57 protein-coding genes, 4 tRNA genes and 1 riboswitch (1 of these 62 only partly in view) are annotated in these 56,448 nt (G+C 54.0%); of the genes, 46 read left to right on the top strand and 15 right to left on the bottom strand.

What is annotated here, in order from left to right:
* A protein-coding gene (ppc, locus tag G462_RS0114780) for a phosphoenolpyruvate carboxylase (RefSeq protein WP_026959678.1) crosses the window boundary here: on the bottom strand, positions 1-1,318 show its 5' portion. It extends 1,322 nt beyond the left edge of the window; 1,318 of the gene's 2,640 nt are visible here — the first part of the coding sequence; its start codon is at positions 1,316-1,318; the stop codon falls past the left edge of the window.
* A gap of 338 nt (positions 1,319-1,656) precedes the next feature.
* On the opposite strand from ppc, the gene argC reads away from it, so the two are divergent.
* The 5 genes from argC (at position 1,657) to argH (ending at position 7,596) form a co-directional block, all read left to right on the top strand.
* The gene (argC, locus tag G462_RS0114775; RefSeq protein WP_026959677.1) at positions 1,657-2,661 is read left to right on the top strand and encodes an N-acetyl-gamma-glutamyl-phosphate reductase; all 1,005 of its coding nucleotides are present in this window, start codon (positions 1,657-1,659) and stop codon (positions 2,659-2,661) included.
* 9 nt (positions 2,662-2,670) lie between these two features.
* Positions 2,671-3,444 (top strand): acetylglutamate kinase, encoded by a 774-nt coding sequence (gene argB, locus G462_RS22915; protein WP_051326771.1) that lies wholly within the window; start codon positions 2,671-2,673, stop codon positions 3,442-3,444.
* A 24-nt stretch (positions 3,445-3,468) separates the two neighbouring features.
* A complete protein-coding gene (locus G462_RS0114765) occupies positions 3,469-4,383 on the top strand; it encodes an ornithine carbamoyltransferase (RefSeq protein WP_026959676.1) in 915 nt (304 codons plus the stop codon).
* A 24-nt stretch (positions 4,384-4,407) separates the two neighbouring features.
* A complete protein-coding gene (locus G462_RS0114760; RefSeq protein ID WP_026959675.1) occupies positions 4,408-5,631 on the top strand; it encodes an argininosuccinate synthase in 1,224 nt (407 codons plus the stop codon).
* Between the two features lie 84 nt (positions 5,632-5,715).
* Positions 5,716-7,596, top strand: a complete 1,881-nt coding sequence (gene argH / locus G462_RS0114755; RefSeq protein ID WP_026959674.1) for an argininosuccinate lyase — start codon at positions 5,716-5,718, stop codon at positions 7,594-7,596.
* Positions 7,597-7,668: 72 nt separating this feature from the next.
* Here the strand turns inward: argH and G462_RS0114750 are convergent, their stop codons facing one another.
* Positions 7,669-8,175, bottom strand: coding sequence for a response regulator (locus G462_RS0114750; RefSeq protein ID WP_026959673.1), 507 nt, complete (start codon positions 8,173-8,175; stop codon positions 7,669-7,671).
* A 5-nt stretch (positions 8,176-8,180) separates the two neighbouring features.
* The gene (locus G462_RS0114745) at positions 8,181-10,058 is read right to left on the bottom strand and encodes an ATP-binding protein (RefSeq protein WP_026959672.1); all 1,878 of its coding nucleotides are present in this window, start codon (positions 10,056-10,058) and stop codon (positions 8,181-8,183) included.
* Between the two features lie 368 nt (positions 10,059-10,426).
* On the opposite strand from G462_RS0114745, the gene rpsJ reads away from it, so the two are divergent.
* The 21 genes from rpsJ to xylA all read left to right on the top strand — a co-directional run bounded on the left by rpsJ (position 10,427) and on the right by xylA (position 28,421).
* Complete coding sequence (gene rpsJ / locus G462_RS0114740; RefSeq protein WP_014290685.1) at positions 10,427-10,738, top strand: 30S ribosomal protein S10; 312 nt, start codon at positions 10,427-10,429, stop codon at positions 10,736-10,738.
* Between the two features lie 31 nt (positions 10,739-10,769).
* Complete coding sequence (rplC, locus tag G462_RS0114735; RefSeq protein ID WP_026959671.1) at positions 10,770-11,405, top strand: 50S ribosomal protein L3; 636 nt, start codon at positions 10,770-10,772, stop codon at positions 11,403-11,405.
* A 15-nt stretch (positions 11,406-11,420) separates the two neighbouring features.
* Positions 11,421-12,026, top strand: coding sequence for a 50S ribosomal protein L4 (rplD, locus tag G462_RS0114730; RefSeq protein WP_026959670.1), 606 nt, complete (start codon positions 11,421-11,423; stop codon positions 12,024-12,026).
* Positions 12,023-12,325 carry a 50S ribosomal protein L23 gene (gene rplW, locus G462_RS0114725; RefSeq protein WP_026959669.1) on the top strand — a complete coding sequence of 101 codons (303 nt, stop codon included), beginning with the start codon at positions 12,023-12,025 and terminating at the stop codon, positions 12,323-12,325. Before rplD ends, rplW begins: the two co-directional genes overlap by 4 nt.
* Positions 12,326-12,340: 15 nt before the next feature.
* A complete protein-coding gene (rplB, locus tag G462_RS0114720; RefSeq protein ID WP_026959668.1) occupies positions 12,341-13,165 on the top strand; it encodes a 50S ribosomal protein L2 in 825 nt (274 codons plus the stop codon).
* A 15-nt stretch (positions 13,166-13,180) separates the two neighbouring features.
* Positions 13,181-13,459, top strand: coding sequence for a 30S ribosomal protein S19 (rpsS, locus tag G462_RS0114715; protein WP_026959667.1), 279 nt, complete (start codon positions 13,181-13,183; stop codon positions 13,457-13,459).
* A 10-nt stretch (positions 13,460-13,469) separates the two neighbouring features.
* Positions 13,470-13,802 (top strand): 50S ribosomal protein L22, encoded by a 333-nt coding sequence (gene rplV / locus G462_RS0114710; protein WP_026959666.1) that lies wholly within the window; start codon positions 13,470-13,472, stop codon positions 13,800-13,802.
* A 10-nt stretch (positions 13,803-13,812) separates the two neighbouring features.
* Positions 13,813-14,508, top strand: coding sequence for a 30S ribosomal protein S3 (rpsC, locus tag G462_RS0114705; protein ID WP_026959665.1), 696 nt, complete (start codon positions 13,813-13,815; stop codon positions 14,506-14,508).
* Between the two features lie 11 nt (positions 14,509-14,519).
* The gene (rplP, locus tag G462_RS0114700) at positions 14,520-14,930 is read left to right on the top strand and encodes a 50S ribosomal protein L16 (RefSeq protein WP_026959664.1); all 411 of its coding nucleotides are present in this window, start codon (positions 14,520-14,522) and stop codon (positions 14,928-14,930) included.
* The gene (rpmC, locus tag G462_RS0114695; RefSeq protein ID WP_026959663.1) at positions 14,930-15,121 is read left to right on the top strand and encodes a 50S ribosomal protein L29; all 192 of its coding nucleotides are present in this window, start codon (positions 14,930-14,932) and stop codon (positions 15,119-15,121) included. The genes rplP and rpmC overlap by 1 nt, the downstream gene beginning before the upstream one ends.
* Positions 15,121-15,369 carry a 30S ribosomal protein S17 gene (gene rpsQ, locus G462_RS0114690; RefSeq protein WP_026959662.1) on the top strand — a complete coding sequence of 83 codons (249 nt, stop codon included), beginning with the start codon at positions 15,121-15,123 and terminating at the stop codon, positions 15,367-15,369. Before rpmC ends, rpsQ begins: the two co-directional genes overlap by 1 nt.
* Positions 15,370-15,892: 523 nt before the next feature.
* Complete coding sequence (locus tag G462_RS0114685; protein ID WP_026959661.1) at positions 15,893-17,071, top strand: glycoside hydrolase family 26 protein; 1,179 nt, start codon at positions 15,893-15,895, stop codon at positions 17,069-17,071.
* Positions 17,072-17,572: 501 nt separating this feature from the next.
* Positions 17,573-18,280 (top strand): phytanoyl-CoA dioxygenase family protein, encoded by a 708-nt coding sequence (locus tag G462_RS0114675; RefSeq protein ID WP_026959660.1) that lies wholly within the window; start codon positions 17,573-17,575, stop codon positions 18,278-18,280.
* A gap of 114 nt (positions 18,281-18,394) precedes the next feature.
* Positions 18,395-19,402, top strand: a complete 1,008-nt coding sequence (locus G462_RS0114670) for a LacI family DNA-binding transcriptional regulator (protein ID WP_026959659.1) — start codon at positions 18,395-18,397, stop codon at positions 19,400-19,402.
* 54 nt (positions 19,403-19,456) lie between these two features.
* The gene (locus G462_RS0114665; protein WP_026959658.1) at positions 19,457-20,698 is read left to right on the top strand and encodes an ABC transporter substrate-binding protein; all 1,242 of its coding nucleotides are present in this window, start codon (positions 19,457-19,459) and stop codon (positions 20,696-20,698) included.
* Between the two features lie 61 nt (positions 20,699-20,759).
* Complete coding sequence (locus G462_RS0114660; RefSeq protein ID WP_051326769.1) at positions 20,760-21,764, top strand: carbohydrate ABC transporter permease; 1,005 nt, start codon at positions 20,760-20,762, stop codon at positions 21,762-21,764.
* Positions 21,764-22,657: a carbohydrate ABC transporter permease gene (locus G462_RS0114655; RefSeq protein WP_026959656.1), complete on the top strand. Its 894-nt coding sequence runs from the start codon at positions 21,764-21,766 to the stop codon at positions 22,655-22,657. Before G462_RS0114660 ends, G462_RS0114655 begins: the two co-directional genes overlap by 1 nt.
* Before the next feature lie 109 nt (positions 22,658-22,766).
* The gene (locus G462_RS0114650) at positions 22,767-23,354 is read left to right on the top strand and encodes a TMEM165/GDT1 family protein (protein WP_026959655.1); all 588 of its coding nucleotides are present in this window, start codon (positions 22,767-22,769) and stop codon (positions 23,352-23,354) included.
* Between the two features lie 243 nt (positions 23,355-23,597).
* A complete protein-coding gene (tal, locus tag G462_RS0114645) occupies positions 23,598-24,557 on the top strand; it encodes a transaldolase (RefSeq protein ID WP_026959654.1) in 960 nt (319 codons plus the stop codon).
* 25 nt (positions 24,558-24,582) lie between these two features.
* Positions 24,583-26,586 carry a transketolase gene (tkt, locus tag G462_RS0114640; RefSeq protein WP_026959653.1) on the top strand — a complete coding sequence of 668 codons (2,004 nt, stop codon included), beginning with the start codon at positions 24,583-24,585 and terminating at the stop codon, positions 26,584-26,586.
* Positions 26,587-27,101: 515 nt separating this feature from the next.
* Positions 27,102-28,421: a xylose isomerase gene (xylA, locus tag G462_RS0114635; RefSeq protein ID WP_026959652.1), complete on the top strand. Its 1,320-nt coding sequence runs from the start codon at positions 27,102-27,104 to the stop codon at positions 28,419-28,421.
* A 59-nt stretch (positions 28,422-28,480) separates the two neighbouring features.
* Here xylA and G462_RS0114630 read toward each other — a convergent pair whose 3' ends face one another.
* Positions 28,481-28,903 carry a nitrous oxide-stimulated promoter family protein gene (locus G462_RS0114630; RefSeq protein ID WP_026959651.1) on the bottom strand — a complete coding sequence of 141 codons (423 nt, stop codon included), beginning with the start codon at positions 28,901-28,903 and terminating at the stop codon, positions 28,481-28,483.
* A 94-nt stretch (positions 28,904-28,997) separates the two neighbouring features.
* On the opposite strand from G462_RS0114630, the gene G462_RS0114625 reads away from it, so the two are divergent.
* Positions 28,998-29,402, top strand: coding sequence for a VOC family protein (locus G462_RS0114625; protein ID WP_026959650.1), 405 nt, complete (start codon positions 28,998-29,000; stop codon positions 29,400-29,402).
* Between the two features lie 21 nt (positions 29,403-29,423).
* Here G462_RS0114625 and G462_RS0114620 read toward each other — a convergent pair whose 3' ends face one another.
* Positions 29,424-29,663 carry a GlsB/YeaQ/YmgE family stress response membrane protein gene (locus G462_RS0114620; protein WP_026959649.1) on the bottom strand — a complete coding sequence of 80 codons (240 nt, stop codon included), beginning with the start codon at positions 29,661-29,663 and terminating at the stop codon, positions 29,424-29,426.
* 128 nt (positions 29,664-29,791) lie between these two features.
* Here G462_RS0114620 and G462_RS22910 point away from each other — a divergent pair, with 128 nt between their 5' ends.
* A complete protein-coding gene (locus tag G462_RS22910) occupies positions 29,792-30,634 on the top strand; it encodes a DNA ligase (RefSeq protein WP_035477824.1) in 843 nt (280 codons plus the stop codon).
* Between the two features lie 129 nt (positions 30,635-30,763).
* The gene (locus tag G462_RS0114610; protein ID WP_084405081.1) at positions 30,764-32,590 is read left to right on the top strand and encodes a PAS domain S-box protein; all 1,827 of its coding nucleotides are present in this window, start codon (positions 30,764-30,766) and stop codon (positions 32,588-32,590) included.
* Positions 32,591-32,628: 38 nt separating this feature from the next.
* Here G462_RS0114610 and thiH read toward each other — a convergent pair whose 3' ends face one another.
* The 9 genes from thiH to G462_RS0114570 form a co-directional block, all read right to left on the bottom strand.
* Entirely contained in the window at positions 32,629-33,741 is a 1,113-nt protein-coding gene (gene thiH, locus G462_RS0114605; protein ID WP_026959647.1) for a 2-iminoacetate synthase ThiH, read from the bottom strand.
* Between the two features lie 23 nt (positions 33,742-33,764).
* On the bottom strand, positions 33,765-34,538 hold the full coding sequence (locus G462_RS0114600; RefSeq protein ID WP_026959646.1) for a thiazole synthase: 774 nt from the start codon (positions 34,536-34,538) through the stop codon (positions 33,765-33,767).
* Between the two features lie 3 nt (positions 34,539-34,541).
* A complete protein-coding gene (thiS, locus tag G462_RS0114595; RefSeq protein ID WP_026959645.1) occupies positions 34,542-34,745 on the bottom strand; it encodes a sulfur carrier protein ThiS in 204 nt (67 codons plus the stop codon).
* A gap of 30 nt (positions 34,746-34,775) precedes the next feature.
* Positions 34,776-35,540 (bottom strand): HesA/MoeB/ThiF family protein, encoded by a 765-nt coding sequence (locus G462_RS0114590; protein WP_026959644.1) that lies wholly within the window; start codon positions 35,538-35,540, stop codon positions 34,776-34,778.
* Between the two features lie 14 nt (positions 35,541-35,554).
* Positions 35,555-37,078, bottom strand: a complete 1,524-nt coding sequence (gene thiE, locus G462_RS0114585; protein ID WP_026959643.1) for a thiamine phosphate synthase — start codon at positions 37,076-37,078, stop codon at positions 35,555-35,557.
* A gap of 12 nt (positions 37,079-37,090) precedes the next feature.
* Entirely contained in the window at positions 37,091-39,016 is a 1,926-nt protein-coding gene (thiC, locus tag G462_RS22905; protein WP_035477821.1) for a phosphomethylpyrimidine synthase ThiC, read from the bottom strand.
* Positions 39,017-39,117: 101 nt separating this feature from the next.
* Positions 39,118-39,233: riboswitch (TPP riboswitch) on the bottom strand.
* Positions 39,234-39,310: 77 nt separating this feature from the next.
* Complete coding sequence (locus G462_RS24000) at positions 39,311-39,763, bottom strand: hypothetical protein (protein WP_051326768.1); 453 nt, start codon at positions 39,761-39,763, stop codon at positions 39,311-39,313.
* 42 nt (positions 39,764-39,805) lie between these two features.
* Positions 39,806-40,246 carry a hypothetical protein gene (locus G462_RS23995; RefSeq protein WP_051326767.1) on the bottom strand — a complete coding sequence of 147 codons (441 nt, stop codon included), beginning with the start codon at positions 40,244-40,246 and terminating at the stop codon, positions 39,806-39,808.
* Between the two features lie 186 nt (positions 40,247-40,432).
* Positions 40,433-41,332, bottom strand: coding sequence for a 1,4-dihydroxy-2-naphthoate polyprenyltransferase (locus G462_RS0114570; RefSeq protein ID WP_026959642.1), 900 nt, complete (start codon positions 41,330-41,332; stop codon positions 40,433-40,435).
* Between the two features lie 120 nt (positions 41,333-41,452).
* Here G462_RS0114570 and G462_RS0114565 point away from each other — a divergent pair, with 120 nt between their 5' ends.
* The 9 genes from G462_RS0114565 to G462_RS0114525 all read left to right on the top strand — a co-directional run bounded on the left by G462_RS0114565 (position 41,453) and on the right by G462_RS0114525 (position 51,688).
* Complete coding sequence (locus G462_RS0114565; RefSeq protein WP_035477818.1) at positions 41,453-42,772, top strand: isochorismate synthase; 1,320 nt, start codon at positions 41,453-41,455, stop codon at positions 42,770-42,772.
* The gene (gene menD, locus G462_RS22895) at positions 42,765-44,492 is read left to right on the top strand and encodes a 2-succinyl-5-enolpyruvyl-6-hydroxy-3-cyclohexene-1-carboxylic-acid synthase (protein ID WP_051326766.1); all 1,728 of its coding nucleotides are present in this window, start codon (positions 42,765-42,767) and stop codon (positions 44,490-44,492) included. Before G462_RS0114565 ends, menD begins: the two co-directional genes overlap by 8 nt.
* Complete coding sequence (gene menH, locus G462_RS0114555) at positions 44,473-45,255, top strand: 2-succinyl-6-hydroxy-2,4-cyclohexadiene-1-carboxylate synthase (RefSeq protein WP_051326765.1); 783 nt, start codon at positions 44,473-44,475, stop codon at positions 45,253-45,255. The genes menD and menH overlap by 20 nt, the downstream gene beginning before the upstream one ends.
* Before the next feature lie 14 nt (positions 45,256-45,269).
* Positions 45,270-46,115: a 1,4-dihydroxy-2-naphthoyl-CoA synthase gene (gene menB / locus G462_RS0114550; protein ID WP_342664369.1), complete on the top strand. Its 846-nt coding sequence runs from the start codon at positions 45,270-45,272 to the stop codon at positions 46,113-46,115.
* Between the two features lie 22 nt (positions 46,116-46,137).
* Positions 46,138-47,067, top strand: a complete 930-nt coding sequence (menC, locus tag G462_RS0114545) for an o-succinylbenzoate synthase (protein WP_026959638.1) — start codon at positions 46,138-46,140, stop codon at positions 47,065-47,067.
* A gap of 319 nt (positions 47,068-47,386) precedes the next feature.
* A complete protein-coding gene (xylF, locus tag G462_RS0114540) occupies positions 47,387-48,376 on the top strand; it encodes a D-xylose ABC transporter substrate-binding protein (protein WP_026959637.1) in 990 nt (329 codons plus the stop codon).
* Between the two features lie 69 nt (positions 48,377-48,445).
* A complete protein-coding gene (locus tag G462_RS0114535) occupies positions 48,446-49,969 on the top strand; it encodes a xylose ABC transporter ATP-binding protein (protein WP_035477814.1) in 1,524 nt (507 codons plus the stop codon).
* 2 nt (positions 49,970-49,971) lie between these two features.
* Positions 49,972-51,150: a sugar ABC transporter permease gene (locus tag G462_RS0114530; RefSeq protein ID WP_051326764.1), complete on the top strand. Its 1,179-nt coding sequence runs from the start codon at positions 49,972-49,974 to the stop codon at positions 51,148-51,150.
* 79 nt (positions 51,151-51,229) lie between these two features.
* Positions 51,230-51,688 (top strand): hypothetical protein, encoded by a 459-nt coding sequence (locus tag G462_RS0114525; RefSeq protein WP_026959634.1) that lies wholly within the window; start codon positions 51,230-51,232, stop codon positions 51,686-51,688.
* A gap of 34 nt (positions 51,689-51,722) precedes the next feature.
* Here the strand turns inward: G462_RS0114525 and G462_RS0114520 are convergent, their stop codons facing one another.
* Positions 51,723-52,433 carry a type 2 periplasmic-binding domain-containing protein gene (locus G462_RS0114520; protein ID WP_026959633.1) on the bottom strand — a complete coding sequence of 237 codons (711 nt, stop codon included), beginning with the start codon at positions 52,431-52,433 and terminating at the stop codon, positions 51,723-51,725.
* A 315-nt stretch (positions 52,434-52,748) separates the two neighbouring features.
* On the opposite strand from G462_RS0114520, the gene coaA reads away from it, so the two are divergent.
* From coaA to G462_RS24325, 8 genes are all read left to right on the top strand, one after another.
* A complete protein-coding gene (coaA, locus tag G462_RS0114515; protein ID WP_084405080.1) occupies positions 52,749-53,741 on the top strand; it encodes a type I pantothenate kinase in 993 nt (330 codons plus the stop codon).
* Positions 53,741-54,796 (top strand): UDP-N-acetylmuramate dehydrogenase, encoded by a 1,056-nt coding sequence (gene murB, locus G462_RS0114510; protein WP_026959631.1) that lies wholly within the window; start codon positions 53,741-53,743, stop codon positions 54,794-54,796. The genes coaA and murB overlap by 1 nt, the downstream gene beginning before the upstream one ends.
* Positions 54,796-55,758 (top strand): bifunctional biotin--[acetyl-CoA-carboxylase] ligase/biotin operon repressor BirA, encoded by a 963-nt coding sequence (gene birA, locus G462_RS0114505; RefSeq protein ID WP_026959630.1) that lies wholly within the window; start codon positions 54,796-54,798, stop codon positions 55,756-55,758. The genes murB and birA overlap by 1 nt, the downstream gene beginning before the upstream one ends.
* A 103-nt stretch (positions 55,759-55,861) precedes the next feature.
* Positions 55,862-55,937, top strand: a tRNA-Thr gene (locus tag G462_RS0114500).
* A gap of 39 nt (positions 55,938-55,976) precedes the next feature.
* Positions 55,977-56,060: transfer RNA gene (locus G462_RS0114495), tRNA-Tyr, on the top strand.
* A gap of 41 nt (positions 56,061-56,101) precedes the next feature.
* Positions 56,102-56,176, top strand: a tRNA-Gly gene (locus G462_RS0114490).
* A 2-nt stretch (positions 56,177-56,178) separates the two neighbouring features.
* Positions 56,179-56,254, top strand: a tRNA-Thr gene (locus G462_RS0114485).
* A gap of 98 nt (positions 56,255-56,352) precedes the next feature.
* The coding region (locus G462_RS24325) for a GTP-binding protein (protein ID WP_004249126.1) at positions 56,353-56,448 on the top strand (96 nt) is incomplete at its 3' end.

The raw sequence follows: 56,448 nt of genomic DNA, 5'->3' as shown, positions 1-56,448 counted from the left end.
GGCGCTTAGAGTTCAGCTCTTGCAGCAAGAAGCTTTGCTTGTCGGTCTCGGTCCACTGCGCGTAATCGCCCAGACCCAGGTAGCGAGTGATCTCAGATACCGCTTCGGTGTGGCGAGAGGCATCTTGGCGGATATCCAGACGTAGCAGGTTAATGCCGAAGCACGAGATACGACGCAGCAGATCCAGCAGGGTGCCGTCGGCGATGATGCCCATACCGGCATCGTGTAGGCTGTCGTAGCACAGCTCCAGCGGCTCACGCAGCTGTTCGTTGCTCACGATAAGATCGCGCGCTTCGGTGTACTGGCCTTTCAGCTTGGCGGTCAGGTAGTCGTGGGTTTCTTGTAGCTCGGCACGCAATACCTTAAGTACGGCACGGTAAGGCTCGTCGTGGTTGTCGGTTTGTGACAGCAGCGCTTCGCTGGCATCGCTCATCGACAGCTCTTTCACCAGGTGCTTCACCTCTTCTAGGTAAAGGTCAGTGGCTACCCAGCGGCTCGACAGCAAGACTTCTTCGGTCACCTTGGCGGTAACGAATGGGTTACCGTCACGGTCACCGCCCATCCAAGAAGAGAAGATTACCGGAGCGGCGTCCAGCGGCAGGCGCATATCAAAGCGCTGTTGCAGCTTGTTGTCGAACTGACGGATGAACTCTGGCACGGCGTGCCATAGTGAGTTCTCGATAACCGCAAAGCCCCATTTCGCTTCATCGACTGGGGTTGGGCGGATCTTACGGATTTCGTCGGTGTGCCACGCTTGGTTAATCAGTGCTTCCAAGCGGGTTAGGATCTGTTCGCGCTCTTGTTCTGGCAGGTCCAGCTCCAGCCAATCCAAGCAATCGTTCATTTGTACGTGCTTGTTAATCAGCGTGCGACGGGTCACCTCGGTTGGGTGGGCAGTCAATACCACTTCGATGCTTAGCTTAGACACCGCTTCGCGGATCTCGGCTTCGCTGAGGTTTTCGCCCTGTAGCTTCTGGAACAGCTCGTCGACGGGGTCGCTCACTGCCACGCCTTTATCGCAGTTGCGCGAGATGGTATGGAACTGTTCGGCCACGTTGGCCAGGTTCAGAAACTGGCTGAATGCTCGGGTTACTGGCAGCAGCTCTTCATCGCTGAGGTTACGCAGCAGATCGACTAGCTGCTCACGAGCGGCATCATCGCCTTCATGAGACTTAATAGACAACTGGCGAATGGCTTCAATTTTTTCTAGAAACTCTTCACCAAGATGGCTTTTGATGGTGTTGCCCAGCAATTGACCAAGCAACTTAACATTACCGCGCAAAGACGCGTTCACTTCCTGAGTAGTCGGTTGACTCATTGTGTATCCCCAAGTTTTTGCTATCTAAGGTTATTTTTGAAATTAAATAACGTAAATAGCGGGTATTTTCGTGTCCCAACATACATAAACCGCATTTCGCAGTCAAAATTGATGAAACTTACTTACAGATATTTTGATAATAATCAAAGCTCAATATAGAACCAATTCAGCCCCTTAGTGGGACAAACTATCGACAAATCTAAAAATATAATAATTCACTTTTAATGCATATTTAGCTGTGTATACTAGAGCCTATATTTTCACTATTCTGGTGCATTGTGACGGTTAATCGTGAACAATGTCCAGAGTATACGGGTTTAGCAAAACGGACTTAAACAATGTTAAAGGCAGCGGTTGTTGGAGCCAGCGGATATACCGGCGCTGAGCTAGCCAAATTCCTCAACAAACATCCCTATATAGAGCTAAGTGGCTTGTACGTATCGAAAAACAGTGCCGATGCCGGTAAGCCACTTTCGCAGCTACATGGCCAGCTATTGGGTCAGGTAGATCTTCCGGTTTTACCTCTCGATCCAGCAGATGTCTCTGAGTTATTTGCGGATATCGACATAGTATTGTTGGCAACCGCCCATGAGGTGAGCCACGACATCGCCCATGCATTTTTATCCGTTGGCTGCCAGGTGTTTGACCTAAGCGGTGCCTTCCGTGTTAATGACCCAGATTTTTATCAGCGTTTTTATGGCTTTGAACATCGCTACCCGGCCCTGCTAGAGCAGGCGGTGTATGGGCTTGCTGAATGGAATAGTGAACATGTTAATAAAGCGCAGCTGATTGCGGTGCCGGGCTGTTACCCCACCGCCTCGCTGATCGCGCTTAAGCCACTGGCTGAGGCGGGCTTTATTGTGGGTAAGCCGGTGATTAATGCCACCAGTGGCGTAAGTGGTGCCGGCCGCAAAGCATCGCTGACCAGCAGTTTCTGCGAAGTCAGTTTGAACCCTTACGGCGTGTTCAACCATCGTCACCAGCCGGAAATCGCCAGTCATCTGGGTAATCAGGTGATCTTTACGCCGCACTTGGGCAACTTTAAGCGTGGTATTCTCGCCACCATTAATGTGCAACTTAAAGAAGGCGTGACGCCAGAGCAGGTGAACGAGGTTTACCAACAAGCCTACGCCGACAAGTCGATTGTACGTTTGCTGGACGGCAGCTGGCCTGCCATCGATAAAGTGGCCAACAGCCCGTTTATTGATTTGGCTTGGGCTCAGCAGGAGCAAGACCTGATTGTGGTCAGCGCTGAGGACAACCTGCTTAAAGGTGCCGCTTCTCAGGCGATGCAGTGCGTCAACATCCGTAACGGCTTCGCTGTTACCGAATCGCTGTTGTAAGGAGTTGTGATGTCTCCTTTAGTAATCAAAGTTGGCGGCGCGGTATTGGAGCAAGACCAACTACTCTCGAATTTGCTACAAGGCCTAAAAGGACTGAATCGACCGTGGCTACTGGTACACGGTGGCGGCGTGGTGGTCGAGCAACTACTGAGTGGCTTGGGCATGACCTCTAGCAAGGTTGATGGCCTGCGTGTCACCCCCGCTGAGCAAATCCCCTATGTTACCGGCGCGCTTGCTGGCACTAGCAACAAACTGCTGCTGGCTAGCTGTCTGAAACACGGCTATGCGGCATTGGGCCTGTGTCTGGGTGATGCCGGTATCTGCAAAGTAGCGCCTTTCGATGCGCGTTTGGGCCATGTTGCGGCAGCCGAGCCGGGCAATCCTGAGCTGCTTAAGCTATTGTTGTCGCAGAACTATTTACCGGTTGTATCATCAATCGGTGTGGGTCAGGATGGATTGCTGTATAACGTCAATGCCGATCAGGCTGCGGTAGCGATTGCCCAGTCGCTCAACGCTCAGCTGGTGCTACTCAGTGATGTGCCGGGCGTGCTGGATGGTGACAAAGCCTTGATTGCCAGCCTGAATCAACAACAGTCACAACAACTGATTGCCGATGGGGTGATCACTGATGGCATGGCGGTTAAAGTAAACGCAGCGTTGGATGCAGCCCAAACACTGGGCCAGCAAGTGCTGTTGGCCTCTTGGCAACAGCCCGAGCTGCTGGCTGACTTCCTGTCAGGGACAGCTGCAACAGATAGTGCCGCCGGGACCTTAGTAGGTTAACGGCGCGGTAATTAAGGAAAGATGATGAGTGATTTTAATCATTTGCTGAGCCTGCAAGAGCTCAGCCAAGCACAGATACTAGAGCTGCTGGCGCTAGCCAAGAAGATCAAGGCGAATCCTGCTGAATACGGCCAAGCCTTGGCCGGCAAAAGCGTGGTCACCTTGTTCGAGAAGCCTTCGCTACGGACCCGCGTGACCTTCGATATTGGCATTAACAAGCTGGGTGGCCATGCGGTCTACCTGGACCAGCAAAACGGTGCCATGGGCGAGCGTGAGAGTGTCAAGGATTTTGCCTCCAACATTACCCGCTGGGCCGATGCCATCGTTGCCCGGGTGTTCTCGCACAAGACCCTGCAAACCTTGAAAGAGCATAGCTCGGTGCCGGTAGTGAACTCGCTGTGCGACCTTTACCACCCTTGCCAAGGGCTGGCGGATTTCCTGACCATTAGCGAGAACTACGACGATCTGAGCAAGGTCAAACTGGCCTACTTGGGCGATGGTAACAACGTGACTCACTCGCTACTGCTTGGCGGCGCGATCTTAGGGATGGAAGTGGCGGCGATTTGTCCGCTCGGCTCTAACCCTGATGCACAGATCGTCGACAAGGCCCGCCAGCTGGCGGCAGCCTCCGGTGGCAAGATCGTGGTGTCCGATAACATCGACGACATTCAAGGCTACGACGTGGTATACGGCGATACTTGGGTATCGATGGGCGATGACACCCCACTGGATGCGGTGAAGCAACGCTTCCTGCCTTACCAGATCAATCAGACGATGATGGATCGCTACGGCATCAAACACGTACTGCACTGCCAGCCGGCTCACCGTGAGTTGGAGATCACCTCCGAGGTAATGGACGGCCCGCAGTCACTTATTTTCGATCAGGCTGAAAACCGCATGCACGCCCAAAACGCCGTGCTGGTCAGCCTGCTTGCATAGAATACAGATAAAGGAATACACAACATGGCAATTCAAACTGAGAACACGATTAAAAAAGTGGTGCTGGCATACTCCGGCGGTCTGGATACTTCAGCCATCATTCCATGGCTAAAAGAGACCTACAACGACTGTGAAATTGTTGCCTTCTGTGCCGATGTAGGCCAAGGCGACGAAGAGCTGGAAGGCCTGGAAGCTAAAGCATTGGCCTCTGGCGCCTCTGAATGTCACATCGTTGATCTAAAAGAAGAGTTCGTTAGCGACTACATCTACCCAACCATCACCACTGGTGCGGTATACGAAGGTACCTACCTGCTGGGTACCTCCATGGCCCGTCCGATTATCGCTAAGGCGCAAGTGGAAGTGGCCCGTAAAGTGGGTGCCGATGCGGTATGTCACGGTTGTACCGGTAAAGGTAACGACCAAATCCGTTTCGAGAGCTGCTTCGCCGCGCTGGCCCCTGAGCTGACCGTGATTGCCCCTTGGCGTGAGTGGGACATGGTAAGCCGTGAAGACCTGCTGGATTACTTGGCTGAACGCAACATTCCAACTACTGCGTCGGCGACCAAGATCTACAGCCGTGATGCTAACGCGTGGCACATTTCCCACGAAGGTGGTGAGCTGGAAGACCCATGGAACGAGCCAAGCAAAGGCGTGTGGACCATGACGGTTGACCCGGTTGATGCACCTAACGCGCCTGAGTACGTATCGCTGAAAGTTGAGCAAGGCCGGGTAGTGTCGGTGAACGACGAAGCGCTGAGCCCTTACGGCGTGCTGATGAAGCTTAACGAGATTGCGGCTGCCCATGGCGTTGGCCGCGTTGACATCACCGAGAACCGTACCGTAGGTATGAAGTCGCGTGGTTGCTACGAAACCCCGGGAGGCACCGTGATTGTGGCGGCGCTGCGTGCCATCGAAGAGCTGGTGCTGGATAAAACCTCACGGGTATGGCGCGACAAGTTGGGCCAGGAGATGGCGCATCTGGTGTATGATGGCCGCTGGTTCACCCCGCTGTGTAAGTCACTGGTTGCAGCATCCAGCGCCCTGGCGGAAGATGTGAACGGCGAAGTTGTGGTTAAACTGTACAAAGGCCAAGCGGTTGCGACGCAGAAGCGCTCACCAAACAGCCTCTACTCAGAAGAGTTTGCCACCTTCGGTGCCGATCAGGTTTACGATCAAAAACACGCAGAAGGATTTATCCGTTTGTACTCACTGGCTAGCCGCATTCGCGCACTCAATGAAAAGAGCTAGGCTGTAGAAAACAAACGAGCAATACAAACCTCAGCCTGGTTAGTTAATACAGGCTGAGGTTTTCGCAATTTAATGGAGAGACACATGGCATTGTGGGGCGGACGGTTCAGCCAGGCAGCAGATACCCGTTTTAAGCAATTTAATGATTCACTACGCTTCGACTATCGCTTAGCAGAGCAGGACATCACCGGCTCGATTGCATGGTCGAAGGCACTACTCAGCGTTGGCGTATTAACCGAAGACGAACAGCTACGACTCGAGCAAGCCTTGGTTGAACTGGGCAAGCAGGTAGCTGAGAACCCCCAGCAGATCCTTGGCAGCGATGCGGAAGACATCCACTCTTGGGTGGAAGGTCAGCTGATTCAACGGGTTGGCGACCTCGGTAAAAAACTGCACACCGGCCGCAGCCGTAACGACCAAGTCGCCACCGACTTAAAGCTGTGGTGTAAAGATCAAGGCTTGCTGCTGCTTGAGCACCTCGACAAGCTACAACAAAAGCTGCTGGCCTTTGCCCGCTCTCAGCAAGACACCGTTCTGCCGGGTTACACCCACCTGCAGCGCGCGCAACCGGTAACCTTCTCTCACTGGGCGATGGCCTACGTGGAGATGTTCGAGCGAGACTACTCGCGTTTGCAAGATTGCCTGAAGCGTTTGGACAGCTGCCCACTGGGCTGTGGGGCACTGGCTGGCACTGCCTATCCGATGGATCGCCAACAGATTGCCAAAGATCTTGGCTTCCGCCGCGCTACCCGTAACAGCCTCGATACCGTGTCCGACCGTGACCACGTGGTTGAGCTGATCTCCGGCGCTTCGATTAGCATGATCCACCTAAGCCGGATGGCTGAGGATCTGATCTTCTACAACAGCGGCGAGTCGGCCTTCTTGGATCTCTCAGACCAGGTGACTTCAGGCTCATCACTGATGCCACAAAAGAAAAACCCGGATGCACTGGAGCTAATCCGTGGTAAAGCAGGCCGCGTTTATGGCTCGCTGTCGGGCATTATGATGACCCTTAAAGCACTGCCGCTGGCCTACAACAAGGACATGCAGGAAGACAAAGAGGGCCTGTTCGATGCCCTCGATACCTGGGGTGATTGCCTGGCGATGGCCGAGCTGGTGCTCGACGATATGCAGGTACACGAAGAGGTGACCCGCGAAGCGGCGCTGGGTGGCTACTCCAATGCCACTGAACTGGCTGATTACTTGGTCGCTAAAGGCATCCCCTTCCGTGAGGCCCACCATATCGTGGGGATTGCGGTGGTGCAGGCCATCGAGAAGGGTGTGCCGCTCGAAGAGCTCAGCCTGAGCGACTTTAAAGCGCTGGCCCCTGAGATTGAAGACGATGTCTACCCTCACCTGTCACTCGAGTCGACGCTGGCTAAGCGTCAAGCCTTGGGCGGGGTTGCTCCAGAGCAGGTGGAGCATGCCATCAGTGAAGCGGAAACGCGCTTGTCGCAACGCAGCATCAGCGGCTTGCGGGTACGCTCGGCGCGGATGACCGATCTGGATACCATCGAGGCGATGGTCAACTACTGGTCGCAGGTGGGTGAGAACCTACCGCGTAGCCGTCCAGAGCTGGTTCAGGCAGTCGGCGATTTTGCGGTGAGCGAACAGGGCGGCAAAGTAACTGGCTGCGCCTCGCTCTACTTGTACGATACCGGTTTGGCTGAGATCCGCTCGCTGGGGGTTGAGCCCGACTACCAGCGTATAGGTCAAGGCAAGGCGATGGTTGAGCACCTTATTCGCAAAGCGCGCAAGATGGAGATCGAGAAGCTGTTTGTGCTGACCCGGGTGCCCGAGTTCTTTATGAAGATGGGCTTTAGCCCGACCTCGAAGAACATGCTGCCAGAGAAGGTAATGAAGGATTGTGACGTTTGTCCTCGCCAGCATGCCTGTGATGAGGTGGCGCTGGAGTTTCATTTGGTGCAAGACGCCCAGCTGATCCACAAGCAACAAGTGGCCTAAGCAAAGCCTGTAGCTAGCCCATAAAAAAAGCCGCATCCGATGATGCGGCTTTTTTTATTCATGTAGCTGGCGCTAGATGGAGGTGCTAGATACGTCCAAGCGCCCCTTACTCACGGCACCGAAGATCCGCTCGCTATCCAGCACTGAGGCATAGGGCAGAGGGTTGCTGCTGTGTTCTAGCACATAGTCGGTCAGCTTGTCTTTGACGATGCGTTGCAGCTCGTCAGAAGACCATGGCTTAGCTAGGTAGTAGTTCAGACCGCCACGGTTGATAGCGGCAATGGTGTCTTGCAGTTCGGCCTGGCCAGTTAACAGGATCTTCTTCGCCGCCAACGTGGACTCTTGCTGGTTCAGGTCAATCAGAAAATCGATGCCCAAGTCGACCGGCATAATGTGGTCGGCCAGGATCAGGGCCAGTTGTCCGCCTTCTTTTAGGTAGTCTTCGATAACCGATTTGGCTTCAGCCACATTCTCGGCGCCGTCTACGGTGAAATGTTCGCGCAGTGGCGCCAAGTCATTCAGTACACTGTCTAGCACTTCGCGCTCGTCGTCGACACATAATACTAATAATTTTTCCATGCTAGTTACTCCGGGGAAAGAGGGTTTCCTTGTAAGGGTAAATGAATAGTAAAGCGGGTTCCATGCGCTGGTTCAGATTCCAGACTAATGGTGCCGCCATGTTGATTAATTATTTGCTGACAAACACTTAGACCAATTCCCAGGCCGAAGTTTCCTTCCCGTTTGGTGGTGAAGTTCAGCTCAAAGATGCGTTGTTGGATCTCCTGCGGAATGCCTGGGCCGTTGTCGGCGAATACCACCTCTATCACTGGCTCAGGGTCGCTGATGTAACGACTTTCTATATGTAGCTGACCGCCGCCCTCCATCGCATCTAAGGCGTTGGCTATGATGTTGGTCCACACCTGTTGCAGTGCGATGGGGTAGCAGTGTAGCTCGGGTAACTGGCCCAGCTCGCATTCGTACTCATAGCGCTTGAGGCGGTTTTCCATGATCGCCAAGGTATCGGCGATGCCATCGTTGATCTGCGCCTGTACTGGGCGCTCGGAGTCTTGTCCGGCGTAGTGCTTGAGGCGTTTGACCAAACCTGCAATGCGTTCGCTACAGACGCTGATGTTACGCAGGAAGCCGCCGACCCGTTGGTAGTGTTCCAAGGTATCGAGCTGGGCGGACTTAAGCGGTTTGCGCGCGGGTTTGCCGCCGGGCCACAGGATGTCGTTATCCAGACTCATCGAGACAAAGCGGCGGGCATCGCTGCCATTGGGGTAGCGTTCGCCATGCTCTTTGGCGCGGCGACGTAGCTCGGCGGTCGACAGTGGCGGCGTGCTCAGGGCGTGCTGCAATATGTTCATGCCTAGCTCGGCGCTATCGGCCGGTACTGACCCATTTAGTAGAGCCGGGAGCTGCTGGGAGATGGTATCGCTGCCACGGGTGATCGCCGCCACCGGGTTATTCAGCTCATGGGCAACCCCGGCAATCAGCTGGCCGAGCATTGCCATCTTCTCTTGCTCGATCAGCTGGCTATGGGCGCTGTCGAGGGAGCTGAGGGTGTTTTGTAGCTCAACCTCGGTGCGAATGCTCTTTTGCAGGCGGCGGTTAAACATCCGCAGCAGCAGGTTGGTGAACATCGGCAGCAGCTCGCTGTCGGAATCGAGTACCTTGGCAAAGGTCGGGCGATCGAGCTTAATCACATCGGTGGTGTCGCAGGTGACGCCAGTGGTAAAGGCGCGCTCGCCGGTGACAAAGCTCATACCGCCAACAATCGATCCCTCGCCCATGCGGGCCACTTCCAACTCGCCTTTGCGCAGCACCACTTCGCCCTTGGCGATAAACCACAGGAAGTTGTTGGCCTGACCCTCTTCGGTAAGGGTGTGGTCGGGGCTATAGCGGCGACACAGGTGATGCTCGTCGTTATCTTCAAAGAAGCGATACAGGGCGCTGATAAAGCGCTCCGATAACTGCTCGTCTTCCATGGTGGTGTAGTCGAAGAATACGCTACGAAAGCGCGAGACCTGAGCGGCAAGGCGCGCTTCCAGCCAACGCTTGCGCTGTGAATCGCTGGTGCGAGTGCTTGGCCAGTATTGCTCAACCAGATCCAGCACCTGACCGGAATCGGGTTCACTTAAGATGCGCTGCAGGTTTGAAGTATTGATCAGCAGGGTTAGTAGTTCTGCAGTGGGCTGGGGATCGCTCAGCGCAATCACCGGCAGGTCGCCGGGGAAGGTTTGCAGCAGCTCGAACAGCCATTGGGTTTGCTCGAGCTCGGCGCCGCGCAGATCTAACAGTAATAAGGCAATCGGATGTTGCTGGTTTAACTCAACAAACTGCTGGTGATCGCAGGCCAGCGAATGCTGCACCATATGCCAAGGGGCAGCACTGTTGGCCAGCCCGGGGTCGAGCCGATGCTCACTCAGTACTAATAAGCAGGATGTTTGTTCTTCTTCCATACAACTAAACCAACAAACGAATAATTAAAGCAGTGTAAAACAAAGCGTTAGCGCTTACCGCAGCTGGGGCTCACCAATTTACCGAGCTTTGTGCTAGCGCAAAGTTTCCTCGAGCTGTCGAAAAATAATACAGATTTTTGTGGGGGAGTGTTGTGTTCTAGGCGCGGCTGAGTATAATGTCGCAGCTCTCTTAAGAGCACCCGGTTCGCCGGGCAAAAGCAAAGGCGTTTTCTAACTACCTTGCTTTTTATTACAGTGCCTTCGATTTGAAGGCAAATGTTGTCGTCGCATGCACTACCATCCCCGGATCTCGGAATCGGATGCCGTTGGTGCATGTTAGGTTCTTTTTTTAGTTTGGAGCTCTGTCAATGCAGAACCAAAGAATCCGAATCCGCTTGAAAGCTTTCGATCACCGTCTGATCGACCAGTCAACTGCGGAAATCGTAGAAACTGCTAAGCGCACTGGCGCTCAGGTTCGTGGCCCTATCCCACTTCCTACTCGTAAAGAGCGTTACACCGTACTTGTTTCTCCGCACGTTAACAAAGACGCGCGTGACCAGTATGAAATTCGCACCCACAAACGTCTAGTAGACATCGTTGAGCCAACTGATAAAACCGTTGATGCTCTGATGCGCCTAGATCTTGCTGCTGGTGTAGATGTGCAAATCAGCTTGGGTTAATCCCAGGTCTGAACGATAAGAGGTTTTTACAATGATTGGTCTAATCGGACGTAAAGTTGGAATGACCCGCATCTTCACCGAAGAAGGTGTGTCTATTCCAGTTACCGTAATCGAGTGTGAGCCAAACCGTGTTACTCGTGTAATCAACGAGGAAAACGATGGCTACCGTGCTCTTCAGGTAACCACCGGCACCAAAAAAGCGAACCGCGTAACCAAACCAGAAGCTGGCCAATTTGCCAAAGCTGGTGTGGAAGCGGGCCGTGGCCTGTGGGAATTCCGTCTTGCTGACGGAGAAGGTGAGCAAATCAACGTAGCTGATGAGCTAAAAGTTGATCTGTTCAACGAAGTTAAACTAGTAGACGTTACTGGCACTTCTAAAGGTAAAGGTTTCCAAGGCGGCGTTAAGCGTTGGAACTTTAAAACCCAAGATGCTACCCACGGTAACTCTTTGAGCCACCGTGCTCCTGGTTCTATTGGTCAAAACCAAAGCCCAGGTAAAGTATTCAAAGGCAAGAAGATGGCCGGCCACATGGGTGCTGAGCGCGTAACTACTCAAAATCTTGAAGTAGTACGTGTTGATCTTGAACGTAACCTCATCTTGGTTAAAGGTGCCGTCCCAGGCGCAACCAACGGTGACGTTATCGTTAAGCCAGCTGTTAAAGCGTAACGTTAGGAGATAGTAATGGAATTGGTATTGAAAGACGCGCAAAGCGCTCTTGAAGTTTCCGAAACTACCTTCGGACGTGACTTTAACGAAGCGCTGATCCACCAGGTTGTAACTGCATACGCTGCAGGTGCACGCCAAGGTACTCGCGCTCAAAAGACTCGTTCTGATGTATCAGGTGGTGGTAAGAAACCATGGCGTCAGAAAGGTACTGGCCGTGCTCGTGCTGGTACTATCCGCAGCCCTCTATGGCGCAGCGGTGGCGTAACTTTCGCGGCTCGTCCACAGGACCACAGCCAGAAAGTTAACAAGAAAATGTACCGCGGCGCTATCCGCAGCATCCTGTCAGAGCTGGTTCGTCAAGACCGTCTGATCGCTGTTGAGAAGTTCGCAGTAGAAGCACCTAAGACCAAAGAGCTGGTTGCTAAGCTGAAAGAGTACGATCTGAACGACGTTCTGATCATCACTCCAGAAGTTGACGAGAACCTGTTCTTGGCCGCACGTAACCTCTACAAAGTAGACGTTCGTGACGTTGCTGGTATCGACCCAGTAAGCTTGATCGCCTTTGACAAAGTGTTGGTAACTGCAGACGCAGTTAAGCAAATTGAGGAGTGGTTAGCATGATCAGCGAAGAGCGTTTGTTGAAAGTTCTAGTAGCTCCACATATCTCTGAAAAGAGCACTATGTCTGCTGAAAACAATAACACTATGGTTTTCAAAGTTGTAAAAGATGCAACTAAAGCAGAAATCAAAGCTGCGGTAGAGAAACTATTCGAAGTTGAAGTTGTTGGCGTTACTACCCTGAACCAAAAGGGTAAAACCAAGCGTCACGGTGTTCGTTTCGGTCGTCGTAACGACGTGAAGAAGGCGTATGTGACCTTGGCTGAAGGCGCAGACATCGACTTCGCTGGCGGCGCTGAATAAGGGGAGTACTGAATAATGGCTATTGTAAAATGTAAGCCTACTTCTGCTGGTCGTCGCCACGTTGTTAAAGTGGTTAACAAAGACCTGCACAAAGGCAAGCCTTATGCGCCTCTGTTGGACACCAAGTCTAAGTCTGGTGGTCGTAACAACAACGGTCGCATTACCGTTCGTCACATCGGTGGTGGTCACAAGCAACACTACCGTTTGATTGACTTCAAACGTAACAAAGACGGCATTCCTGCGAAGGTTGAGCGTCTGGAATACGATCCAAACCGTAGCGCGCACATTGCACTTGTACTGTACGCAGACGGTGAGCGTCGTTACATCCTGGCTCCTAAAGGTCTGACTGCTGGTGATGCAATCCAGTCTGGTGTTGATGCAGAAATCAAGGTAGGTAACACCCTGCCAATGCGCAACATCCCAGTGGGTTCTACTGTTCACGCAGTTGAGATGAAGCCTGGTAAAGGTGCACAGCTAGCGCGTTCTGCTGGTGCTTACGCTCAAATCGTTGCTCGCGACGGTGCGTACGTAACCCTGCGTCTGCGTTCAGGCGAGATGCGTAAAGTTCTGGCTGATTGCCGCGCCACCCTAGGTGAAGTGGGCAACTCAGAGCACATGCTACGCAAGCTGGGTAAAGCTGGTGCTAACCGCTGGCGCGGTGTTCGTCCTACCGTTCGCGGTGTGGTTATGAACCCAGTAGACCACCCACACGGTGGTGGTGAAGGCCGTACCTCAGGTGGTCGTCACCCAGTTACTCCTTGGGGTGTACCTACCAAGGGTTACAAAACTCGTAAGAACAAGCGTACTGATAAATACATCGTACGTCGTCGTACTAAATAATTAAGGGGAATCGCCATGCCACGTTCTCTCAAGAAAGGTCCATTTATTGACCTGCACTTGTTGAAGAAGGTAGAGAAAGCGGTGGAAAGCGGGGACAAGAAACCATTGAAAACTTGGTCTCGTCGCTCAATGATCATTCCACAAATGATCGGTTTGACCATCGCTGTCCATAATGGTCGTCAGCATGTACCAGTATTCGTAACTGATGAAATGATCGGTCACAAACTGGGTGAGTTTGCACCAACTCGTACTTATCGCGGCCACGCTGCTGATAAGAAAGCGAAGAAGAAGTAAGGAGTAGATGATGGAAGCTTTAGCTAAACACCGTTTTGCTCGCACTTCTGCGCAAAAGGCTCGCTTGGTTGCTGATCAGATCCGCGGTCAGAAAGTTGAAGAAGCACTTGTAACTCTGCAATTCAGCAGCAAGAAAGCAGCTGCTCTAGTTAAGAAAGTACTAGAGTCTGCCATTGCTAATGCCGAGCACAACGAAGGCGCCGACATCGACGAGCTGAAAGTTGCCAAAATCTTTGTAGATGATGGTCCAACTCTGAAGCGCATTCGCCCACGTGCGAAAGGCCGTGCCGACCGTATTATCAAGCGTACCAGCCACATCACTGTGGTTGTATCTGATAGCTAGGAGATAAGCAATGGGTCAGAAAGTACATCCTAATGGTATTCGCCTAGGTATCGTTAAACCATGGAACTCCACCTGGTATGCCGATAAAGGTGAATATGCAGATAACCTGCACAGCGATTTCAAAGTGCGTCAGTTTCTTACTAAAGAGCTGAAAAACGCCTCTGTTTCTCGCATTACTATCGAACGTCCTGCGAAGAGCATCCGTGTGACCATTCACACTGCTCGTCCAGGTGTTGTAATCGGTAAGAAAGGTGAAGACGTTGAAAAGCTTCGCCAAAAAGTGAACAAGCTTGCCGGCGTACCTGCGCAAATCAACATTGCCGAAGTACGTAAGCCAGAGCTTGACGCTAAATTGGTTGCCGACTCTATCTCTAGCCAGCTAGAGCGTCGTGTAATGTTCCGTCGTGCGATGAAGCGCGCAGTTCAAAACGCTATGCGCCTGGGTGCCAAAGGTATCAAGGTTGAAGTTAGCGGTCGTTTGGGCGGTGCTGAAATTGCGCGTTCTGAGTGGTACCGTGAAGGCCGTGTGCCTCTACACACTCTGCGTGCAGACATCGATTACGCAACTTCAGAAGCGTTGACTACCTACGGTATCATCGGCGTTAAGGTATGGATCTTCAAAGGTGAAATCCTGGGCGGTATGCCTGTAGCTGCTGCTCCTGAAGCTCCTGCTAAGCCTAAGCGCAACAAGCGCAACGCTAAATAGGAGAAACGGGAATGCTACAACCAAAACGTACTAAATTCCGTAAGCAACACACTGGTCGTAACCGCGGTCTAGCGAAAGGTCAAAAAGTATCTTTCGGTGACTTCGGCCTTAAAGCGACTGGCCGTGGCCGTCTGACTGCTCGTCAAATCGAAGCAGCGCGTCGTGCTATGACTCGTCACATTAAGCGTCAAGGTAAGATCTGGATTCGCGTATTCCCTGACAAGCCAATTACCGAGAAACCTCTTGAGGTTCGTATGGGTAAAGGTAAGGGTAACGTTGAGTACTGGGTAGCCCAAATCCAGCCAGGCAAAGTCCTGTATGAGATGGACGGTGTATCTGAAGAGCTTGCACGTGAAGCATTTGAGCTAGCGGCACGTAAACTGCCAGTTAGCACTACTTTTGTAACGCGGACGGTAATGTAATGAAAGCGAACGAACTGAAAGATAAAAGTGTAGAAGAGCTAAAAGCTGAACTTCTGAACTTGCTACGTGAGCAATTCAACCTGCGCATGCAAGCAAGCACTGGTCAGCTAGCCCAAACACATTTGCTTAAAAATGTACGTCGCGACATCGCGCGCGTGAAAACTATTCTGAATCAGAAGGCAGGTGCGTAATGAGCGAAACTATCCGTACATTACAAGGTAAAGTTGTTAGCGACAAAATGGACAAGTCTATTACTGTTGCTATCGAGCGTAAGGTGAAGCACCCAATTTACGGTAAATTCATCAAGCGTACTACCAAACTGCACGTTCATGATGAGAACAACACCGCCGCTCAAGGCGATGTAGTAAGCATCAAAGAATGTCGCCCTATGTCTAAAACCAAGTCTTGGACTCTGGTTGACGTAGTAGTGAAAGCTTAATTTAAGCTTCGTGCATTTTGAAAAAGCCCCGCTCTGCGGGGCTTTTTTTTGCCTGTTTGCTAAGTAGGTCATCGCTGGTCTTTCAACATATTTATCGTAGGTATGCCTGGTTTTCCCACAGTTTCTATGGTATCAGGCACGATATACACCACGTAATCGACTTAAACTCTCCGCTGTTAACGTATCACTAACATTACCTGAAACCGGTTACATTTCTGTGCTTCTCCTCACAGAAGTTATTATTTTGGAAGCTAAACTAAAACCTATGTTCAATTAATCAGCGAACCACAAGGCTGGATACAACTTGGCATTTATTGCGACTCAGTTTGATTGCGGCCAGTTTGCTTACGGCTAGTTTGTTACGGAAAGAGTAATGGGAATCGATAACACATCACGGAAGGCACTCTCAGGGTTGTTTAGCGCAGCGCTTACGTTGGCATTGATCTCTTGTGCGAGTACAGAGCCGTCAGATCAAGCTGGTAACGCGCCTGCTGCGTCGCAGCCAAGCAGTGAGTCAGATGCTATGCACTTTAGCTTCACCCCTCCAAGCGGAAAGACCCTGTTCTTTATGGGGCAGGATATCGATACCCTGCATGAATTTGTCGCTGATACTGGTGTCGAGCCGGCGGCAGTTACCGCATACGCTTCAGCCGATTTGACCGGCGTGTTCCATCGCTTCCCCGAATCTCACGGTTCACTGGATCTGCCTTCTTATGTGCAAGATTACCCCGACGCGACATTGGCAATTGGTCTGTGGATGAAATCGACCTATGTGCGTATTGCCAATGAAGAGCCTGGTGCGATCAAAAATGTGGAGCGCCTGATTGATAACCTTAAAACCTTGGAGCGCCCGGTACTGCTGCGTATTGGGTACGAAGCCGATGGTTACTGGAACGGCTATGCACCTGAGAAGTATCGCGAAGCCTTTCAAGTTATCAGCCGAATTATCCAGGAGAAACAAGCCTACAACGTGAGCCGGGTGTGGCAGATTGCGGCCTACTGTGCCGCTATGGACGGCAGTCATGGTTCGTTCCAGGAGCGCTCTAACACCTACTTTGGCGAAGACTACGATGCGTGGTATCCCGGCGACGAGCACGTTGATTGGGTGGCGTTCTCTTACTTCTCTCAGCCGCGTGATTGCCTAACTGAAACCACCCAGAAAGCGGCGGGTGGCTTGCCTGAGGGCTTTGGCCAACTGTCTGATGTCGACGCTGAAGGCAATAGCCTGGCGATAGACAACGTCATCGATTATCTGGCGAGTAAGAACAAACCGATCTTTGTCGCCGAAGCCAGCCCCAAGTATTACTGGATAGAGAAGGGCGAGTATAAGCCTGATGCCAACAGCCATATCGAGAATCTGCAAGCGGTCTCTGCTGAGGATATCTGGCAGGGGTGGTACGAGCCGTTCTTCGCGTTCCTGGAACGCCATCAAGAGAGTATCCGAGCGGTGTCGTACATCAATATGCATTGGGATGCCTGGACCGGTTGGCGCTGCGACTTGCGCAACCAAGAGGCGGTGCGCTTGGGCCAGACCTGCCAAGACGGTGTTTGGGGCGATGCGCGGGTACAAGCATCTGAGCTTATCCAGCAGCGCTTCTTTGAGCGATTGGATAACGGCCGCTATATCTATCGCTTAGATAAGGGAAACTTTGCCCAGCTCAAAGATTGGGACAAGGTTCAGGAACTAAACCAAATAAAGTAAATCGAACAGATTAAGCCATGTCTAAAAATACTACCAAAGAGATGGTAAAACCGAGTCGAGTGACGGGCCGTGAGACAGCCCGTAACACGACAGAGATTGAACATGCCAAACTGACGGTCTACCACCGTGGAAAGGCTTCAGTCTTTGCAATTAAGCGTTCATTTCGTAGTAAGTAGCACGGTGAGCAATCCTCTCACCCTTCCTTGGCTTGACAGCCGTTTACCCGCGCATAGCGCGGGTTTTTTTTGCCTTTAAAACCCACTTTTTGGTAACGAAAATTCATAATTTATATACCTTAAAAAATAGCCGATCCAGATCGCAAATACGACGTTGATAACTTGTCGCTAAGTTCATCACTGCCTATTCTGAAACCGGTTACATAATTGATCGCGTTTAGCGACTGTGTCAGCTATTTGAGGACGGGCCGCAACAGGCCAACAGGGAGTCGTCCGGGTTATTACTGCGATATGCAATGCGCAATAGGCAATAAAGGGACTTGTGATGGATCTAGAACGTTTAAGCCAACAGTTTTGGCAACAAGGCTATCTGTTGATTGAGGACTTTTTTCCTCAACAGTTGATGGATCAAGCCAATCAGGCCATCACCGAATACTTCGACGTAGACCCTGCGTTTTGGCATAACGATGAGTTTTTGGAGAAAGCCAAAACCGAGGTGATCCCTTGGTTTCCTCAGAACGACAATCATCAATTGTTTGATCAAATTGAGCAGTTCCCGGCATTTTCAGACATCACCCAACAGATCCTCGGTGACGAGTGGGAAAACCTCTATTGCATGGTGATGTTTTCCAAAGCGGGCACGCGCGGACAAGCCTGGCACCAGGACTGTGCCCCAGAGATTGTCCATCAGTTCAATCTTAACCGTTTGATTTACACAGAGGACATTAAGCCTGAGGTGGGTGGTGAAGTGGTGATCGTGCCCGGCAGTCATCGCCTGGGACTGTTACCCGCGGGTGACCCGGAAGCGGCGATGGAGCAACAGTTGGTGCTTAGGCCTCGTAAGGGCAGCTTGATTTTGCTGCATGGTCACACTTGGCATCGGGTACTGCCCATCCATCAGGGCTATCGCTTCTCAACCAACTATCGGGCCATCCCGAAAGGGACGCCACAAGACATTACCGACGTTTGTGTGTATCGGAACATGCGTTATCACTTCGGACTGAATCAAGTCATTGAAGAGCGGAAAATCTGATAAATAGCACACATTCTGGAGAAATAGCCATGAAACTTATATCAAGGTTGCTTGCAGCTACGGCGCGCTATTTAATGCATGCAGCAGTAACCAGTTTCATGGAGTAGACAAAAAGTGAGCAATAAGAAAGTCACGATCAGAGACGTCGCCGCTAGGGCAGGCGTGTCTCGTGCGACGGTTTCACGGGTGTTGAATGATTTCCCCGGTGTGAAGCCCGCGCTCCGAGAGCGGGTCAATCAGGCGATGGATGAGCTTGGTTTTGCCCCGAATTACTTCTCTCAAGCGCTCGCCAAGGGCCGGTCTAACAGTATCGGTTTGATGGTGCGCTCTTTGGGGGGCTACTTCTTCGGCAGCATCATGGTTGAAGTCGAAGAGGTATTAACCAAGAAAGGTTTCCACTGCATGGTGTGCAGTGGCAGCGGTAAGTATGAAGCAGAGCGGGCAGCGGTGGACTTTATGCTGTCTCGCCAGGTGGATGCGATGATCTTGAGCACCGACTGTTTGTCGGACGAGGAGCTCATCAAGATCAACCAGAGCGGTACCCCAGTGGTGTTGATCTCCCGCGATATTGAGGAGATCCGTGACCAGTGTATCCGCTTCGATGATGCAAACGGCGGCTATAACGCCACCCAACACCTGATTGAGAATGGCCACCGTGACATTGCCACCGTCACCGGGCCGATGACCAATCGCGATGCACGCAGTCGCCTGCAGGGCTATCGCAAGGCCTTAGAGGATAACGATATCCCCTATCGCCCCGAATTAGTTTTGGAGTCGAATTTTCAGGTGCCGGGCGGCAAGCAAGCCACCGAGAAGTTATTGGCCGCTGGGCATAAGTTCAGCGCGGTGTTTTACGGAAGCGATGAGATGGCGATCGGTGGCGTGCAGGCGCTGAACCAAGCCGGTCTGTCGGTTCCAGACGATGTCTCAGTGATTGGCTTTGAGGATGTCCCTCTGAATGAGTTCCTTAAGCCACAGATGAGCTCGATGCGAATTCCGGTGTCAGATATTGGCCATTTGGCGGCCATGCGGGCGTTAAGCCTGGTTGACCAGGAACCCTTGGATTCCGCGCTTGAAGTACAGGTAGAACTGATGGAGCGAGAATCTGTGATAGCCACGTAAGCTAGCGGTCTTTACTCAACAGAGTCGGGGCTGCTAATGATAGGAACTAACCAGATGGAACTTAAAAAACTTAGCCTAGCCCTACTGCTTGTTGGTACCACCGCTGCAGCACAAGCCGCCACGACGATTCGTTATGACTGCTGGCCAAACCATGACAAAACCGCCGTCGACAAAATCGATGACTTCTATGCTGCCAACCCAGATATCAAGGTAGAGGTTCTCTCTAACAACTGGGTTGACCACCACAACAAATTGACCACTGCTCTAGCAACCGGCGACGGTGCCGGTGACTTGGTATGTATCGACGTTGAGAAGATCGGCGCGATCGTAAACCAAGGTGGCTTTACCGACCTGACCTCTGCCTTTGGCGCGGATAAAGACGCCGAGAAGTTCGTAGACTTTGCCTTCGCTCAAGGTAAAGGGACCGACGGCAACGTGTACGCGCTGCCATTGAACATCGGCCCGGGTGTGATGTACTACCGCCGCGAGCACATGCAGGACCTTGGCTTCAAGCCAGAAGAAGTGACCAAAGACTGGGATGCGCTGATCGACTGGGGTGTAGAGCTGAAGAAGAAAGGCGTTCCTCTGGTTGGTCACGCGGGTTCGATTGCCCAAACCATTATCAACACCGAAGTTGAAGAAGGTAACAGCATCTACTTCGACGCCGATGACAAGCCAATCGTGACCAGCGAGCGCTTTGTTAAAGCCTTTACCTACGCACAAAAAGCTCGTGAGCTGGGTCTTGATGGCCGTTTTGGCGACTGGAGCTCAGAGTGGTTTGAAGGTCTTAAGCAAGGTAGCTTCGCTATCCAGTTCTCTGGTGCGTGGCTGGCGGGCTTCCTTGAGTCATGGATTGCCCCAGACACCGCCGGTAAATGGGGTGTAGAAGGCCTGCCTGCCGGTTTCTACGGCTCTTGGGGCGGTACCTTCCTGGCGATTCCTGCCCAAAGCGAAAACAAAGAAGCGGCTTACAAGCTGGCTCAATGGCTGACCCAAGACCGCGACATAGTACTGTATGAGTTCGATACCAACGCTGCCTTCCCAGCGCTGCGCGCCACCTTCGATGCGCCGATGTTTGATGAAGAGATGGCTTTCTTAGGCGGTCAGCAAGCACGCCTGCTGTGGAAGGATATCGCAGAGAACATCCCTTCAGTGAAACCTTCGAAAGCGGACAATATTGCTCGTGCAATCATCCTCGAGCAGGCGCTGCCTTCAGTGGTTGAAGAAGGTAAAGATGTGAAAGTTGCGCTGGCGGAAGCTGAAAAGCTGATTGTACGCCGTATGCGCAACCTGTAATCGCTGTTGTTGTCTGTAAGCGGGGGCCGCTAGTCCCCGCTTGATTCTCAGGAAGAGTACTATGTCTCGGTCACCAAGCTTGGGTGCGATTGCTAACGTTAAGAACCCGCAACGTAAGCAACGTCGCTCCTTCAATCAGATCAGTGCCAAACTGGCACCTTATGGATTTCTTACCCCGTTTATCGTGCTGTTTTTCGTATTTTCGGTGTTTGGCTTTGTTTTCTCGCTTTATCTCTCATTCCACCAATGGAACCCGGTAGCCGGTATGGCTTCCATGAGGTTTGTGGGTTTTGAGAATTACACCTTCTCGCTCGGAGAGCCCGATTTCTACAAATCGCTATACAACACCATCTGGCTCGGTCTCGCCTCAGGGCTTAGCCAGCATTTGGTGGCGATCCCCATGGCTTATCTGTTGGTAAGCCTAGGCTCCAAATTCCGTCATTTTATGACCTCGGCATTTTTCCTGCCGTTCATTACCTCCACCGTGGCGGTGAGCCTGATTTTTGTAAACATGTACTCCGCCAATGTCGGCATCATCAACAAGGCGATTGTTGCGTTGGTCAACTTGCCGGTGATTAACTGGTTTATGGACTGGGTGAATGCCTTTATGCCGCTACGCTGGCTGGAGGACCGCACCCTGATCAAGCCCGCCATTGCCATCTTGCAGTTCTGGAAGTTTGTCGGTTTCCACCTGGTTATCTACATCTCCGGCATCCTGACTCTCAGTAAAGAGGTAGAGGAAGCAGCAATCCTTGATGGGGCCAACTGGCGTCAGCGCTTTTGGCATGTGGCATTGCCGCACCTGCGTCCGTTTATCTTCTTCGGTGTCACCCTGACCATCATCGGTAGTCTGCAGATGTTTGAAGAACCCTTCATCATCACCAACGGTACCGGTGGTATCGGTAACTCCGGTCTGACTATCTCGATGTTCCTCTACAAAGTCGCGTGGGAGTGGCTGGATATGGGCTGGGCATCGGCGATGTCGTGGCTGCTGTTCTTGATTATTGCAGCGGTCACCGCGGTGCAGTTCTTTGTATTTGGTAAGAAAGGTTTGGGAGAGCACTAATGACAACGATGAGTTTATCTAAGATGTTCACCCGTGATGAGTATGATGAGCGCTCGCTGCCGCGGCGCGTATTTGGTGGCATTGGTACCCTATTTTTCTACGCGTTCTTGCTGCTGTGTGCCTTTCTCAGTGTGTTTCCATTTATCTGGTCGGCTATTTTGTCGACCCGGACCCGCTCTGAGATCTTCTCATCTGAGCTGAGTCTACAACTGGGTAATGCGCTGTTTGAGAACTATGAGTCGCTGATTGATACCCTGCCGTTCTGGAACTCGATGTTTAACAGTATCTATGTGTCAGGCCTTGGCACCGTGGTATCGATACTGTTCTGCTCGATGGGGGGCTATGCCTTCGCGGTCTATCAGTTCCGCGGTAAAGGGGCGATCTTTGGCACCATGGTGGCATCGATGATGGTGCCGCCCATTTTGGGGCTGATTCCCTACTACATGATCATCCAGTATCTGGGCTTGTTGAACACGCGCTTGGCTCTATGGCTGCCGTTTACCGCAACCCCGTTTGCGATCTTCTTGGTGCGTCAGTATGTGATTGCCTCAATCCCAAGGGAGCTGATTGAGTCAGCCCGCATCGACGGTGCGGGCGAGTTCTCTATCTATTTCCGCATCGCGCTGCCGCTGATGAAGCCGGTGCTGGGTACGGTGGCTATCGTTCAGTTCGTATTCTTCTGGAATAACTTCCTGGCACCGCTGATCGTTACCTCCAGCCAAGATATGTATGTGGTGACCTTGGCGCTGCGCACGGTGCAGGGCCTGCCCAATACGCCGTGGGGGGCGGTGATGCTCGGAACGACCATTTCGATTATGCCGATTGTCACCTTCTATCTGTTTGCCTCAAGGCAGATGATCGCCGGCCTGACTAGCGGGGCAGTGAAAGGCTAGCTCTCTCGTATCAAAGCAAGCCTAAGAATAAAGCCATACCTTTGGGGATGGCTTTACTTTTTTGGGTGATTCTTCGACAATCCGCCGCGGTTTTGTGTGGAAGTAGTCGATGTTTGAATTCCCTTTGTTGAGTGTGGCGGCCCTAAGTTTCGTAGTGATTTTTGCTGCGGAGTTTGGCGATAAAAGCCAAATCGTTTGCATGACTTTGGCTGCGCAGCATCGTCCACTGCGAGTGTTCCTAGGCGCTGCATCGTCGTTTGCTTTATTAAATTTACTCGCGGTCACCTTAGGCTCCAGCCTGGCCAGTTGGTTGCCGGAGATCCTGATTAGCGTGCTTGCAGCGGCATTGTTTGGCTATTTTGGGGTTCAGAGTTTACGCAATGCGGATGAGGATGACGAAGAGCTCGATTGCAGTCAAACCAAGCCGGGACGAAGTGTTTTCCTGTCTACCTTTAGCATGATCTTCGTGGCGGAGCTGGGCGATAAAACCCAGATAGCTACTGCTACCATGAGTACTACCGAGTCGCCATTGGCGGTGTGGTTAGGTGCGACCTCGGCCTTAATCGCCACCTCTGCCATTGGCGTGGTGGTAGGCAACAAGTTGATTGCTCGCGTCAACCCTCTGTGGTTACACCGAGTGAGTGGGGCGCTGTTTTTGCTGATGGCCGTGCTCACCGTGCTGGAAATCTTGTTGTGATTTCTAGCTAGCTTTCTTTTAGCGTCTTTACGCTATTTCGTTAAAGTATTGCGGGATCCGGCGGAACAAACCAACGATTCGTGATCCTGATCGCTCCTGCAAGTTTTCACTATTGTCCCTTCAAAAAGCGTAATAGCTACCAAATCCCACTCTGGCATTGTAGTAACACCTGAAACCGATGCCATGGGCTGTTCCTCGCATCGGTTGTTCGCTTACCTCAACTGAACGAAGGACATCGATCTTATGAGTTCACTACTCGCTCAACTGAAACAATACACCACGGTTGTAGCTGATACCGGCGACCTGGATACCATGCGCAAGTTCTCTCCAGAAGACGCTACCACTAACCCATCTTTGATCGTAAAAGCCTTGGGTCTGCCTGAATACTCAACTCTGCTGGCCGAGGTTGCTGCATGGGCCAAAACCCAAAGCAATGACCAAGCTGAGCAAATTGAAATGGCCGCCGACAAGCTGGTTGTCACCATTGGCTGTAAAGTTCTGGAGCTGGTTCCTGGCCGTATCTCTACCGAAGTTGACGCGCGTCTGTCGTTCGATACCGAAGCGAGTATTGCCAAAGCGCGTCGCCTGATTGAGCTGTATGAAGCCGCTGGCGTAAGCAAAGATCGCGTACTGATCAAACTGGCGTCTACCTGGCAAGGCATCCGCGCCGCTGAGCAGCTGGAAAAAGAAGGCATCAACTGTAACCTGACCCTGCTGTTCTCATTCGCTCAAGCGCGTGCTTGTGCTGAAGCAGGCGTGTTCCTGATTTCTCCGTTCGTTGGCCGTATCTTGGATTGGTACAAAGCCAAAGACGCCAACGCTGATTTTGCTGGCGCGAAAGATCCCGGCGTTATCTCAGTGACCGACATCTACAACTACTACAAAGAGCACGGCTACAACACCGTAGTGATGGGCGCAAGCTTCCGTAACATCGGTGAGATCGTTGAGCTGGCCGGTTGTGACCGTCTGACCATTGGCCCTGCGCTGCTAGAAGAGTTGGACAACACCGACGCTGAGCTGGAAGTGCGTCTACAAGACAAAGGCGTAACGACCAACCGCCCAGAGCCAATGACTGAAGCTGCCTTCTACTGGGCACACAACGAAGATGCCATGGCTACCGAGAAGCTGGCTGAAGGTATCCGCGCGTTCGCCGTCGACCAGGAAAAACTGGACGCGATGCTGATTGAAGCGCTTAACGCTTAATTTTTTGAATACAGGAACATAGAAGATGACTCATCCTCGTCAACGTTTCGCTAATGCTATCCGCGCTCTGAGCATGGACGGCGTACAGCAAGCTAAATCAGGTCACCCTGGCGCCCCAATGGGCATGGCTGACATCGCTGAAGTTCTGTGGCGTGACCACCTGAACCACAACCCAGCCAACCCAGCGTGGAGCAACCGCGACCGCTTCGTACTGTCTAACGGCCACGGCTCTATGCTGTTGTACTCGCTACTGCACCTGAGCGGCTACGCGCTACCCATCGAAGAGCTGAAAAACTTCCGCCAACTGCACTCTAAGACTCCGGGTCACCCAGAGTACGGTTACGCGCCGGGCGTAGAGACCACCACAGGTCCTCTGGGCCAAGGTATTGCCAACGCGGTAGGTATGGCGCTGGCAGAGAAAATGCTGGGCGCTCAGTTCAACCGTGAAGGCCATGATATCGTTGATCACTACACCTACGCCTTCATGGGCGACGGCTGTTTGATGGAAGGCATCTCGCACGAAGTGTGTTCTCTGGCCGGTACGCTGGGCCTGAACAAGCTGGTTGCCTTCTGGGATGACAACGGCATCTCTATCGATGGTCACGTTGAAGGCTGGTTCACTGACGACACCCCTGCACGTTTCGAGTCTTACGGCTGGCACGTGATCCGCGGTGTAGACGGTCACGATCCAGAAGCTATCAACGCGGCTATCGAAGCGGCGAAAGCAGAAACGGCTAAGCCGACTCTGATTTGTACCAAAACCATCATCGGTTTCGGTTCACCTAACAAGTCTGGTTCTCACGACTGTCACGGCGCCCCTCTGGGTGACGAAGAAATCAAAGCAGCCCGTGAATTCCTGGGCTGGGAGCACCCTGCATTTGAAATCCCTGCTGACGTTTACCAAGCATGGGATGGTAAAGGCAAAGGCGGTGAGCTGGAGCAAGCCTGGGACGCTAAGTTCGACGCTTACAAAAAAGCGCACCCAGAGCTGGCTGCTGAATACGCACGTCGCGTAACTGGCGAGCTACCAGAGAACTGGAAAGCAGAAACTGCAGCGCTGCTAAGCCGCCTGCAAAACGAGCCAGCGAACATTGCTAGCCGTCAAGCCTCTAAGAACACTCTGGACGTAATCGGTAAGATTCTGCCAGAACTGCTGGGCGGTTCTGCTGACCTTGCGCCATCTAACCTGACCTTCCACGCTAGCTCTAAGTCTGTGACTGCTGATGACGCGTCTGGTAACTACATCCACTACGGTGTACGTGAGTTTGGTATGAGCGCTATGCAGAACGGTATCGCTCTGCACGGTGGTTTCGTACCTTACAGCGCTACCTTCCTGATGTTCATGGAATACGCGCGTAACGCAGTACGTATGGCTGCGCTGATGAAGCAGCGTTCTATCTTCGTTTACACGCACGACTCTATCGGTCTGGGTGAAGATGGCCCGACTCACCAGCCGGTTGAGCAAGTCGCTAGCCTACGCCTGACGCCGAACATGGAAACCTGGCGTCCTTGTGACCAAGTTGAGTCAGCGGCTTCTTGGATCAATGCGGTTGAGCGTGTTGACGGCCCAAGTGCACTGATCTTCTCTCGCCAAGGTCTGGCTCAGCAAAAACGTAGTGCCGAGCAGCTAGAGCAAATCAGCCGTGGTGCCTACATCCTGAAAGACAGCGCAGCTGCGCCTGAGCTTATCCTGATTGCAACCGGTTCTGAAGTTGAGCTGGCTGTAGACGCGGCCGCTAAGCTGACTGAGCAAGGCAAACAAGTTCGCGTTGTGTCTATGCCTTGTAGTGAGCGTTTCGACAAGCAAGATGCAGCTTACCGTGAAGCGGTACTGCCAAGCAGCGTACGCGCACGTGTAGCCATCGAAGCACTGTCTGCAGACTTCTGGGGCAAGTACGTTGGCCTAGACGGTGCAACTGTAGGTATGACTACCTTCGGTGAATCTGCGCCCGCCGGTGAGCTGTTCAAGATGTTTGGCTTCACTGTTGAAAACGTTGTTGATACTGCGTTGACTGTGCTGGCCAAATAAGCCAGTTCTCACCAGTGTTAGAAGGCAAGCCTGCGGGCTTGCCTTTTTTGATCCTGCGACCGAATGGCTGGATGAGCATACGCAGCGAGTTTCAGTAAGCCTTGTCATAATACCAATCTACATAAGTAACTGATCATTCTTGCTGGTTAAAATCACTGATGACAGCGTCGGCGCTTTTGTAATTAGTCCACTAGTTACGGCAAGCGCCTCCTTGTCCTCAGTGATTTTCCCTGCGCAATATTTGCTCATTAACTTATCCAGATTGGTATAAGCTTGATTTTAGTTTTATGAAAACCACTGTTAAACACAGGGTTAAGCACTTGTAAATAACCATAACAAAACCAGATATCTTAAAGATCGGGCGATTAAAACGGGAGTTAGCGCACGAAAAGCAAATAGCTGAAATTGGTCGCCACTTTTCATAATTGGCAACGTTCTCACGGGGGTGAAAAATGGCTCCACACAACGGGAGAGTTGGCTCTCCACAACGATTTACCACCAAGGAGCACGTTCAGATGTCTCAATATTTTGCTGATTTTGATAAGGTCAAGTTCGAAGGGCCAGAGTCTACTAACCCGCTAGCTTTCCGCCACTACGACGCCAACAAAGTTGTACTGGGCAAAACCATGGCTGAGCACCTGCGCTTTGCTGCTTGCTACTGGCACAACTTCTGCTGGAACGGTTTTGATATCTTCGGTGAAGGTACCTTTGACCGTCCATGGTTCAAAGCTGGCAGCGAAATGGATGTGGCTAAAGCGAAAGCCGATGTTGCATTCGACCTGTTCACCAAGCTGGGCGTGAACTACTACTCGTTCCACGATGTTGACGTAGCCCCAGGCGGCAACTCAATCCGTGAGTACAAAGAAAACATGGCCGTGATGATGGACGTGTTGGCTAAGAAACAAGAAGAAACTGGCATGAAGCTGATGTGGGGCACCGCGAACGCGTTCTCTCACAAGCGTTACATGTCTGGTGCGGGCTCTAACCCGAACCCAGAGATCTTCGCTTACGCAGCTGCGCAAGTATTCACTGCAATGAATGCCACTAAAGCACTGGGCGGCGAGAACTACGTACTGTGGGGCGGCCGTGAAGGTTACGAAACCCTGCTGAACACCGACCTGCGTCAAGAGCGTGAGCAGCTAGGTCGCTTCTTCCAGATGGTTGTCGAGCACAAGCATAAGATTGGCTTCAAAGGCACCCTGCTGATCGAGCCTAAGCCTGCTGAGCCTACCAAGCACCAGTATGACTACGACACCGCCACTGTATACGGCTTCCTGAAGCAATTCGGCCTGGAAGACGAAGTGAAAGTAAACATCGAAGTTAACCACGCGACTTTGGCTGGTCACTCGTTCCACCACGAGATTGCCACTGCGATTTCTCTGGGTCTGTTCGGTTCTATCGATGCTAACCGCGGTGATGCACAACTGGGTTGGGATACCGACCAGTTCCCGAACAGCGTTGAAGAGTGGACCCCAGTAATGTACGACATCCTGCGCTCTGGTGGTTTCACCACCGGCGGCCTGATGTTCGATACCAAACTGCGTCGCCAATCTATCGATGCGGCTGACTTCTTCCACGGTCACGTTGGCGGCATGGATACCTGTGCTCTGGCACTTGAGAAAGCAGCTGCACTGATTGAAAGCGAAGAGCTAAGTAAGAAAGTGGCAGCGCGTTACGCGGGCTGGAGCGGTGAGTTCGGTAAAGCAATTATGACCGGCGACCACAGCTTGGAGTCAATCGCGAACTACGCCTTCGACAACAACATCGACCCACAACACGTGTCTGGTCAACAAGAGCTGCTAGAGAATATCGTTAACAAGCATATCTTTAAGTAAGCACTCGCTATCGCGATAACAAAGAGCTGGCAGTTGCCAGCTCTTTTTGTATCTGCGGTTTACTTGCGTTTAGTTTGACTGAGCCGCCTGCTGCGGTTGGATGAGCCGGCCTCAGGCTTTTCCGGAAGCGGCGCACGCTCGTGCAGTAAATGCCTTATCGCCAGTATCGGGTGATGCAGCAGCATACGTGGCCCGGCGTAACGCATAATCACCTGCATCTGTAGTTTCGGCTCGGGCTTGTAGCAGTGGATGGGGCAGCGGTTACAGGTGGGTTTAGCCTCGCCATAGGGGCAGCGGTCCAGACGCAGCTTCGCGTATTCAAGTAGCGCGGCGCAATCGGCGCAAGGGCCAGATGTGCAAGGGCCAAATTTGCAAGGACTAAGCGTGCTGCGATGCTGCTGGCGACAGTAGAGCTCGACCATGGCTCGCACGGTTTCAAACTCACGCAGCAACTTACCGTAGAGTATCAGTTGTTGTGGCATATCTTCGTTATTCGCTATCTGCTGCGAATAGCTTAACAAATTCGCCTGGCAGGCATAGACTCGCAGATCACGACTTGGTCAGCGGAGCAAACCAATGAAAATCGAACATATCGGCTTGTGGGTGCATGATCTGGAGGCGATGAAGGCCTTCTATGAGCGCTACTTTGGGGCAAGCGCCGGAGAGCGTTATCACAATCCCGCTAAGCAGTTTCAATCCTACTTTCTCAGTTTTCCGCCTTCTCCGGGCGCTTCGTCCTCAGCAAAAGGCGCTCGGCTGGAGTTGATGCACCGACCGGGTTTGGCAACGGCGCAAACAGATGCAGTGGGGTGGGCGCACCTAGCCATCGAGTTGGGCAGCAAGCTGGCGGTGGACCAACTCAGCCAGCGGCTGGTGGATGATGGCTACACCTTGGCCGATGGCCCTAGAACCACCGGCGATGGCTACTACGAAGCCGTCGTGCTCGACCCTGAGGGCAACCGCTTGGAGTTGTGCGAGTAACCCGCTATTCCGACAAGCTGGCTAAGACTTCAGTTTGTTGACGATAAATAGCAGCAGCACCGCACCGACTACCGCGGTGACCAACGAGCCGATCAGGCCGCTGCTGCTCAGTCCCAGCAAGGAGAACAGCAGGCCACCTAACACCGAGCCTATCACCCCGACCACAATGTTCCCCAGCACGCCAAAGCCCGAGCCCTTCATGATCTTGCCCGCCAGCCAACCGGCCAGCGCGCCGATAATCAAAAACAGTACCAAACCCATGATTTTCTCCTCGTTGCTAAACTGTTAAGTGCTCGAATGCTAAGTGCCCGGCAAAACTTGCTGAATAAAGTTGGCGACAAAAAACTTTTATGACTAATTTGTCATTAATGAGTTTTACGGAGTATGCCATGACTCGAAGCCACGCATTAACTCTCGCACTATTGGGTGTGCCTAGCTTGCACTACGCCGCCGAGCAAACCGTGCCGCTGATGCTCGCTACTAACTATAGTCAAGGGCGCGATGTTAGCGGGCTGTGGTATAGCGAGAAATACGACGGTATCCGCGTCTTCTGGGATGGCCAGCAGATGCTGAGTCGCAGTGGTTTACCGCTGGCCATACCCGATAGCCTGCTGGCCGAGCTACCCAAGCAGCAGTTGGATGGTGAACTGTGGCTGGGCCGGGGCCAGTTTGAAAGCCTGTTGGGCTTGGTGAAGCGCGGCCAGCCGGCTGACCCCGACTGGCAGACTCTGCGGTTTATGGTATTCGACAGGCCGGATTTTCCCGGCGATTATCAGCTGCGCTATCAGCAACTGCCCGCGCTGCTAGCGGATGTGAGCTGGGCGGAAGTGGTGCAGTACCAAGCGGTGGCTGACCCAGACTTTCTGCGCAAACAGTTGATGAGTGTTGAGCAACAAGGCGGTGAAGGGCTGATCATTCGCGACCCGCAAAGCCTTTATATTCCGGGGCGTTCACAAGGCTTTATCAAGTACAAAACCTATCAGGATGGCGAGGCTAAGGTGGTTGGCTATAGCCCGGGAAAGGGCAAGTACCAAGGGATGCTGGGGGCATTGATCGTAGAAGCGGCCGATGGTCGGCGCTTTAAGCTGGGCAGTGGCTTTAGCGATGAGCAGCGGCGCAATCCGCCAGAGTTGGGTAGCTGGGTGGAATATCACTACAATGGATTAACTGGCAACGATACGCCGCGTTTCGCGCGATTTGTGCGTGATCTAAGCGAACTTTCCACTCGCTGATTCTCACGCGCGACAGTTCCTCTTTGTAAGCCAGCCTTGTCGGACTGGCCGCACCTTAATTGTCAAAAAATAAAATGTTTTTTGTCACTTATCTATACTTTACCAATTACTCAGTTAAACGTTTACGGAATGCGCTTCAAGGAACGAATCGCCGCATTAGTCATGCTGCTGCAATTTGGGCTGCTCGCCACCGCATTGGCCCAAGCATCAATCACTTACTCGATTGTCCTAACAGCGGTGAGTGTGCTGCTGTTAATCCTTTTGCTGCGTCAACAAGAGCAGGTCGCTTGCCCGATCAATCATGATATGCACTTGGTGCCGGATGCCATCTTGCTGGTTAATCAGCAGGGGCGGATCTGCTATGCCAACCCTGCGGCCGAAACCCTCCTGCAATGCAAACAGGCCGAGCTCAAAGGGCGGGTGATCGAAGACTTCGTTCCAGAGCACATCAAGAAGCATCATAAGAATCTGCGCAATATGTTCTTAAACTCCAGCGAGCGGGAGCAGGTGCGCGCTTTAGTCACCCTGATGAACCACCATAACCAGCGGGTCGATTGCGAGTTGTTCCTGTCACGCCAAGAGATTAACCATGAAGTGTTCGCGGTGGCATCGCTGCGCACCACCGAGCAGCATCAGCAGCTTGCCCGGCAACTCAAAGAGATGGAGAAGCGCTTCCTCGATACCTTCGATAGCGTTGCTATCGGCATGGCCCATGTCTCGTTAGGTGGCCATTTTGTCAGGGTGAACAAGGCGCTCTGTGAGTTTCTTGGTTACCCCTCGGAAGAGCTGCTGACTATGAGCTTTCAAGAGGTTACCCACCCCGATGATTTAGATACCGATCTCAAGCGCGTGAATCGTCTGCTTAACGGTGAGATTACCTCCTACAAGCTGGAGAAGCGCTATCGCCACCGCGAAGGACATTATCTGTGGGCGCGGCTGAGTGTGTCGCTGATCCGCGATGAGCTAAACCACCCCCAGTACTTTGTGTCGGCCATCGAGAACATTGCTGAGCGCAAACAGGCCGAGGCCCTGCTCCATCAATCGGAGCGAAAGTTCCGCACCATGCTGGAGTCGTTGTCCGATGACACGGTAGTGTGGATGACCAGCCCCGATCGCAAGCGGGTGCTGTATGTGAATCCGGGCTTTTTTAAGGTGTTTGGCCGCAATGCCAACACTCTGTACACCGGCCCGCTTAGTTACCAAGAGCTGGTACACCCTGAAGATATCAGCAAGCTTCAGCAGGTAGTGCACGACCCTGCCAGCACCGACTGGGGAGTGGATTATCGAATCAATCGCGAAGATGGCCAGCTGCGCTTTATTCGCGAGACCTGCTTTGCGGTGTATGACGAGCACGGTGAGCTGAACTGTCTGGTGCACACCGCCTTGGATCGCACCCACGACAAGATGGTGCAAAACCTGCTCGATGACTCACTCAAACAGCTTAAGCGCGCCTATGAAGAGCTGGCCGATTCAGCTGAGCGCGATGGCCTGACCAATGTGCTTAACCGCAGCGCCATTGTTAAGCGCATCGAGAACGAGTTTCTCTATCACCAGCGTAGCGGCCATCCTTCTTGTCTGGTGTTTATCGATCTCGATCGCTTCAAACAACTCAACGACCGCTATGGCCACGGGGTGGGGGATAAGGCCTTGGAGCTGCTGGCAAGTCATCTGCGCGACAACCTGCGCCAAACCGATGAGATTGGCCGTTATGGAGGGGATGAGTTCATCTTGCTGCTGCGCAACACCGAGATTGCCGAGGCCAAGCTGTTTGTTAATCGCCTGGCGCTGGAGCAGCTCTCGCTCACTGAGCTGACCGGCGATCAGCTCAAGCTTGGCCTATCGTTGGGCCTGTCCGAGCTGGGGCCGCATATCAAGAGCGTGGAGCATTGGATTAATCACGCCGACGAGTTGATGTATCAACACAAGGAGATTGGCCGCCAGGATCTCACCCGCTAGCCGCTCTCCTTAGATCACTCTCGCCTAGTATCGCTGAGCTAACCGAGCGCGCGGTCCCAGTCTTTCCACACCACTTGATAGCCTTTGTCGGCCACTACCTCGGCGATATCGTCGGGGTGGCGGCCATCATCAATCTCAAACTGTTCCAACGCACGTTCAGTGGCATCGCTGTAGCCGCCCGGCTGGGTGCTGGAGTAGGCGCTCATGGTGGTGATCCCCAGCGGAAACACGTGGTCCCTGAAGTGGGCCGACTCGCGGGTCGAAAGCGAGAGCTCCACATCGGGGTTAAACAGCCGATAGGCACAGATAAGCTGCACCAGCTGGCGATCACTCATCACTGATTTAGGCTGGAAGCCTCCTTCGCACGGGCGCAGGCGTGGGAAGGAGATGGAGAAGCGGGTGCGCCAGAAGCGTCGCTCCAAGTATTGCAGATGAGCGGCCACATAGAATGAGTCGCTGCGCCATTCATCCAAGCCGAGCAGTGCGCCAATGCCGATCTTGCGGATTCCGGCGTCCCCTAAGCGCTCGGCGGTGGCCAAGCGGAAGTCGAAATCGCGCTTCTTGCCTTTGGGGTGAACCTCGGCGTAGCGCGGGCGCTTGTAGGTCTCTTGATAGACCATCACCGCATCCAGCCCCATGCCGATCAGCTCTTGGTATTCGTGCTGCTCCAGCGGCTGCACCTCCATGCTGACATGGTTAAAGTACTGCTTGACCATGGGCACCGCTTGGCGGAAGTAGTCCATGCCGACCTTGCGCTCGCTCTCCCCGGTCACCAGCAGGATGTGGTCGAAGCCAAGGTCTTTGATGGCTTCCAGCTCTGATTTGAGCTGATCCATATCCAAGGTAACCCGGCGCAGTTTGTTGCCCATGGAAAACCCACAGTAGTCGCACACGTTGCTGCACATATTGCTCAGATACAGCGGGATATACAGCTGCATGGTTTTGCCAAAGCGCTGCTGGGTCAGGGCATGGCTGCGCTGGGCCATCTGTTCCAGATAGGGCTCGGCGGCGGGGCTAATCAGCGCTTTAAAGTCCTGCAGATCCAGCTTGGATTTAGCCAGCGCCTGCTCGACTTGCGCGCTGGAGATACTGTTGATCTCCAGCTGTAGCGCCGCATCATCAAACTGGCTGAGGGTATCGGCAAAGCTCATTGCTTTCTCCTTGTCGCTGCGGCTTACAGGCCATCTAAGAACGAGGTCAGTGGGCTGGAGGCTTCCGCTGATTGACGCTGTGCACCCAAGCCCGCTTCAAAGGCGGCGCGACCGGCCTCAACCGCTTGGGCAAAGGCACGCGACATAGCGATAGGATCGCCGGCAACCGCCATGGCGGTGTTTACCAGTACCGCATCCGCACCTAGCTCCATGGCCCAGGCTGCATGCGAAGGTGCGCCGATACCGGCATCGACCACAACGGGCACGCGGGCCTGCTCGATAATAATCTGCAAGAAATCGTGAGTCGCCAGGCCCTTGTTGGTGCCAATTGGCGCGCCTAGTGGCATCACCGCAGCGCAGCCCACTTCCTCTAAGCGCTTACATAGCACCGGGTCGGCATGCACATAGGGCAGTACCACAAAGCCCAGCTCCACCAGCTTTTCGGCGGCTTTAAGGGTTTCAATGGGATCGGGCAGTAGATACTTAGGATCCGGGTGGATCTCTAGCTTAAGCCAGTTGGTTTGTAGCGCTTCGCGTGCCAGCTGGGCGGCGAATACCGCTTCTTCCGCGTTGCGAGCACCGGAGGTGTTGGGTAGCAGGTTCAGCCCGGCGTCTACTAGCGGCGCCAAAATGTCATCTTGGTTGTCGTTTACATCGACACGTTTGAGCGCCATGGTCACCAGCTCAGAGCCAGAGGCCTTGATGCTCTCTGCCATCACGGCGGAGTTGGCGTACTTACCGGTGCCGGTAAACAGGCGGCTGTTAAAGGTTTTGTCGGCAATGGTTAACTGGCTCATGGCTTATCCTCCGGCGATTGCGCGAAATACTTTTACTTTGTCGCCATCGCTTAGGCAACGCTCATTCCAGGCGCTCTGCGGCACAATTTCACCGTTCACCACCACCGCAATACCCTGTGTATTGCTCTGCTGCTCGGCCACTAGTTCCGCCAAGCTTTTATCCGCAGGCCAGCTCAGCCCTTGGTCGTTAAATTCAATCTGATTCATTACTACGTTCTCAGCTAACTATTTTCTAACTTAGGGTGCCGAATGGGCTTGGCCGCACACTGGGCAGCTGGGGTCTTGCTGCATCTTGATATGCATCCATTCCAAATGTTGGGCGTCAAAGCTGGAGAAGCGCCCTTGGGCGGCGCTGTCCATGCCACAGATCAGTTTGATGGCTTCCAGCGCCTGCAAGCTGCCGATGGTGCCGACCACCGGACCGAGGATCCCGGCATTGGCGCAGTTGAGCTGCTGCTCTTGCGCATTGGGGAACAGACAGTGGTAGCAAGCCTGCTCGGGGCGGTCAAACGGGAATACCATCAACTGGCCGCTAAAGGCGACCGCCGCACCACTCACCAGCGGCTTACCTGCCTTTACGCAGACCTGATTAACCGCATAGCGGGTGGCCAGATTATCCGAGCAATCCAGCACCACATCGGCCTGCGCCACTTCCATGCCTAGCAGCATCTCACCCATCCGGCGATTCACTGCGCGGATCTGAATCAGCGAATTAAGCGCCTCTAGCTGGGATTTGGCGGTTAGCACCTTACTCTGGCCGATGTCTTGCTCGCGATATAGCACCTGGCGCTGCAGGTTGGAGCTGTCGATTTCATCGAAATCGGCCAATACCAGATGGCCGACGCCGGCTCCGACCAAGTAGGTAGCAGCCGGTACGCCCAGTCCGCCCATGCCGATGACCAGCACGTGGGCATCTTTTAGCTTAAGTTGGCCTTGCTCGCCGATCTGCTTCAGCAGCAGATGGCGGCTATAACGAAGACTTTCCTGATCACTGAGAGACATGTGCACTTCCTTGTCTAGCCCTGGGGCTGCTCAACGATGGCCTGTAATGCATCGACTGCCGCCTGTGGATCTTGGGCTTCGGTAATCGCCCGAACCACCGCAACACTGCCTACCCCGCATTGCCACACTGGGGTGGCGCGCTCGATATCGATACCGCCGATGGCCACCAGCGGGTAGTCGTCCACCAGCTTAGCGTAGCGCTTAAGGCGCGGCAGCCCTTGCGGTGCACTTGGCATATCCTTGGTGGTGGTGGGGAAGATATGGCCCAGCGCGATATAGCTCGGGTTAAGCTGTGCGGCGCGCAGCAGCTCAAAGTAGCCGTGGGTGCTAATGCCGATCTTCAGCCCGGCCTTGGCGATGGCATCCAGATCGGCCACTTCTAAATCTTCCTGACCAAGATGTACGCCGTAGGCGCCGTGCTTGATCGCCAGACGCCAGTAGTCGTTGATAAACAAGCGGGCCTGATGCTGCTCGCCCAGCTCGATGGCACGGATTACGTCTTGCTCTACCTGCTCGTCTGGCAGGTCTTTGATGCGCAGCTGTAGGGTTTTAATGCCCATCTCAAGCAGACGCTCAATCCACTCGACGCTATCGACGACCGGATACACTCCCAGCTGCAAGGTATCGCAGCGCGGAAACTCCACGCGCTCCGGCCAGCTATCGCTAATGCCAAACTGCTGGCCTAGCTCGGTTTGTGCACTCTCCACATGGGGGAAGTTGGCGCGGTCTTCCGGCCAACCGCAGTGGGCCAGATTACCGCGACCCTTGAGCTGCTTAAGGCCCTGATAGACATAGGCCTTGGCCAAACACAGCGCATCTTCCATGGCATAGTCATGGGCCAAAGCGCTAGCCAGCGCGGCCGCCAAGGTGCAGCCAGTACCGTGGGTATGTGGTGCATCCAGGCGCGGGCTGCTTAGCAGGATCTCGCGCTCACCATCGGTAAAGAAGTCCACTGCCAGATCGGCACTCAACTCACTGTGGCCGCCTTTGGCCCACACCGCTTTTACGCCTTGCGCCAGCAGCCCTTGGCAGGCTTCACGCAAACGCTCCGGCGAGTTCAGCTCAAGGCCGGATAGCTGCGCGAGCTCACAGGCATTGGGTGTCAGTACATCGGTTTGCGCTAGTAGTTCAGGGAGGGCTTGCAACAGGCCACTGTCGGCCAAGCTGGCACCGGAGCTGGCCACCAGCACCGGATCCAACACCACCAACGGTGGCTGCGCCCACTCCCGCTTGTACTCGGCGAGTTTGCCGGCAATCAAGCTTACCAGCTCGGCGCTGCCAATCATGCCAATCTTGATCACCTTGGCCGGGCAACTGACAGCCAGTGCATCCAGCTGGGCTCCCAACAATGCCGGGTTTGTGCCCTGCACCATGGTCACCTGCTCGACGTTTTGCGCAGTAATCGCGGTCACCGCGGTGGCGCAGTCCACGCCGAGGTCGTGGGCGGTCAGCAGATCGGCTTGCAGACCAGCACCCGCGCAGCTGTCGCTACCGGCAATGGTCCAGATTTGTGGGCGGGTTGGCGCGGTGGCCTGCATAGTTGACTCCTGTTACTTCACTGGCGAGTGATAGATTTCACTGCCGCTGGCGAGAAACTCTTGGGACTTCTCGGCCATACCTTGTTGGATTGCCTGCTGGGGCTGCAGATCAGCCAGCGGCTCGTCCAATAGTTTAATTTCCAAGTCGGCGGCATAATCGCGCACCTCTTGGGATATCTTCATCGAGCAGAACTTCGGCCCGCACATGGAGCAGAAGTGCGCCACCTTGGCGCTCTCTTGCGGCAGCGTCTCATCGTGGTAGGCGCGGGCGGTGTCGGGGTCGAGCGCCAGATTGAACTGGTCTTCCCAGCGGAACTCAAAGCGCGCTTTGCTCATGGCGTTATCGCGGATCTGTGCGCCAACGTGCCCTTTGGCCAAGTCGGCGGCGTGCGCGGCAATCTTGTAGGCAATCATACCCTGCTTTACGTCATCTTTGTTAGGTAAACCAAGGTGCTCCTTGGGGGTTACGTAACACAGCATGGCGCAGCCAAACCAGCCGATCATTGCCGCGCCGATACCCGACGAGAAATGGTCGTAGCCGGGAGAGATGTCAGTTACCAGAGGGCCCAAGGTGTAGAACGGCGCTTCGTGGCATAGCTCCAGCTGCTTATCCATGTTCTCTTTGATCATCTGCATCGGGATATGCCCCGGGCCTTCGATGATCACTTGCACATCGTACTCCCAAGCGACCTTGGTCAGCTCACCGAGGGTTTGCAGCTCGGCAAATTGCGCTTCATCGTTGGCATCGGCTACCGAGCCCGGACGCATGCCATCACCCAGCGATAGCGAGACATCGTAGGCGGCACAGATCTCACAGATATCGCGGAAGTGCTCGTACAAGAAGCTTTCTTGGTGGTGGGCCAGACACCACTTGGCCATGATCGAGCCACCCCGGCTAACGATGCCGGTGGTGCGCTTGGCAGTCATAGGCACATAGCGCAGCAGCACGCCGGCGTGAATGGTGAAGTAGTCAACACCTTGCTCGGCCTGCTCAATCAAGGTGTCGCGGAACACTTCCCAGCTCAGGTCTTCAGCGATGCCATTTACTTTCTCCAGCGCTTGGTAGATTGGCACGGTGCCAATCGGCACTGGCGAGTTGCGGATAATCCACTCACGGGTTTCGTGGATGTAGCGACCGGTGGACAGATCCATTACCGTATCAGCGCCCCAACGACTGGCCCACACCAGTTTTTCTACCTCTTCTTCGATGGACGAACTGACCGAGGAGTTACCAATGTTGGCATTCACCTTCACCATAAAGTTGCGGCCAATGATCATCGGCTCGGCTTCCGGGTGGTTGATGTTACAGGGGATGATTGCGCGGCCTTTGGCCACTTCCTCTCGCACGAACTCCGGGGTGATCTGCTCGGGCAGTGCTGCGCCGAAGCTGTTGCCTTGTTGCTGCTGGGCCCGAAGGTCTTCGCGGATCTTCTCGCGCCCCATGTTCTCGCGGATCGCGATGTATTCCATCTCTGGGGTAACGATGCCGGCACGGGCATAGTGCAACTGAGTCACGGTCTTGCCCAGTTTGGCTTTACGTGGGGTTGGCAGGTGCTCGAAGCGAATATGGTCGAGCCCTTCATCGGCCAAACGCTGTTGAGAAAAGTTAGAGCTGAGCGCGCTCAGCTGCTCGCAATCGCCACGCTCTTCAATCCAAGCTTGGCGCAGCTTGGGCAGGCCTTTGCGCACATCCAGCTCGCAGCGCTCATCGGTGTAGATACCCGAGGTGTCGTAGACGCGCACCGGTTCATTGGCTTCGAACTCGGGGTTCTCTTTGCTGCCACCGGCTAAGCTGTCGCTCAGATTAATCTGGCGCATGGCGACTTGGATATCATCGCGGCTGCCTTGAATGTAGATTTTCTCGGAATTGGGAAAGGGTTGCCCTTGAAGGTTTTGGATGTAGCGTTCGGCGCTTGCGCGTTGTTCACGTCTTGACATGACTGGCCTCGGTTCCGTGTTTGCATTTTAAAATGACGATTAAAACAATGAGGCTTGTCGGATATAGAGAAGGAGAGCGATGGAGACTTGCTGTGTTGCCTATCACTCACGTTCTTGTTCCCTTCGCAGGTATTACCCTGAGCAGGTTGTGCGGATCCCGCGTCTCCGATTAAACGGAAGTTGCGATCTCAGCCTTACGGCACTCCGACAAGACCCGGGCAGTATAGCGGGCTTGGCGGCCTGCGAACAATAGCGGCTGGTCACAATCGCTTAACGAAATCTGTTGCTGTGGCGCTAGTCGTGGTGGCTGGCTTTCTGATAGCAGGGGCTCTGCTGCTGTTGGCATTCATCTGGGTGATACCAAAGCTCGGGCTGGGATAGCAGCGCGGCGGTCTCTTCACTGAGCAGCGGATTACGGAGCTGAAACATCCGCCGCTGCGCCAATCTGCTGACCTCAAAGATATAGTGATTGCTGGGATGCTCGTAGAACAGTTGGAAGAAGCTGCCGTCTTCAAGGGCCAATCGTAGCCCGCGCTCGAGACGCGCTTGCAAGGCGTGGTTTTGCTTGTTGACGAAGAAGAACACCGGCGCGGGGTATTGCAACACCAGATTGGGCTCCACCGCTAGCTGCTTGTCGGCATGGATGCGTATCTCTTCCCATGGCTCATTCACACCGCGTGGGAAGTAGTCAAAGCGCTCCGCCCGGAGCATGCCGAACAGGCCCTGATAGTTGCTGCCGGTGACCACCGGGATGCGGTTAGCCTGCAGGATCTCGGTATCAGGCCAATCCTAGCCTTGTCCGGCCTTGAGCTGCTGCAAGTCTTCAACATTGGTGATCTGCTCAAACAGTTGGCGGTCTTCTTCGCGAATGATAAACACCCGATGCCCTAGCAGCCCGCGTAGCAAGGGAATGCGTACTGGCAACAGTTGCTGTTCGCGCTCGGCAGAGGTCATGGTCCAGACCACATCTAGATAGCGACCTTGCTCGAGGTTGGCTAGGGTGCGCTGTTGGGTCATCTTGCGCTCGTTGCTGACCAGCAGATAGGGGCCATCACTGTTCTCGGTCTTACGCAGGGCAAGCTCTAGCAGGGCGACAAAGTAGTCATCGCGGCGGTCGATATCGCGCGGGGACTGGTGATAGCGCACCAGCAACTGCTCCTCGGCAATCGCTATCGGAGAGAGATAAGGAGAGAGGCAAAGCGTAAGCAAGGCGGTAATCAGCAGCTTCATACGGTCTATTCACTGTTAACAGAACATCCCTATTCACCGCTAACCATACGTCTTGCAGGGCGCTTTGTGTAATGGTTTATCTGCTAGAGTGGTGAATTTATGACAGTTAACTCAATTGTCTTGAAAGGCTCGACTGCGGGATTCAGCAGTCGAGCGGATCTAAAAGCCGCGTGCGATAAGATCAGCTTAGAAGGTGTGGGGAAGCAGCAGGCTGAAAAATAGCGCCAAGATAAAGCTGAACTTGGCAGTCTGCTTAAGCTGGCTGTCGAGCACTACCGGGTCGTGACTGGTGATTACCACCTTGGCGACCTTAAGCGCTGGGATGGCGGGCAGCAAGAAGGACCAAGCCAGCGAGCGCGGCTCGTGCAAAAGCAAATACGCGGCGTAGGCCAGCAGGCCCCCCAGCACCAAGGCCAAGTGATAGCGACGTGCGCAGGTTGGCCCTAAGCGCACCGCAAAGGTGTGTTTGCCAGCGGCTTTGTCCGGCTCCAGATCACGGAGGTTATTGATGTTTAATACGGCGGTGGCGAGAAAGCCGTTGGCCGCCGCCAGCAGCCAGGCGCCCTCAGGCACGGTTAATAGGTGCAAGTAAGCGCAGCCCACCACGCCCAGCGCGCCAAAGAACAGAAACACGCTCAGATCGCCCAGCCCATAGTAGCCATAGGGGCGTTTGCCCATGGTATAGGTCATTGCAGCAACGACCGCCAACGCGCCGAGCAGCATAAAGCTCAGCCAGGCTTCCCAATCTTTGCCCAGGGCAATGGTCAATAAACCGAGGCCGGAGATACACGACAACACAGTGGTAAAGACGATCGCGCGACGCATCTGTGGCTGGGTAATCAAGCCCGCTTGCAGGGCGCGTTCTGGGCCGACCCGGGTATGGTCATCCACGCCACTGACCGCATCGCCGTAGTCGTTGGCCAGATTGGAGAGGATCTGTAGCAGCAATGCGGTTAACAAGGCCAGCAGCGTCACCGGCCACAGCATATCGCCTTCACTGGCTGCCAAACTGGAGCCCAGTAAAATAGAGGCGCTAGCCAAGGGGAGGGTGCGCAGGCGTGCTGCGTGGATCCAAGCTTTCAACATTTGCTATATCAGTCAGTTAAATAAAGCGGCTATTATTGCTCAGCATCAAGAAACCACCAAGCCTCTTTGTTAAGGTATGCCATACTTCCTAAGTGTTAACACGTTACAGAGATACAATTCGTGCTGCTGCCCCAAGATACTGTGAAATCGGTGGTGGCTCGCTTACGGCAATTGCCTCAGCAGGGTTACCAGCAACTTAGCCTAGCGCTGCCTGAGATGGATCTTCTCGCCTGGCTCAATCAACAAAACCATAATTTCCGTGGTTACTGGAAAAGTAAGCAAGGTGACGAAGTCGCCTGGCTTGGTGCTGCCGAATCGCTGAACGACCTGGAGCAGGTGCAAGCCACCATCGACGCTCTGGATACCAACGACCACTCGCTACGCTTCTATGGCGGCATTGCCTTTACTCGCCAAAGTGCCACGTGGCCGAGCTTTCCGCGCCGTCGCTTTGTACTGCCGCGCATCGAGATCCGCCAGAAGCCGGGCAGCTGCGAGATGATCATCAATGCCAACTTCCGCAATCGCCCAGAGCACGAGTATCAGTGCATTACCGGCGAGCTGGAAGGTCTGGCGCGTATTCAGCCCTTGGCGGATATCCGCTGCGATGCCTTAAGCCGTATCGATCAGCCCTCGCGCGATCAGTGGCAGCATTTAGTTGATGAAGTCACCGGTGGCGATTTCCAGCAGCACACCGCCAAGGTGGTGCTCTCGCGCCAAACCACCATTGCGCTAAAAGGCACCCTCAATCCGTTTAGCCTGCTCAACCAATGGCAGCAGCGCGAGCAAGATTGTTACTCCTTCCTGTTCCAGTTCGACGGCCTGCGCAGCTTTGTTGGCTGTAGCCCCGAGCGCTTGTACGCACGCTGCGATACCGAGCTGCTTAGTGAGGCGCTGGCGGGCACCGCGCCGCGCGGCCAGACGGTGCAGCAAGACTGTCAGCTAGGCTCGCAACTGCTCAACGACCACAAAAACCAGTGGGAAAACCAGGTGGTGCTGGACGATCTCAGCCGCCGCCTGCAAGAGCTGAGCCTTCATGTGAACCCCGATGCCGAACTGGAGCTGGTCAAGCTTAAGCACGTTCAGCATCTTAAACGCCGGATTACCGCGATGATCAGCCCGGAGTTGGATGACCTGTCGCTACTGGATGCGCTGCACCCGACACCGGCGGTGGGGGGGATGCCGCGCAAATCGGCCATTCAGTATATCTTGCATCATGAGGGCTATGCCCGTGGCTGGTATACCGGTGCGGTGGGCTGGTTCAGCGGCGCGGCCAGCGAGTTTTCGGTGGCTATTCGTAGCGCGCTGGTGCTGCCCGATCACGTTCACGCCTTTGCCGGAGCCGGTATTGTTGCCGGATCGCAAGCCGAGTTAGAATGGCAGGAGCTTAATCATAAGATTGCCACTATCCTCGAATTGCTGAACGGGAAAGCGCTTGCCTAATCCACCGACCCTGCTAAATCCTGATCAAGCCCATAACCTGAATGTGTTGTGGGCAGAACTGCTTATCGAAGAGTGCCTGCGCTGGGGCATTCGCGACTTTTGCATCGCCCCCGGCTCACGCTCGACCCCGCTAACCGTTGCGGTGGCACGCCACCCCAAAGCCAATGCCCATTGCCATTTTGATGAGCGCGGCTTGGGCTTTTTCGCGCTGGGCATGGCCAAAACTCAGCAGCGCTGTGTGGCGCTTATCACCACCTCTGGCACCGCAGTTGCCAACCTTTATCCGGCCGTGATTGAAGCGCGCCAGACCGGGGTGCCGTTACTACTGTTAACCGGCGATCGCCCGGCGGAGCTGCTCGATAGCGGTGCCAATCAGGCGATCATCCAGCAGCGGATCTTCGCCGATTATCCGGTGTTCCAAGCGGTATTGCCCGAGCCGACCACCGCCATCAGTCCGGCGATGTTACTGGGCAGTGTGGACAATGCGCTTGCTGCGCAGCAACAGAGCCCCGGCCCGGTGCACTTTAACTGCCCGTTCCGCGAGCCCTTCTATCCCGAGCAAAATCAGCAGCATCTGGCGGATTATCTGGCGCCGCTGGCGAACTGGCTGAGCACCGATCAGCCTTATACCCGCTATCCCCAGTCCGGCGTCCAGATCGCCACCGAAGCACGCTGGCTCGATTGGCAGCAGCGTAAGGGCCTGGTGGTGGTGGGCCAGCAAACGCCAGCACAAGCGCGGGCGATTTTGGCTTGGGCTGAGCAACTTGGTTGGCCAGTGGTGGCCGATGTACAAAGCCAGCTACAGGGCCTGCCGGGTGTTATCTCGCAGGCAGAGTTATTGGTGCGCCAGCCTGATACTGCTAAGGCGCTAGAGCCTGAGCTGATAGTCCAATTCGGTGGTTTTTTGGTGGGCAAACGACTGCAGAATTGGCTGGCAAGCAGCGACGCCGAATATTGGTATGTGGATGTGCTTAAGTTGCGCCACGACCCGAGTCATAGATTGCAGCAGCGTTGGGTTTGCCGCGCGAGTGAATGGCTGACTGCTCATCCAGCAAGTACCCAACACCGCGACTATGCCAAACTCTGGCGCGCCGTCTCGAACAAGGTGCAGCCGCTTATCGATGCAGCCTTGCGCGAGGACTCTGAGCTCAGTGCCTGCGCGGCACTTGCCATGTCCTTGCCTGCGGCCAGCCAGTTGTTTATTGGCAACAGCATGCTGGTCAGGCTGTTTGAAGCGCTGGGCTGTGATATCTCGGCGGCCGAGGTGCAGTGCAATCGCGGCGCTTCCGGCATCGATGGCCTGATTGCCAGCGCGGCTGGACAAGCTGCAGCTAGCGGCCAGAGCACCACCTTGATTATTGGCGATACCTCGGCCTTGCATGACCTAAATTCGCTGGCACTGGCTAAGCGTTATCGCTTGAATGTGCTGGTGGTGAACAATGATGGTGGTGAGATCTTTAAGTTGTTGCCCGGGCTGAATGACCCGCAACTCGCGCAGGACTATTACCAGATGCCGCATCAGCTAGATTTTTCCGCCGCCGCGCAGCAGTTCAAGCTGGCGTACCGGCACAGCCAAACGCTGGCTGAGTTTAGCCGCGACTATCAACAGCTACTGGACGATGGTCAAGGCGGGGTCATTGAGCTGAGCTTTGCGCCCGGCGATGCCAGTCGCCGCTATCTGGAGCTAGGGAAGAGCATCGATGAGCAACTTGCACTTTAAGGTTCAAGGCCAGCGTGGCCGCCCGTGTGTGGTGTTGCTGCATGGCTTTTTGGGCAGTGGCAACGACTGGCAATATACCCTGGCGGCGCTCAGCGAACGCTACTACTGTGTTGCCATCGACCTGCCCGGGCATGGCATGAGTGGTGAGCTGCAGCTAAAGCCGAGCAAGGGCTTCAAGCACTTTCATCAGCTGCTGGTGGACTGCCTGCAGCGGCTGCATATTACCCAGTATTCCCTGCTTGGCTACAGCTTGGGCGGGCGTTTGGCGATGTACCATGCCTTGCAAAAGCCGAAAGGCTTGCAGTGTTTAATACTGGAGTCGTGCCATTCCGGCTTGGACGACCACCGCCAGCAGCAAGCGCGCTTAAGCCATGACGCCAAGTGGGCCGAGCGTTGGCAGCATGAGCCGCGTGAGCAGGTCTTACAGGCATGGTACAGCCAAGAGGTGTTTCACTCACTGAGTGAGGCACAGCGTGACAGCCTGGTCAGCAAGCGTCTCAGCCAGAGCCCGCAGGGTCTGGCAGCCATGTTGGACGCCACCAGTTTAGGCCGTCAGGACGACTTTCTGAGCGGCTTGGCTACACTAAAGATCCCGATGTCGCTGATCACCGGAAGCGATGACCGGAAGTTTTGCCGTCTGGCCCAGCAAATGTGCCAAGCGGTGCCACAGCTAGCGTGGCATATGATTCAAGGGGCCGGTCACAATGTGCACATCGACCAGCCCGACGCGTTTAATCAGCAGTTACTCGACTGCCTCAACTGAAAATGAAGAGAACCATGAGCGATATCTTTAACTCTCCTGTCGACTGGCAAGATGTCAGCGCCGACTTCGAAGACGTGCGTTACCACAAATCAGCCTGTGGCATTGCCAAGATCACCATCAACCGCCCGCAGGTTCGCAACGCCTTCCGCCCGAAAACCGTGCAGGAGATGATCATTGCACTGGATGATGCCCGTCGCGACCCTGACGTAGGCAGCATCGTACTGACCGGGGAAGGCGATCTGGCCTTCTGTTCTGGTGGCGACCAAAAAGTGCGTGGTGACTACGGCGGCTACCAAGACTCAGAAGGTACTCACCACCTCAACGTACTGGACTTCCAACGCCAAATCCGTACCTGTCCTAAGCCGGTTGTGGCGATGGTCGCGGGCTACGCCATCGGCGGCGGTCATGTTCTGCACATGCTGTGTGACCTAACCATTGCCGCAGAGAACGCTAAGTTCGGCCAAACCGGACCGAAGGTTGGCTCGTTTGACGGCGGCTGGGGTGCCAGCTACATGGCGCGCTTGGTGGGTCAGAAGAAGGCCCGTGAGATCTGGTTCCTGTGTCGTCAGTACGGCGCGCAGGAAGCGCTGGATATGGGCCTGGTAAACACCGTTGTGCCGCTTGAGCAACTGGAAAGCGAAACCGTTCAGTGGTGTCGCGAGATGATGCAGAATAGCCCAATGGCATTGCGTTGTCTGAAAGCAGCGCTGAATGCTGACTGTGACGGCCAGGCCGGCCTGCAAGAGCTGGCAGGTAATGCCACCATGCTGTTCTACATGACCGAAGAAGGTCAGGAAGGTCGCAATGCCTTTAACGAGAAGCGCGAACCGGACTTCAGCAAGTTCAAGCGCAACCCTTAATCGTTAAGTGACGAGTCTGAGCATGGACGCGCTCTGGACCCAGGCTACTATTTATCGGCAGCAGCTACCCTTTCGCCAAACCATGCAGTTTGGCGAGCATCGGGTGGCGCTGCGTGAGAGCCTGATTCTGGAGCTGGCGCTCAGCGATGGCCGCACCGGGGTGGGGGAGATCGCGCCTCTGCCCGGGTTTAGCCAAGAGTCGCTGGAACAAGCGACGCAACAGCTCTACAGCTACCTGCAAGGCTCATTACAGCAGCCTTTGTTTCCCAGTGTTGCCTTTGGCCTCGATTGCGCACTAACCGGTCCGGTGCCAGATGTGGCGCTAAGCCATGATTGCCCGCTGCTGGGTATTGACGCCTCCCGCGACCAACGGGTTCTGCAAGACAAGCAGCTGCAGTTGGCCAAGTTTAAAGCCGCCCGGCAAGCGCCCGACCAAGACATCGAACAGATCCAAGCACTGCTTATCGCCAACCCCAAGCTGCGACTGCGACTCGATGCTAACCGCGGCTGGAGCTGGGAGCAGGCCGTAAAGGTGTTAGGCAACATCGATGTGGAGCGGATTGACTATATCGAAGAGCCGCTGCAAAGCAGCGAGTTATGCCCGATGCTGGCCGAGCGCTGCCAAATAGGGATTGCCCTCGATGAAAGCCTGCAACGGGCCAGTTATCGCTATCACTACTTTGCGGGCCTCAAAGCCTTGGTGATTAAGCCCTCCTTGGTGGGCGGTTGGCAGTACATTAGCTCCTTGATAAGCCAAGCGAACCAAGATGGGGTGGTCACAACGTTTAGCTCTGCCTATGAAAGTGAGCTGGGGCTGCGCTGGATCCAAACCCTGTCGCAGCGCTACAGCCCACAACAAACTCCGGGCTTAGATACACTGGCAGCATTTGCTACAAGCGACCCGCAACGAGAGGTGATTGCTGAGTTTAGCCATCCAGTTACACCCCGTTAGTTTGCCTGCATCGACATAAAACTCATCGGCGTCTGCGCATTTTTCTCTTTATTCCCTGCTTTCCTCCTGCGTGCACGCGTACAAGCATATCGCGCGTTTTTCCAGCAAACCGTCCTACTTTTTTCCCATGAAACTGCTTGCATCACACTATTTGCCTTGGTGATCCAAATTGGCTGAGAACGTTTTCTTAATTTGCACTGGGTCACTTTTTATTCGAGACGCAAAATATATAGTCAATCGGGAGTGGAGCAGAGCACGGTCGAATAACAAGTGCTCGCTGGCGCTCCAGGACAATCCTACAACCCAAGGAACTGAAGAGATGAAAAAACTGATTACCCTACTGTGCTCAGCTCTGGTCTGCCTATCTGGTGCAGCCTTCGCCGAAGTGAAAATCGGCATGGCGATCGATGACCTACGCCTGGAGCGCTGGCAGAAAGACCGTGACTTCTTCGTGGCAAAAGCGGAAGAGCTTGGTGCAAAAGTATTTGTTCAATCTTCGAACAGTAATGAGCAAGCGCAAATCTCGCAAATCGAGAACATGATCTCCCGCGGTGTCGATGTGCTGGTGATTATTCCTTACAACGGTCAGGTACTGGCGAACGTGATTGCTGAAGCCAAAGCCGAAGGCATCAAGGTTCTGGCCTATGACCGTTTGATTAACAACGCCGAGATCGATTTCTACCTATCGTTCGATAACGAGCGTGTCGGTGAACTGCAAGCGCAGGCGCTGGTGGAGCGTCGCGACAGCGGTAAGTTCTTCCTGATGGGTGGCTCGCCAGTTGATAACAACGCTCACCTGTTCCGTAAAGGTCAGATGAATGTGATTCAGCCGCTGGTTGATGCTGGCCAAGTACAGATCGTTGGCGACCAGTGGGCCGAAGGCTGGGCTGCTGAGAACGCACTGAAGATCATGGAAAACGCCCTGACTGCTAACGACAACGATATCGATGTTGTGGTTGCATCAAACGACTCTACTGCTGGTGGCGCTATCCAAGCGCTGGATGCACAAGGTCTGGCTGGCAAGGTGCTGATCTCTGGTCAGGATGCTGACTTGGCAGCGATTCGCCGGGTTGTTGCTGGCACTCAAACCATGACCATCTACAAGCCGATTCAAATGCTGGCGACCACTGCTGCTGAAATCGCGGTTGAGCTGGGTGCTGGCAACCAGCCTGAAACTAATTCATCGCTGAACAATGGCTTGAAAGATGTACCGGCCTACCTGTTAACGCCGATTGCCGTGGATAAAGACAACGTCGATGACACAGTGATTGCCGATGGCTTCCATAAGAAAGAAGACGTGTACCAGTAAGATTGAATTAAAACATCAGGGGCAGGTAACTGCCCCTTGTTTTAAGGAATAAAGCTTTAAGGAGTGAACATGTCGACCGCAAGCCTACTCAATATGTCGGGGATCGTGAAAAAGTTCTCCGGTGTGATTGCCCTGAACGGCGTTAATTTCAATCTGGAAAAAGGGGAAGTAGTCTCACTTTGCGGGGAAAATGGATCGGGTAAATCCACCTTAATGAAAGTGCTAACCGGGGTGCATCCTTTCGGTAGCTATGAAGGTGATATCTATTATAAGGGCGAGCTGCTTCAATCGCGCAACATCGGCGATAGTGAAGAGAAAGGCATCGCGATTATTCACCAGGAACTGACCCTGGTAAAAGAGCTGTCAATCCTAGAAAATATTTTCCTCGGTGCTGAGATCAGCCGCCACGGCGTGCTAGACCACAGCGCAATGTACAAACAAACCAAAGCATTACTTACTCGGGTTAAACTTGATGTTGATCCCGATACTCCCGTCCGCACCCTTGGCGTGGGCCAGCAGCAGCTGGTTGAGATTGCCAAAGCCTTGTCTAAAAATGCGGAAATTCTGGTTCTCGACGAGCCCAGCGCACCACTGACCGAGTCAGAGACTGAAGTGTTGCTGGCCATCGTTAAACAGCTGCGCAGTGAAGGCGTAAGTTGTGTCTATATCTCCCACAAACTCAATGAAGTGAAAGAGATCTCCGATCGTATCTGCGTGATCCGCGATGGCGAGCATATCGGCACCCAAGATGCCAAGCAGATGACCACCGATGACATCATCTCGATGATGGTGGGGCGCGAGCTCAAGGAGTTGTTCCCGCGCGAAGAGCACGACATTGGCGAGCCTATTCTCAAGGTGGGTCCGGTTACTGCCAAGATCAGCAAGGCCGCCAACCTCTATCAAGTTAAAGATGTCAGCTTTGAGCTGCGCAAGGGCGAGATCCTTGGTGTGGCAGGCTTGGTGGGCTCGGGCCGTACCGAGTTGATGCAGTGTATCTACGGCAGCTACAACGGGGTGTACGAATGCCCAATTGAGCTGAACGGGCAAAGCATCAAGATCCGCAACCCAGAGCAGGCGCTCTCCCAAGGGATCGCCATGGTACCGGAAGACCGCAAGCGCCACGGGATTGTGCCGATTATGGGCGTAGGGCAAAACATCACCCTAGCGGGGTTGTCGATGTTTGCAGGCTTGGGGCAAGCACTTGATGAGTCGGCGGAAAACCGCGCTATCAAAGAATCAATTGCACGCCTTAAGGTGAAAACCGCTGGACAGGAGTTGGCGATTAAGAGCCTTAGTGGGGGGAATCAGCAAAAAGCCATCCTTGCCAAGTTCTTGTTGCTGGAGCCGGGGATCTTGATTCTCGATGAGCCGACTCGAGGTATCGATGTGGGCGCCAAGTACGAAATCTACAAGCTGATGTTCGAGCTAGTGAAGCAGGGGATCAGCATCATCATGGTCTCATCTGAGCTGCCCGAAGTACTCGGGATCAGCGACCGCGTTTTAGTAATGCACGAAGGCAAGCTCAAGGGGGTTCTGGAGAACCAAGGCTTGACCCAAGAGCAAGTAATGGACTGTGCATTAGCCGAGGAATAATTATGACTACTCAACAAACCACAATTAGCGCGAACAGCCAGGGAGCCAGCGTGTTAGACCAACTCAAACAAATCAAGCTGCAAGTGCTGGTGATGTTTGCGGCCATCGCGGTGATCATGCTGTTCTTCTACTTCGCCACCGATGGCAGCTACCTGACGCCCCGTAACGTATCTAACTTGCTACGCCAAACCGCCATCACCGGCATTCTGGCGATTGGCATGGTGTATGTGATTATCTCGGCCGAGATTGACCTGTCGGTGGGCTCGATGATGGGCTTGCTCGGCGGTGCGGCTGCGATTATGGATGTATGGTGGGGGCTGCCGCTGCCACTAACGGTTGTACTGACCCTTACTGCCGGTTTCCTGCTTGGCCTGTGGAATGGCTGGTGGGTGGCCTACCGCAAGGTACCTTCTTTCATTGTGACCCTGGCGGGCCTGCTGGCCTTCCGTGGGATCTTGGTGGGGATTACCGGTGGTAGCACCGTGGCGCCAACCTCACCAGAGATGAGCCTGATTGGCCAGAGCTACCTACCAAATATGTTCTCGATGATTGCCAGCATCGGTGCGCTTAGCCTGTTCTTCGTATGGCAGCAGCGCCTGCGCAAGCAGCGCGAGGCCCATGGGCTGAGCAACCCTGCGATGACCAGCGATGTCTTGAAGTTTGGAGCGATTGCTATCTTCGCACTGGGGCTGGTGTTCCTACTCAACGACTACCGCGGTGTACCCTTCCCGGTATTGCTGTTGGTGGTACTGATGTTGATCGCTGCTTTTATTGGTAAGAAGACCGCCTTTGGTCGTCGCATCTACGCCATCGGTGGCAACATCGAAGCGGCGCGTTTGTCGGGCATTAATGTCGAAGCCACCAAGCTCAAGGTGTTTGCGATTAATGGCCTGCTGGTGGGGATGGCGGGTCTGATTCTTGCCTCTCGCTTGGGCGCGGGTTCGCCATCGGCCGGTAACATCGCAGAGCTAGATGCGATTGCCGCCTGTGTTATCGGCGGCACCAGCTTGGCCGGTGGTGTGGGTACCGTATTCGGTGCGGTATTGGGCGCCTTCATTATGGCTAGCCTGGATAATGGCATGAGCATGATGGACGTTCCGACCTACTGGCAATCGATCATTAAAGGCAGCATCTTGCTGCTGGCTGTGTGGATGGACGTCGCCAGTAAGAAGCGCGCTTAAACAGTAATTTAACGATAGAGCACTTTCCACTGCCCCTCCTGTTCGCTGGTCTATACTTCGGCGAGCAGGAGGTTTTTGCATGTTTGAAGCACACGGCAGCTATCGCTTAGAGCTGTTTGACGACGTATTAGTATTGAGTGCCGTAGGTGCATGGAATAGCCAACTGGCAAGGGAATTTGTCGACGCACTACAGAGTTTTGAATCCCAGTTGCCCGAACGTTGGGCGCACGTGGTGTTGCTGGAAGATTGGGAACTACTAACATCCGATGCGGAAGAGCTGATCTATCCCACCCTAAAGTGGGTGGAAGACAAGGGGCTGTGCCATACCGCCCATGTCTACAGCTTCTCGCCCCTCAAACGTTACCTTCTTGAACGCATGATCCCCAGCGGCGAGCGCAGCCATAGTAAGCAGGATTTTCCCAGCATCCAGCTGGCTTGTGACTGGCTGGTTGAGCAAGGCTACCAGAGCGCTGGGGAGATCCCGCAGCAACTGGTGGATATACCCGCGTTTACCCGGCATCTGCGCAAGCAAGCCTGAAGGCTAAGCCTAACTCTGAGCCTAACCTTGTCGGCTAGTTCGCTGCGCTGGGAAGAGTGATAAACAGTTGCTTCTCACATTTAGGGTTGTAGAACACCCCAACCTTGGCGGTTAGCAAGCTGGTTTGCGAGAGCGCTATTTCACGCTGCTGCTGATCACTGAAGCCTCTTTTTAATAAACCATGGGTTTGCAAGCTGGTGCTGTCTCCCATGGCATAGTCAACTCGCCCTCGCAGTAGCATTCGTAGCCCTTGCTCCACACTGTTCACTTCAACCAAGCGTAGCTGGGCATCGATCAACTGTTTTTGGAACGGACCTATTTGGCGGTTGCGCATCACCGCAACCCGGTAGCCTGCAAGCTCAGATAGGTCCTGCCAGCTATCGGGTGTCATATCATCGATGCGGCGATACAAGCCAATTGCCACCTCTTCATCGGCAAGCGACAGGAAGCGAGCATCTTCCAGTAGTGGCTTGGCGGGATAAAACGACAGGCACCACTGGCCACTGGTCAACTCATGCACCGCCCGCGCCGGGGAAAGGAACTCAGGCTTGGGGGGGAGCTTAAAACGTTGTTCGGCGTACTCGCTTAGCAAAGCAAAAGCGTGACCATAGTCGTCGCGATACTGGGTGGTAAAGGGTGGATACTCCAAGACGATGACTTCATCATTCTCTAGCGCCGCTGCGTAATCACTGGGCATGGTGGCTGCCAACGCAAACGCTACAAGTGTTGTTAACAAGTGTTTCACGGGGCTGGTCCTTAGCAGTTGCTAGTCAGTGTAGACCTAAACCAATCCACATAAGTAACTGCTCATTCTTGCTGGTTAAAATCATTGATGACAGCGTCAACGCTTTTGCAATTAGCCCACTAGTTACGGCAAGCGTTTCCTCGTCCTCGATGATTTCCCTTCGCAATAACTGACCATTTACTTATCCGGATTGGTATTAGTGATGGATACGGGGAAGCCTGTCAAACAGATGGCTAAACGGGTAGATATAGCTCAGATAGTGGAGTGGCAACCGCTTTTTCGATAAGCTTTAGCGGCTATTTATAGGAAGGAAGCATGTTTATTAACGCCGAACATACAGCCGAACACGTAACTGACGACTCGCTTGAGTCAAAAAGCGAACAGCTGCGCTACCACCATTTCGAGCGTTTGGAATGGGCCAAGCTTCGTCAGTCGGTACCGATGACGCTCACCGAGAGTGACTTGGAGCGGATCCGCGGTATTAACGAAGCGCTCTCCTTGCAGCAGGTGTCTGATATCTACCTGCCGCTATCCCGCCTGCTCAACCTTTATGTCAAAGCACGTCAGGATAGACGTAAGGTAATTGGTGACTTCTTAGGGCGGCCCAAGCACCTTCCTTATATTATCGGTGTGTCTGGTAGTGTGGCGGGGGGCAAAAGTACCACCTCACGGATCTTGCAGGCCTTGCTGCAGCGCTGGCCGGAGCACCCGAAGGTCGACATTGTCACCACCGATGGCTTCTTGTATCCCAATGCCGAACTTGAGCGACGCGGCCTGATGCAGCGTAAGGGCTTCCCCGAGAGCTACGATAAGCGACGCCTGCTGGAGTTTGTGGCGGCGCTAAAAAGCGGTGAGCGCAATGTATCCGCACCGGTCTACTCCCACTTTGTTTACGACATCCTGCCGGGCGAAGAGACGGTGGTCGATCAACCGGACATCTTGATTCTGGAAGGCTTGAATGTGCTGCAAAGTGAGTGCGATCAGCCTTGTCATCAGGTGCGCCGTCCTTTCGTTTCCGACTATGTGGATTTCTCCATCTTTGTGGATGCCGATGTTGAGCTGCTAGAGAACTGGTACGTCGAGCGCTTCTTGAAGCTGCGCGCCAGTGCGTTCAGAGACCGTGGTGCCTACTTCCATCACTATGCATCACTGGACCGTGACGAAGCGGTGGATATCGCCACCGATATCTGGGGCCGCATCAACAAAGTTAATCTGCTGCAAAATATTTTGCCCACGCGTGAGCGCGCCGATCTGATCTTGGAAAAAGGCCGCAACCATGAAGTGAGCAGCGTGAGGTTAAGAAAGTAATGAGTGAGTTTTCCCCTCAACGCGACGTGGCGCTGGATGCTTTAAACAGCTTTGGCCTGAATGCCCGCGCCGATTTCTTCTTCGAACTTAATGATAAGGCGCAGTTGCCCGGGCTGTTTGCCTGGCTGCAGCAACACTCGTTGCCTTTGCTGCTGCTTGGCGAAGGCTCAAATGTTCTCCTCACCGGTGACTTTAAGGGCTTGGTGCTGAGCAACCGCCTGAAAGGGGTCGAGGTAGAGGAAACCGATGAGCAGGTGATCCTCGATATCGCCGCCGGTGAGAACTGGCACGAGTTAGTGCAGTGGTGCTTGGCGAACAGCTACTATGGCCTGGAGAACCTGGCCTTGATCCCCGGCAATGTTGGCGCCGCGCCGGTGCAGAACATTGGCGCTTACGGCGTTGAGATTGCCCAGCGTTGCCTGGCAGTGGAGTACTTCGATCTCGAGACCGGTCAATTGCAGTGGCTGAGTGAAGCCGATTGCAAGTTTGGCTATCGCGATAGTATCTTCAAACATGCCCTGAAAGGCCGCGCATTGATTACCCAAGTGCGCCTCGCGCTTCCTCAGAGCTGGGAGCCGGTGGTGAGCTATGGGCCGCTGGCCAAGCTCGGTGACGATGCCGATGCCGAGCAGATCTTCGACACCGTGGTAGCGACCCGCTCGGCCAAGCTGCCTGACCCTTCGCAACTAGGTAATGCTGGCAGCTTCTTTAAGAACCCGGTGGTTGAGCAAGCCAAGTTAGACGCCTTGTTAGCGGCTCACCCAGAGTTGCCCCATTATCCCGCGGCCCAACAGCGCTATAAGCTAGCGGCGGGCTGGCTTATCGATTCGCTCGGCCTGAAAGGCTTTCAACTCGGTGGCGCGGCGGTACACAAAGACCAAGCCTTGGTACTAGTCAATACCGGCAGCGCGGTGGCTGCAGACATCTTGGCGCTGTGTCAGCATGTGCGCCAGCAGGTGTGGATTCGCTATGGGGTGGAGCTTGAGCCGGAAGTGCGCTTTATCGGTGAGCGTGGTGAGGTTCATTACAGTGAGCTGGTGGAGTCGTTGAGCTAATGCGCCACAATAAGTTTGCGGTGCTGGAACAGCTGTTGGCGGGCGAGTATTGCTCAGGCGAGGCCTTGGCCCAGCAGTTGGGAGTGAGCCGCACCTCTATCGCCAACTATATTAAGCAGCTACAAAAGCTCGGGCTAGATATCTACAAGGTAAAAGGGCGCGGCTATCGACTGGCCCAGCCACTATCGCTGCTCGATATCGATGCCCTTCAGTACGCTTTCCCAAGACAAAAAATCGTACGCCTTGATGAGGTGGACTCCACCAACGCTTGGATCCAACGCAACCTGAAACACTGTCGCCATGGCCAAGTGGTGTTGGCGGAGTATCAAAGCGCTGGTAAAGGGCGTCGCGGACGGCAATGGCAAACCCCGTTTGCCGGGCAGTTGGCGATGTCACTGCTGTGGGAGTTCGACAAGGGCATTGAGGCGATGTCGGGCCTGAGCCTGGCGGTTGGTCTGGCTGTGGTGGAAACCTTGAGCAAGCTCGGCCATAAAGACCTGTCGCTAAAATGGCCCAACGATATCTACCAGGGCGGCCGCAAACTCGGCGGTATCTTGATTGAGCTGCAAGGCCACGTGGATGGCTTGCTGCAGATGGTTGTGGGATTGGGCATTAACGTCCATGTTGAAGAAAGTCACGCCGCACAGATTGATCAACCCTTTACCCAACTGCAACACCACGAGCTGCTCGACCGTAATGAGCTAGCGCGAGCGTTAATCACTGCACTAAATCGCATCTATATCGACTTCGACCATGATGGTTTTGCCCCCTTGGTTGCGCGTTGGCAGCAATTTGATGCCTTCTGCGACCAAAAAGTGAATTTATTGTTTTCCAATGAGCGGGTTGAGCGCGGAATTGCCCGTGGAATCGACGAGCAAGGGGCGCTATTACTGGAGCAAGATGGCAAGATTAAGCGCTTTTTTGGTGGGGAAGTGTCCTTAAGAGCGGCAAAATCTAGCTGATTTGACTGAAAAATGCGCGCTTGGACTAGAAAGCGTATTTTTTTTTGTGAAGGCAGTTGCAATCGCCAAACCCATTACATAGAATTCGCAGCACTTAAGCGATGCCGGCTTAGCTCAGTTGGTAGAGCAACTGACTTGTAATCAGTAGGTCGCCAGTTCGACTCCGGCAGTCGGCACCATTGCTTAAGTAGGCCAACCTCGTTCTGCGAGGTTCCGTGGGGGGGGTTCCCGAGTGGCCAAAGGGAGCAGATTGTAAATCTGCCGCGAAAGCTTCGATGGTTCGAATCCGTCCCCCCCCACCACTTTTTCAGGTAATAGGTAGTCTTGGCATAAAGGTTATAACGCGGGCATCGTATAATGGCTATTACCTCAGCCTTCCAAGCTGATGATGCGGGTTCGATTCCCGCTGCCCGCTCCAGTGCTGATATAGCTCAGTTGGTAGAGCGCACCCTTGGTAAGGGTGAGGTCGGCAGTTCAAATCTGCCTATCAGCACCAGTCTTTCCCCAATATCTCCCTGTTACCTTTTTACCGTTCGGTAAACAAAAAACCAATGGTGCACTTTGTACCAACGACTTTGATTTAGAGGGACGATTATGTCTAAAGAAAAATTTGAACGTTCGAAACCGCACGTAAACGTTGGTACTATTGGCCACGTTGACCACGGTAAAACTACTCTGACTGCAGCAATC

Origin of the sequence: Aliagarivorans taiwanensis DSM 22990, from assembly GCF_000429505.1 — a bacterium.
GTDB lineage: Bacteria > Pseudomonadota > Gammaproteobacteria > Enterobacterales > Celerinatantimonadaceae > Aliagarivorans > Aliagarivorans taiwanensis.
Note: the sequence above shows the minus strand (reverse complement) of the source record. Positions and strands in the feature narration are given on the sequence as shown.

Excerpts from the sequence above, each read along its gene's own strand:
- argC (WP_026959677.1), top strand. The coding sequence starts at position 1,657 with ATGTTAAAGGCAGCGGTTGTTGGAGCCAGCGGATATACCGGCGCTGAG.
- argB (WP_051326771.1), top strand. The coding sequence starts at position 2,671 with ATGTCTCCTTTAGTAATCAAAGTTGGCGGCGCGGTATTGGAGCAAGAC.
- G462_RS0114765 (WP_026959676.1), top strand. The coding sequence starts at position 3,469 with ATGAGTGATTTTAATCATTTGCTGAGCCTGCAAGAGCTCAGCCAAGCA.
- G462_RS0114760 (WP_026959675.1), top strand. The coding sequence starts at position 4,408 with ATGGCAATTCAAACTGAGAACACGATTAAAAAAGTGGTGCTGGCATAC.
- argH (WP_026959674.1), top strand. The coding sequence starts at position 5,716 with ATGGCATTGTGGGGCGGACGGTTCAGCCAGGCAGCAGATACCCGTTTT.
- G462_RS0114750 (WP_026959673.1), bottom strand. The coding sequence starts at position 8,175 with ATGGAAAAATTATTAGTATTATGTGTCGACGACGAGCGCGAAGTGCTA.
- G462_RS0114745 (WP_026959672.1), bottom strand. The coding sequence starts at position 10,058 with ATGGAAGAAGAACAAACATCCTGCTTATTAGTACTGAGTGAGCATCGG.
- rpsJ (WP_014290685.1), top strand. The coding sequence starts at position 10,427 with ATGCAGAACCAAAGAATCCGAATCCGCTTGAAAGCTTTCGATCACCGT.
- rplC (WP_026959671.1), top strand. The coding sequence starts at position 10,770 with ATGATTGGTCTAATCGGACGTAAAGTTGGAATGACCCGCATCTTCACC.
- rplD (WP_026959670.1), top strand. The coding sequence starts at position 11,421 with ATGGAATTGGTATTGAAAGACGCGCAAAGCGCTCTTGAAGTTTCCGAA.
- rplW (WP_026959669.1), top strand. The coding sequence starts at position 12,023 with ATGATCAGCGAAGAGCGTTTGTTGAAAGTTCTAGTAGCTCCACATATC.
- rplB (WP_026959668.1), top strand. The coding sequence starts at position 12,341 with ATGGCTATTGTAAAATGTAAGCCTACTTCTGCTGGTCGTCGCCACGTT.
- rpsS (WP_026959667.1), top strand. The coding sequence starts at position 13,181 with ATGCCACGTTCTCTCAAGAAAGGTCCATTTATTGACCTGCACTTGTTG.
- rplV (WP_026959666.1), top strand. The coding sequence starts at position 13,470 with ATGGAAGCTTTAGCTAAACACCGTTTTGCTCGCACTTCTGCGCAAAAG.
- rpsC (WP_026959665.1), top strand. The coding sequence starts at position 13,813 with ATGGGTCAGAAAGTACATCCTAATGGTATTCGCCTAGGTATCGTTAAA.
- rplP (WP_026959664.1), top strand. The coding sequence starts at position 14,520 with ATGCTACAACCAAAACGTACTAAATTCCGTAAGCAACACACTGGTCGT.
- rpmC (WP_026959663.1), top strand. The coding sequence starts at position 14,930 with ATGAAAGCGAACGAACTGAAAGATAAAAGTGTAGAAGAGCTAAAAGCT.
- rpsQ (WP_026959662.1), top strand. The coding sequence starts at position 15,121 with ATGAGCGAAACTATCCGTACATTACAAGGTAAAGTTGTTAGCGACAAA.
- G462_RS0114685 (WP_026959661.1), top strand. The coding sequence starts at position 15,893 with ATGCACTTTAGCTTCACCCCTCCAAGCGGAAAGACCCTGTTCTTTATG.
- G462_RS0114675 (WP_026959660.1), top strand. The coding sequence starts at position 17,573 with ATGGATCTAGAACGTTTAAGCCAACAGTTTTGGCAACAAGGCTATCTG.
- G462_RS0114665 (WP_026959658.1), top strand. The coding sequence starts at position 19,457 with ATGGAACTTAAAAAACTTAGCCTAGCCCTACTGCTTGTTGGTACCACC.
- G462_RS0114660 (WP_051326769.1), top strand. The coding sequence starts at position 20,760 with ATGTCTCGGTCACCAAGCTTGGGTGCGATTGCTAACGTTAAGAACCCG.
- G462_RS0114655 (WP_026959656.1), top strand. The coding sequence starts at position 21,764 with ATGACAACGATGAGTTTATCTAAGATGTTCACCCGTGATGAGTATGAT.
- G462_RS0114650 (WP_026959655.1), top strand. The coding sequence starts at position 22,767 with ATGTTTGAATTCCCTTTGTTGAGTGTGGCGGCCCTAAGTTTCGTAGTG.
- tal (WP_026959654.1), top strand. The coding sequence starts at position 23,598 with ATGAGTTCACTACTCGCTCAACTGAAACAATACACCACGGTTGTAGCT.
- tkt (WP_026959653.1), top strand. The coding sequence starts at position 24,583 with ATGACTCATCCTCGTCAACGTTTCGCTAATGCTATCCGCGCTCTGAGC.
- xylA (WP_026959652.1), top strand. The coding sequence starts at position 27,102 with ATGTCTCAATATTTTGCTGATTTTGATAAGGTCAAGTTCGAAGGGCCA.
- G462_RS0114630 (WP_026959651.1), bottom strand. The coding sequence starts at position 28,903 with ATGCCACAACAACTGATACTCTACGGTAAGTTGCTGCGTGAGTTTGAA.
- G462_RS0114625 (WP_026959650.1), top strand. The coding sequence starts at position 28,998 with ATGAAAATCGAACATATCGGCTTGTGGGTGCATGATCTGGAGGCGATG.
- G462_RS0114620 (WP_026959649.1), bottom strand. The coding sequence starts at position 29,663 with ATGGGTTTGGTACTGTTTTTGATTATCGGCGCGCTGGCCGGTTGGCTG.
- G462_RS22910 (WP_035477824.1), top strand. The coding sequence starts at position 29,792 with ATGACTCGAAGCCACGCATTAACTCTCGCACTATTGGGTGTGCCTAGC.
- G462_RS0114610 (WP_084405081.1), top strand. The coding sequence starts at position 30,764 with ATGCGCTTCAAGGAACGAATCGCCGCATTAGTCATGCTGCTGCAATTT.
- thiH (WP_026959647.1), bottom strand. The coding sequence starts at position 33,741 with ATGAGCTTTGCCGATACCCTCAGCCAGTTTGATGATGCGGCGCTACAG.
- G462_RS0114600 (WP_026959646.1), bottom strand. The coding sequence starts at position 34,538 with ATGAGCCAGTTAACCATTGCCGACAAAACCTTTAACAGCCGCCTGTTT.
- thiS (WP_026959645.1), bottom strand. The coding sequence starts at position 34,745 with ATGAATCAGATTGAATTTAACGACCAAGGGCTGAGCTGGCCTGCGGAT.
- G462_RS0114590 (WP_026959644.1), bottom strand. The coding sequence starts at position 35,540 with ATGTCTCTCAGTGATCAGGAAAGTCTTCGTTATAGCCGCCATCTGCTG.
- thiE (WP_026959643.1), bottom strand. The coding sequence starts at position 37,078 with ATGCAGGCCACCGCGCCAACCCGCCCACAAATCTGGACCATTGCCGGT.
- thiC (WP_035477821.1), bottom strand. The coding sequence starts at position 39,016 with ATGTCAAGACGTGAACAACGCGCAAGCGCCGAACGCTACATCCAAAAC.
- G462_RS23995 (WP_051326767.1), bottom strand. The coding sequence starts at position 40,246 with ATGAAGCTGCTGATTACCGCCTTGCTTACGCTTTGCCTCTCTCCTTAT.
- G462_RS0114570 (WP_026959642.1), bottom strand. The coding sequence starts at position 41,332 with ATGTTGAAAGCTTGGATCCACGCAGCACGCCTGCGCACCCTCCCCTTG.
- menH (WP_051326765.1), top strand. The coding sequence starts at position 44,473 with ATGAGCAACTTGCACTTTAAGGTTCAAGGCCAGCGTGGCCGCCCGTGT.
- menB (WP_342664369.1), top strand. The coding sequence starts at position 45,270 with ATGAGCGATATCTTTAACTCTCCTGTCGACTGGCAAGATGTCAGCGCC.
- menC (WP_026959638.1), top strand. The coding sequence starts at position 46,138 with ATGGACGCGCTCTGGACCCAGGCTACTATTTATCGGCAGCAGCTACCC.
- xylF (WP_026959637.1), top strand. The coding sequence starts at position 47,387 with ATGAAAAAACTGATTACCCTACTGTGCTCAGCTCTGGTCTGCCTATCT.
- G462_RS0114535 (WP_035477814.1), top strand. The coding sequence starts at position 48,446 with ATGTCGACCGCAAGCCTACTCAATATGTCGGGGATCGTGAAAAAGTTC.
- G462_RS0114530 (WP_051326764.1), top strand. The coding sequence starts at position 49,972 with ATGACTACTCAACAAACCACAATTAGCGCGAACAGCCAGGGAGCCAGC.
- G462_RS0114525 (WP_026959634.1), top strand. The coding sequence starts at position 51,230 with ATGTTTGAAGCACACGGCAGCTATCGCTTAGAGCTGTTTGACGACGTA.
- coaA (WP_084405080.1), top strand. The coding sequence starts at position 52,749 with ATGTTTATTAACGCCGAACATACAGCCGAACACGTAACTGACGACTCG.
- murB (WP_026959631.1), top strand. The coding sequence starts at position 53,741 with ATGAGTGAGTTTTCCCCTCAACGCGACGTGGCGCTGGATGCTTTAAAC.
- birA (WP_026959630.1), top strand. The coding sequence starts at position 54,796 with ATGCGCCACAATAAGTTTGCGGTGCTGGAACAGCTGTTGGCGGGCGAG.